The sequence below is a fragment of the Psychrobacter piscatorii genome, assembly GCF_001444505.1.
GTDB classification, from domain to species: Bacteria; Pseudomonadota; Gammaproteobacteria; order Pseudomonadales; family Moraxellaceae; genus Psychrobacter; species Psychrobacter piscatorii_B.
This window is the reverse complement of the sequence record NZ_LNDJ01000047.1, coordinates 1-56,221: the sequence shown is the minus strand read 5'-3', so window position 1 is coordinate 56,221 and position 56,221 is coordinate 1. Positions and strand designations below refer to the sequence as shown.

General features: G+C 44.4%; 66 protein-coding genes and 1 tRNA gene. 27 read left to right on the top strand and 40 right to left on the bottom strand.

Going from position 1 to position 56,221, the window contains the following annotated elements; all coding sequences use genetic code 11:
* The first annotated feature begins 169 nt into the window (after positions 1–169).
* From AS194_RS02770 to AS194_RS02750, 5 genes are all read left to right on the top strand, one after another.
* Positions 170–1,636 (top strand): protein adenylyltransferase SelO, encoded by a 1,467-nt coding sequence (locus tag AS194_RS02770; protein WP_058023953.1) that lies wholly within the window; start codon positions 170–172, stop codon positions 1,634–1,636.
* A gap of 351 nt (positions 1,637–1,987) precedes the next feature.
* On the top strand, positions 1,988–4,306 hold the full coding sequence (locus AS194_RS02765) for an NADP-dependent malic enzyme (RefSeq protein ID WP_058023952.1): 2,319 nt from the start codon (positions 1,988–1,990) through the stop codon (positions 4,304–4,306).
* Between the two features lie 164 nt (positions 4,307–4,470).
* The gene (locus AS194_RS02760; protein ID WP_058023951.1) at positions 4,471–5,649 is read left to right on the top strand and encodes a tRNA nucleotidyltransferase; all 1,179 of its coding nucleotides are present in this window, start codon (positions 4,471–4,473) and stop codon (positions 5,647–5,649) included.
* Positions 5,650–5,675: 26 nt separating this feature from the next.
* A complete protein-coding gene (locus tag AS194_RS02755; RefSeq protein ID WP_083499575.1) occupies positions 5,676–6,488 on the top strand; it encodes a pteridine reductase in 813 nt (270 codons plus the stop codon).
* A gap of 93 nt (positions 6,489–6,581) precedes the next feature.
* A tRNA-Ile gene (locus AS194_RS02750) sits at positions 6,582–6,658 on the top strand.
* A 260-nt stretch (positions 6,659–6,918) separates the two neighbouring features.
* Here the strand turns inward: AS194_RS02750 and AS194_RS02740 are convergent.
* The 38 genes from AS194_RS02740 to AS194_RS02570 all read right to left on the bottom strand — a co-directional run bounded on the left by AS194_RS02740 (position 6,919) and on the right by AS194_RS02570 (position 38,525).
* On the bottom strand, positions 6,919–7,413 hold the full coding sequence (locus AS194_RS02740; protein WP_058023948.1) for a glycoside hydrolase family 108 protein: 495 nt from the start codon (positions 7,411–7,413) through the stop codon (positions 6,919–6,921).
* A 23-nt stretch (positions 7,414–7,436) separates the two neighbouring features.
* Positions 7,437–7,739 (bottom strand): hypothetical protein, encoded by a 303-nt coding sequence (locus tag AS194_RS02735; RefSeq protein ID WP_058023947.1) that lies wholly within the window; start codon positions 7,737–7,739, stop codon positions 7,437–7,439.
* Entirely contained in the window at positions 7,723–8,337 is a 615-nt protein-coding gene (locus AS194_RS02730; protein ID WP_058023946.1) for a hypothetical protein, read from the bottom strand. The genes AS194_RS02735 and AS194_RS02730 overlap by 17 nt, the downstream gene beginning before the upstream one ends.
* Positions 8,338–8,385: 48 nt before the next feature.
* Complete coding sequence (locus tag AS194_RS02725; RefSeq protein WP_058023945.1) at positions 8,386–11,868, bottom strand: tape measure protein; 3,483 nt, start codon at positions 11,866–11,868, stop codon at positions 8,386–8,388.
* Positions 11,869–11,947: 79 nt separating this feature from the next.
* Positions 11,948–12,526 carry a hypothetical protein gene (locus AS194_RS02720; RefSeq protein WP_058023944.1) on the bottom strand — a complete coding sequence of 193 codons (579 nt, stop codon included), beginning with the start codon at positions 12,524–12,526 and terminating at the stop codon, positions 11,948–11,950.
* Between the two features lie 54 nt (positions 12,527–12,580).
* Entirely contained in the window at positions 12,581–12,715 is a 135-nt protein-coding gene (locus AS194_RS14005; RefSeq protein ID WP_264753425.1) for a hypothetical protein, read from the bottom strand.
* Positions 12,716–12,717: 2 nt separating this feature from the next.
* Entirely contained in the window at positions 12,718–13,152 is a 435-nt protein-coding gene (locus AS194_RS02715; protein ID WP_058023943.1) for a hypothetical protein, read from the bottom strand.
* Positions 13,149–13,382 (bottom strand): hypothetical protein, encoded by a 234-nt coding sequence (locus tag AS194_RS02710; protein ID WP_058023942.1) that lies wholly within the window; start codon positions 13,380–13,382, stop codon positions 13,149–13,151. The genes AS194_RS02715 and AS194_RS02710 overlap by 4 nt, the downstream gene beginning before the upstream one ends.
* Positions 13,382–15,916 (bottom strand): hypothetical protein, encoded by a 2,535-nt coding sequence (locus AS194_RS02705; protein ID WP_058023941.1) that lies wholly within the window; start codon positions 15,914–15,916, stop codon positions 13,382–13,384. The genes AS194_RS02710 and AS194_RS02705 overlap by 1 nt, the downstream gene beginning before the upstream one ends.
* A 17-nt stretch (positions 15,917–15,933) precedes the next feature.
* The gene (locus AS194_RS02700; protein WP_058023940.1) at positions 15,934–16,266 is read right to left on the bottom strand and encodes a hypothetical protein; all 333 of its coding nucleotides are present in this window, start codon (positions 16,264–16,266) and stop codon (positions 15,934–15,936) included.
* Between the two features lies 1 nt (position 16,267).
* Entirely contained in the window at positions 16,268–17,176 is a 909-nt protein-coding gene (locus AS194_RS02695) for a hypothetical protein (RefSeq protein ID WP_058023939.1), read from the bottom strand.
* A gap of 9 nt (positions 17,177–17,185) precedes the next feature.
* Complete coding sequence (locus AS194_RS02690; protein ID WP_058023938.1) at positions 17,186–17,410, bottom strand: hypothetical protein; 225 nt, start codon at positions 17,408–17,410, stop codon at positions 17,186–17,188.
* A gap of 1 nt (position 17,411) precedes the next feature.
* Positions 17,412–17,756: a hypothetical protein gene (locus tag AS194_RS02685; RefSeq protein ID WP_058023937.1), complete on the bottom strand. Its 345-nt coding sequence runs from the start codon at positions 17,754–17,756 to the stop codon at positions 17,412–17,414.
* On the bottom strand, positions 17,756–21,397 hold the full coding sequence (locus AS194_RS02680; RefSeq protein WP_058023936.1) for a hypothetical protein: 3,642 nt from the start codon (positions 21,395–21,397) through the stop codon (positions 17,756–17,758). The genes AS194_RS02685 and AS194_RS02680 overlap by 1 nt, the downstream gene beginning before the upstream one ends.
* Before the next feature lie 69 nt (positions 21,398–21,466).
* Complete coding sequence (locus tag AS194_RS02675; protein ID WP_058023935.1) at positions 21,467–21,898, bottom strand: hypothetical protein; 432 nt, start codon at positions 21,896–21,898, stop codon at positions 21,467–21,469.
* A gap of 91 nt (positions 21,899–21,989) precedes the next feature.
* Entirely contained in the window at positions 21,990–22,736 is a 747-nt protein-coding gene (locus AS194_RS02670) for a hypothetical protein (RefSeq protein WP_058023934.1), read from the bottom strand.
* Positions 22,737–22,748: 12 nt separating this feature from the next.
* Positions 22,749–23,171: a hypothetical protein gene (locus tag AS194_RS02665; protein WP_058023933.1), complete on the bottom strand. Its 423-nt coding sequence runs from the start codon at positions 23,169–23,171 to the stop codon at positions 22,749–22,751.
* Positions 23,168–23,605, bottom strand: a complete 438-nt coding sequence (locus AS194_RS02660) for a phage virion morphogenesis protein (RefSeq protein ID WP_058023932.1) — start codon at positions 23,603–23,605, stop codon at positions 23,168–23,170. Before AS194_RS02660 ends, AS194_RS02665 begins: the two co-directional genes overlap by 4 nt.
* A gap of 8 nt (positions 23,606–23,613) precedes the next feature.
* Entirely contained in the window at positions 23,614–24,051 is a 438-nt protein-coding gene (locus AS194_RS02655) for a phage protein Gp36 family protein (protein ID WP_058023931.1), read from the bottom strand.
* 2 nt (positions 24,052–24,053) lie between these two features.
* A complete protein-coding gene (locus AS194_RS02650) occupies positions 24,054–24,389 on the bottom strand; it encodes a hypothetical protein (protein ID WP_058023930.1) in 336 nt (111 codons plus the stop codon).
* A 62-nt stretch (positions 24,390–24,451) separates the two neighbouring features.
* Complete coding sequence (locus AS194_RS02645; RefSeq protein ID WP_058023929.1) at positions 24,452–25,546, bottom strand: major capsid protein; 1,095 nt, start codon at positions 25,544–25,546, stop codon at positions 24,452–24,454.
* A gap of 12 nt (positions 25,547–25,558) precedes the next feature.
* Positions 25,559–25,939, bottom strand: a complete 381-nt coding sequence (locus tag AS194_RS02640) for a hypothetical protein (RefSeq protein WP_058023928.1) — start codon at positions 25,937–25,939, stop codon at positions 25,559–25,561.
* On the bottom strand, positions 25,939–27,153 hold the full coding sequence (locus tag AS194_RS02635) for a S49 family peptidase (protein WP_058023927.1): 1,215 nt from the start codon (positions 27,151–27,153) through the stop codon (positions 25,939–25,941). Before AS194_RS02635 ends, AS194_RS02640 begins: the two co-directional genes overlap by 1 nt.
* Positions 27,154–27,155: 2 nt before the next feature.
* Complete coding sequence (locus AS194_RS02630) at positions 27,156–27,434, bottom strand: hypothetical protein (protein ID WP_058023926.1); 279 nt, start codon at positions 27,432–27,434, stop codon at positions 27,156–27,158.
* Between the two features lie 121 nt (positions 27,435–27,555).
* On the bottom strand, positions 27,556–28,356 hold the full coding sequence (locus AS194_RS02625; protein WP_058023925.1) for a phage minor head protein: 801 nt from the start codon (positions 28,354–28,356) through the stop codon (positions 27,556–27,558).
* Positions 28,357–28,359: 3 nt separating this feature from the next.
* Complete coding sequence (locus AS194_RS02620) at positions 28,360–29,901, bottom strand: DUF935 family protein (protein ID WP_058023924.1); 1,542 nt, start codon at positions 29,899–29,901, stop codon at positions 28,360–28,362.
* On the bottom strand, positions 29,898–31,511 hold the full coding sequence (locus tag AS194_RS02615; protein ID WP_058023923.1) for a TerL protein: 1,614 nt from the start codon (positions 31,509–31,511) through the stop codon (positions 29,898–29,900). Before AS194_RS02615 ends, AS194_RS02620 begins: the two co-directional genes overlap by 4 nt.
* The gene (locus AS194_RS02610; RefSeq protein ID WP_058023922.1) at positions 31,511–31,993 is read right to left on the bottom strand and encodes a DUF2280 domain-containing protein; all 483 of its coding nucleotides are present in this window, start codon (positions 31,991–31,993) and stop codon (positions 31,511–31,513) included. Before AS194_RS02610 ends, AS194_RS02615 begins: the two co-directional genes overlap by 1 nt.
* Positions 31,994–32,025: 32 nt before the next feature.
* Positions 32,026–32,589, bottom strand: a complete 564-nt coding sequence (locus AS194_RS02605) for a putative metallopeptidase (RefSeq protein ID WP_058023921.1) — start codon at positions 32,587–32,589, stop codon at positions 32,026–32,028.
* 358 nt (positions 32,590–32,947) lie between these two features.
* A complete protein-coding gene (locus AS194_RS02600; protein WP_058023920.1) occupies positions 32,948–33,385 on the bottom strand; it encodes a hypothetical protein in 438 nt (145 codons plus the stop codon).
* Positions 33,382–33,543: a hypothetical protein gene (locus AS194_RS13710; RefSeq protein ID WP_161808408.1), complete on the bottom strand. Its 162-nt coding sequence runs from the start codon at positions 33,541–33,543 to the stop codon at positions 33,382–33,384. Before AS194_RS13710 ends, AS194_RS02600 begins: the two co-directional genes overlap by 4 nt.
* Positions 33,540–34,127 (bottom strand): hypothetical protein, encoded by a 588-nt coding sequence (locus tag AS194_RS02595; protein ID WP_058023919.1) that lies wholly within the window; start codon positions 34,125–34,127, stop codon positions 33,540–33,542. Before AS194_RS02595 ends, AS194_RS13710 begins: the two co-directional genes overlap by 4 nt.
* A gap of 21 nt (positions 34,128–34,148) precedes the next feature.
* Positions 34,149–34,580 (bottom strand): RusA family crossover junction endodeoxyribonuclease, encoded by a 432-nt coding sequence (locus tag AS194_RS02590; protein ID WP_058023918.1) that lies wholly within the window; start codon positions 34,578–34,580, stop codon positions 34,149–34,151.
* The gene (locus tag AS194_RS02585) at positions 34,580–34,891 is read right to left on the bottom strand and encodes a hypothetical protein (RefSeq protein ID WP_058023917.1); all 312 of its coding nucleotides are present in this window, start codon (positions 34,889–34,891) and stop codon (positions 34,580–34,582) included. The genes AS194_RS02590 and AS194_RS02585 overlap by 1 nt, the downstream gene beginning before the upstream one ends.
* A gap of 351 nt (positions 34,892–35,242) precedes the next feature.
* Positions 35,243–37,546 carry a bifunctional DNA primase/polymerase gene (locus tag AS194_RS02580; protein WP_058023916.1) on the bottom strand — a complete coding sequence of 768 codons (2,304 nt, stop codon included), beginning with the start codon at positions 37,544–37,546 and terminating at the stop codon, positions 35,243–35,245.
* A gap of 47 nt (positions 37,547–37,593) precedes the next feature.
* The gene (locus AS194_RS13705) at positions 37,594–37,743 is read right to left on the bottom strand and encodes a hypothetical protein (RefSeq protein WP_161808407.1); all 150 of its coding nucleotides are present in this window, start codon (positions 37,741–37,743) and stop codon (positions 37,594–37,596) included.
* A gap of 2 nt (positions 37,744–37,745) precedes the next feature.
* Positions 37,746–38,210, bottom strand: coding sequence for a phage regulatory CII family protein (locus tag AS194_RS02575; protein WP_058023915.1), 465 nt, complete (start codon positions 38,208–38,210; stop codon positions 37,746–37,748).
* A 69-nt stretch (positions 38,211–38,279) separates the two neighbouring features.
* Positions 38,280–38,525, bottom strand: coding sequence for a YdaS family helix-turn-helix protein (locus AS194_RS02570; protein ID WP_058023914.1), 246 nt, complete (start codon positions 38,523–38,525; stop codon positions 38,280–38,282).
* Positions 38,526–38,658: 133 nt separating this feature from the next.
* Here AS194_RS02570 and AS194_RS02565 point away from each other — a divergent pair, with 133 nt between their 5' ends.
* From AS194_RS02565 to AS194_RS02545, 5 genes are all read left to right on the top strand, one after another.
* Positions 38,659–39,345, top strand: coding sequence for an XRE family transcriptional regulator (locus AS194_RS02565; RefSeq protein ID WP_058023913.1), 687 nt, complete (start codon positions 38,659–38,661; stop codon positions 39,343–39,345).
* Positions 39,346–39,483: 138 nt separating this feature from the next.
* Complete coding sequence (locus AS194_RS02560) at positions 39,484–39,777, top strand: excalibur calcium-binding domain-containing protein (protein WP_083499574.1); 294 nt, start codon at positions 39,484–39,486, stop codon at positions 39,775–39,777.
* On the top strand, positions 39,750–40,148 hold the full coding sequence (locus AS194_RS02555; protein WP_058023912.1) for a hypothetical protein: 399 nt from the start codon (positions 39,750–39,752) through the stop codon (positions 40,146–40,148). The genes AS194_RS02560 and AS194_RS02555 overlap by 28 nt, the downstream gene beginning before the upstream one ends.
* A 117-nt stretch (positions 40,149–40,265) precedes the next feature.
* A complete protein-coding gene (locus AS194_RS02550) occupies positions 40,266–41,366 on the top strand; it encodes a DUF262 domain-containing protein (protein WP_058023911.1) in 1,101 nt (366 codons plus the stop codon).
* Positions 41,363–42,154, top strand: a complete 792-nt coding sequence (locus tag AS194_RS02545) for an MAE_28990/MAE_18760 family HEPN-like nuclease (protein WP_058023910.1) — start codon at positions 41,363–41,365, stop codon at positions 42,152–42,154. Before AS194_RS02550 ends, AS194_RS02545 begins: the two co-directional genes overlap by 4 nt.
* On the opposite strand, the gene AS194_RS02540 is transcribed toward AS194_RS02545, so the two are convergent.
* A complete protein-coding gene (locus tag AS194_RS02540; RefSeq protein WP_058023909.1) occupies positions 42,134–43,153 on the bottom strand; it encodes a DNA cytosine methyltransferase in 1,020 nt (339 codons plus the stop codon). The two genes, AS194_RS02545 and AS194_RS02540, sit on opposite strands and share 21 nt — an antisense overlap.
* Positions 43,154–43,419: 266 nt before the next feature.
* On the opposite strand from AS194_RS02540, the gene AS194_RS13800 reads away from it, so the two are divergent.
* The 16 genes from AS194_RS13800 (at position 43,420) to AS194_RS02460 (ending at position 53,294) form a co-directional block, all read left to right on the top strand.
* Entirely contained in the window at positions 43,420–44,334 is a 915-nt protein-coding gene (locus AS194_RS13800) for a hypothetical protein (protein WP_200960307.1), read from the top strand.
* Between the two features lie 272 nt (positions 44,335–44,606).
* Positions 44,607–44,852 (top strand): hypothetical protein, encoded by a 246-nt coding sequence (locus tag AS194_RS02530; RefSeq protein ID WP_058023908.1) that lies wholly within the window; start codon positions 44,607–44,609, stop codon positions 44,850–44,852.
* Positions 44,853–44,894: 42 nt separating this feature from the next.
* Positions 44,895–45,356, top strand: a complete 462-nt coding sequence (locus AS194_RS02525; RefSeq protein ID WP_058023907.1) for a hypothetical protein — start codon at positions 44,895–44,897, stop codon at positions 45,354–45,356.
* A 219-nt stretch (positions 45,357–45,575) separates the two neighbouring features.
* Complete coding sequence (locus AS194_RS13755; RefSeq protein WP_167337588.1) at positions 45,576–45,737, top strand: hypothetical protein; 162 nt, start codon at positions 45,576–45,578, stop codon at positions 45,735–45,737.
* The gene (locus AS194_RS02515) at positions 45,727–46,482 is read left to right on the top strand and encodes an ATP-binding protein (protein ID WP_083499573.1); all 756 of its coding nucleotides are present in this window, start codon (positions 45,727–45,729) and stop codon (positions 46,480–46,482) included. The genes AS194_RS13755 and AS194_RS02515 overlap by 11 nt, the downstream gene beginning before the upstream one ends.
* 2 nt (positions 46,483–46,484) lie before the next feature.
* A complete protein-coding gene (locus AS194_RS02510) occupies positions 46,485–47,009 on the top strand; it encodes a DUF669 domain-containing protein (RefSeq protein WP_058023905.1) in 525 nt (174 codons plus the stop codon).
* A 75-nt stretch (positions 47,010–47,084) separates the two neighbouring features.
* Positions 47,085–47,411, top strand: a complete 327-nt coding sequence (locus AS194_RS02505) for a hypothetical protein (RefSeq protein WP_058023904.1) — start codon at positions 47,085–47,087, stop codon at positions 47,409–47,411.
* Positions 47,412–47,497: 86 nt separating this feature from the next.
* Complete coding sequence (locus AS194_RS02500) at positions 47,498–48,331, top strand: DUF2303 family protein (protein WP_058023903.1); 834 nt, start codon at positions 47,498–47,500, stop codon at positions 48,329–48,331.
* A 136-nt stretch (positions 48,332–48,467) separates the two neighbouring features.
* Positions 48,468–48,656 (top strand): hypothetical protein, encoded by a 189-nt coding sequence (locus AS194_RS02495; protein WP_058023902.1) that lies wholly within the window; start codon positions 48,468–48,470, stop codon positions 48,654–48,656.
* On the top strand, positions 48,649–49,656 hold the full coding sequence (locus AS194_RS02490; protein ID WP_058023901.1) for a hypothetical protein: 1,008 nt from the start codon (positions 48,649–48,651) through the stop codon (positions 49,654–49,656). The genes AS194_RS02495 and AS194_RS02490 overlap by 8 nt, the downstream gene beginning before the upstream one ends.
* Entirely contained in the window at positions 49,653–50,009 is a 357-nt protein-coding gene (locus AS194_RS02485; RefSeq protein ID WP_058023900.1) for a hypothetical protein, read from the top strand. Before AS194_RS02490 ends, AS194_RS02485 begins: the two co-directional genes overlap by 4 nt.
* Entirely contained in the window at positions 50,002–51,726 is a 1,725-nt protein-coding gene (locus tag AS194_RS02480; protein WP_058023899.1) for a DEAD/DEAH box helicase, read from the top strand. Before AS194_RS02485 ends, AS194_RS02480 begins: the two co-directional genes overlap by 8 nt.
* A 10-nt stretch (positions 51,727–51,736) precedes the next feature.
* Entirely contained in the window at positions 51,737–52,147 is a 411-nt protein-coding gene (locus AS194_RS02475) for a hypothetical protein (protein ID WP_058023898.1), read from the top strand.
* 12 nt (positions 52,148–52,159) lie between these two features.
* Entirely contained in the window at positions 52,160–52,627 is a 468-nt protein-coding gene (locus tag AS194_RS02470; RefSeq protein ID WP_058023897.1) for a hypothetical protein, read from the top strand.
* Positions 52,628–52,735: 108 nt separating this feature from the next.
* A complete protein-coding gene (locus tag AS194_RS02465) occupies positions 52,736–53,008 on the top strand; it encodes a hypothetical protein (protein ID WP_058023896.1) in 273 nt (90 codons plus the stop codon).
* Positions 52,995–53,294, top strand: a complete 300-nt coding sequence (locus AS194_RS02460; RefSeq protein ID WP_058023895.1) for a hypothetical protein — start codon at positions 52,995–52,997, stop codon at positions 53,292–53,294. The genes AS194_RS02465 and AS194_RS02460 overlap by 14 nt, the downstream gene beginning before the upstream one ends.
* Here the strand turns inward: AS194_RS02460 and AS194_RS02455 are convergent.
* Complete coding sequence (locus tag AS194_RS02455) at positions 53,291–54,541, bottom strand: tyrosine-type recombinase/integrase (RefSeq protein WP_058023894.1); 1,251 nt, start codon at positions 54,539–54,541, stop codon at positions 53,291–53,293. The genes AS194_RS02460 and AS194_RS02455 overlap by 4 nt on opposite strands.
* A gap of 628 nt (positions 54,542–55,169) precedes the next feature.
* Between AS194_RS02455 and AS194_RS02450 the strand changes: the two genes are divergently transcribed.
* Positions 55,170–56,189, top strand: a complete 1,020-nt coding sequence (locus tag AS194_RS02450; protein ID WP_161808406.1) for a tyrosine-type recombinase/integrase — start codon at positions 55,170–55,172, stop codon at positions 56,187–56,189.
* Positions 56,190–56,221 lie beyond the last annotated feature (32 nt).

Genomic DNA, 56,221 nt, shown 5'->3' with positions numbered 1-56,221 from the left:
AACACTTTAATAGTGGTTCGACTATAATCCACTAAACTCAGCTCACCCAAAGTAGCTAGTTTTATTTTTTGGCTAGATATTACAAGAGATGGACAGAGTGCAACGATGCCATATGAGTGCTATGTTATAGTGACATTCTCACTTTTATATTTTAATGGAAACGGCCTGTATGCGTTATCAAAATACTTATGTCAATCTCGACACGCGCCTTTATCATGAGCAGCCGCCCACGCCACTGGACACTCCACGTGCTGGACACTTCAATACCCAAGTCGCACAGCAATTAGGTTGGGCAGACAATGAAGATCTGATGACCAATTGGGTTGAGATATTGGGTGGCCAATATGTGCCATCTGACTTTAAACCATTGGCAATGGCATATGCAGGTCATCAGTTCGGACAATGGGCTGGGCAACTGGGTGACGGACGCGGTTTGCTGATGGCGCAAGTGCTCGATAGCAACGGACAACCACAAGACTTGCACCTCAAAGGGGCTGGCCTGACGCCCTACTCACGCATGGGTGACGGACGTGCGGTCTTACGTAGTACGATTCGAGAGTACTTATGCGGTCACGCATTGACGCAGCTTGGTATCTCCTCTTCTAATGCGTTGGGGTTTGTTGTCTCTGATACGAGAGTGCGCCGTGAGCGTATCGAAGCGGGTGCGGCATTGATGCGTGTCGCTGATAGCCATATTCGCCTTGGTCATGTTGAATGGATTGCCAGCTTTGCACCTGACTTACTGGGTGAGTTTACCGACTATATGATTGATACTTATTATCCAGAGTGCCGCGATAGCGATGCGCCCATAGTAGCTTTTTTGACCTCAGTCGTTGAGCGCACTGCTCGGATGATTGCTGATTGGCAACTGATTGGCTTTGCACATGGTGTGATGAACACGGATAACTTATCTATTACAGGTAGCACTTTGGATTTCGGGCCGTTTGGCTTTATGGAGCGCTTCAATCCTGCATGGATTAACAATCACTCTGACCATAATGGTCGCTACGCTTATCAGAATCAGCCTGCTATCGGTCATTGGAATCTGAACGTTTGGCTGCCGCATTTTATGCGCCTGCAAGGTATTAGCCGTGAGACGCTCTCTGAGTGCTTGGCACCTTACGAAGCAACCTTTATGCAGCATTATCAGCAAGGTCTATGCCGCAAGCTTGGACTGCCTCACCAGAGTGAGAGTTTGAGCTTGGCTTTTGAATGGTTAACGTTGTTAGAAGACAACTTGCTCGATTATACCAATAGTTTCCGTGCGCTCCTCGGTTTGGTCGCGCCGAACGATCACCCATATGAGCAAAAATTACTGACTACCATGACTACTGAATTAAGCAGTGATGCAAAGCAAGTGTGGCAAGATTGGTCTATACGTTATCTGGCACAGGTTGAGCAATCATCAACTGAGCAAGCAATTAATGATATGCAGACCAATAACCCTGTGTACGTTTTGCGTAATAGTATGGCGCAGCGTGCCATTACTGCCGCAGAGCAAGGTCAGTTTGAAGAAGTCGATCGTGTCTATCGCCTGCTAGCTAATCCTTATCACGTCCAAGATATCGCGACTGATCTCGATACGAGTACACCGGCGCCGAACATACCGCAAATGCCTATTAGCTGCTCATCTTAATATGGATGTATACTGTAATATTTTGAAATATTATCAAATTAAGGTTGATATTTGTCTGTGTTTTTTGGCATTATCAACCAGATAAATAACGAATATCATTTTATTATATTATTCGCAGGCTTCCATACGGTCGACTAGGCAGCGAATTGCCAATAATGGTAGAATGACTATTTTTGCTAGATTGCTTTTTTGACCTGATTTTTGATCAACGACCGTGATTCCGATGGTCGTTAGTCATTTAACGTTCAAAGCCCTTTGCTGATGATTATAATCATTCAATTATTTCTGAGGGTTAGACGTTTTTTATCACCATTTAATTTATTCCAATTTATTCCAACCATGGCAATTATTATGAATGACGATACCACTTCGAATACGGATAACCTCAGTACAGAAAAAGAGCAGTTTGAACAAGCTGCCTTACATTACCATGAGTTTCCACGCCCAGGTAAAATCTCAGTAACTCCAACTAAGCAGCTGGCTAACCAACGCGATCTGGCACTCGCCTACTCTCCAGGTGTGGCTGTACCGTGTCTTGAGATCCAAAAAGACCCAAAGCTCGCTTCTAAATATACGGCACGTAACAACTTAGTTGGTGTCATCACTAACGGTACTGCCGTACTAGGTCTGGGCAATATCGGTCCATTGGCATCAAAACCAGTGATGGAAGGTAAAGGCGTTCTATTCAAAAAGTTCGCAGGTATCGACGTTTTTGATATTGAAATTGACCAAAATGATCCAGATAAGTTCATCGAAGCTGTTGCTTCTCTTGAGCCTACCTTTGGTGGTATCAACTTAGAAGATATCAAAGCACCAGAATGTTTCAAAATTGAGCGCGTATTACGTGAGCGTATGAACATTCCTGTGTTCCATGATGACCAGCATGGTACGTCAATCATTGTTGCCGCAGCGATGCTTAATGCGCTATTGATCACTGGCAAAAAAATCGAAGAAATTAAAGTTGTCTGTTCAGGTGCAGGTGCAGCCGCCATCTCTTGTCTAGACATCATTTGCGCGCTTGGTGTTAATAAAAACAACATTATTGTTTCAGATTCACGCGGCATTATCAGCACTAGTCGTGAAAACCTTGATGAAACCAAACAACGTTATGCTCGTGAGACAACCGCTACCTCTATCGAAGAAGTGATGGACGATGTGGATATGTTCCTAGGCCTATCAATGCCCGGTACACTATCAGAAGATATGGTTCGCCGTATGGCAAAAGACCCTATCGTCTTTGCACTTGCCAACCCAACACCTGAAATCATGCCAGAATTGGCACATGCGGTACGTCCAGACGTCATCATGGCAACAGGTCGCTCAGATTATCCAAACCAAGTAAACAACGCACTATGTTTCCCATACATCTTCCGGGGTGCATTGGATGTTGGTGCGACAACCGTCAACGAAGAGATGAAAGTCGCTTGCGTAAAAGCCATCGCTGCAATGGCACACGTTGAAGCAACCCCTACGACCAACGTCAGAAACATCGAGACGATGAAAAGCTTCGGTCGTGACTACCTAATCCCTGGCCCTCTAGAGCCAAACCTAATCATCGAGATTGCCTCTGCGGTTGCCAAAGCGGCAATGGACTCAGGCGTAGCGACACTGCCAATCGAAGACATGAAGGCATATCGTCAGCGTCTGTCTGAGTTTGTCTACAACTCTGCGTTTGTTATGAAGCCTATCTTTGCACGCGCTAAGTCTGCGCCAAAGCGTATCGTATACTGTGAAGGCGAAGACAATAATATCTTATTGGCCGTACAAGTGGTCGTCGATGAAGGCTTGGCTCAGCCAATCTTGGTTGGTCGTCCAGCAGTCATCAACGATCACATCAATAAGTTGGGCTTACGTCTAAAAGATGGCGAAAACATCACGATCGTCAACCAAGATGATGATCCTCGCTACAAAGACTACTGGCAGGGCTACTACGAGAAAAACAAGCGCCGCGGCGTGAGTATCGAGCTTGCTCGTCGTGATGTTCGCCGTAAAACCACGTTGATTGGTTCTTTATTGGTTGACAACGGTGATGCTGACGGTATGGTTTGTGGTACCTTTAGTGACTACCAGATGCACCTAAAGTATGTCGAAAGCGTCATTGGCAAAAAAGAAGGCATCAATGATTTTTATTCGATGAATGCCGTATTGATGCAAGATCGCAACATCTTTATCGCTGATACGTACGTGCATGAAGATCCAACCGCTGAGCAGTTGGCTGAGATGACCGTTCTGGCTGCCGATCAAATCCGCCGTTTTGGTATCACGCCACGTGTTGCATTAGTCTCTCATTCAAACTTTGGCGCTTCAAATCTTGCCAGCGCGGTCAAAATGCGCAAGGTTCATGAGCTACTAACTGACATGAATGTCGACTTTGATTTTGAAGGCGAGATGCAAGGAGATGCCGCACTGAATGAACATATCCGCCTAAACGATATGCCATCAAGCCCACTAAAAGGCGCTGCGAACTTGCTGATCTTGCCAACGCTTGACGCCTCAAATATTGCCTTTAATTTACTTAAAACGGCAACCAGCAGTGCGTCTATTGGACCTATCTTGTTAGGTACGAATAAGCCAGTACATATCTTGACGCCATCAGCGACTGCTCGCGGTATCGTCAATATGACGGCATTGACTGTGACTGAAGCACAAGATTTAGAAAGCGAAAAATAATCAGACGTCCTACTTCGTATGATTATGTGATTCAAAAGGGCTCTGTCATCCATTGGCAGGGCCTTTTTGCTATACTAAAACCGGCCAATGCACATCACGCATGGGCGGTTTTTTGATTTATTGCGATTGGGCCGCTGATATCGGTTCAATAAGAAGAGGCTTTTATGCAAATTTATCTTGTGGGTGGAGCGGTTCGAGATCAACTATTACAACAACCTGTCAAAGATAAAGACTTCGTCGTCGTTGGTGCAACTGTCTCAGAGATGCTTGATGCAGGGTTTCAACAAGTAGGTGCGGACTTCCCTGTGTTTTTGCACCCCACCACTCATGAAGAGTATGCCCTTGCACGTACAGAGCGCAAGCAAGGCTCAGGATATAAAGGCTTTAGCGTACATGCCAGTCCTAATGTTAGTTTAAAAGAGGATTTGCAGCGCCGTGATCTGACCATCAATGCAATGGCTATCGAGGTTGTGAGTCTCACCGATGATACCCCTGTCAGTGGCGATGTCATTGACTATTACGGAGGATTACAAGATTTAGAGAGTCACATACTGCGCCATGTGTCTGGCGCTTTTAGCGAAGACCCATTACGAGTGCTGAGGACGGCTCGATTTTACGGGCGTTATTATGATTTGGGTTTTACCATTGCGGAAGACACCTTGACCCTAATGCGTCAACTGGTCAACTCAGGAGAGCTTGCTCATTTGAGTGCGGAACGTATCTGGCAAGAGTCGAGCCGTGCAACGATGCAACTATCACCGCAAGTATACTGGCAGCAATTGTTTGAGATTGGTGCGCTTACAGAGTACTTTGCCCCATTGCATGATGCTTGGGAGGACACTCATATACGAGAGACGGTTCAGACAGCATTATATTTTGCAGGCCAAATGCGCCTAAACTTGCCGCAGCGTTGGGCCCTGTTAGTGGTCAGCCTGACCCCGTCACTATTTAATAATGAACATACGCATGACCAATCAAAAGCGCTAAGAGATATCAATGATATCGGTAATAAAGCTAAAGTCCCCAAAGCGCATACGCAGTTCGCTACCCTATTCGCTCAGCAAGCCGAAACGCTGAGCATGATAAACAGTCTGAGCGCTGCCAAAAAGATTGACCTTATACAAGCTTGTGGTGCTCATAAAGAGCCAGATAAGCTGTCACAGCTCCTTGTGTGCAGTCACGTCTTACAGCTGGCAACACAGCACCGTCAGATGATGCTAGCATTAAATAGCTTTCATGCAATCGGTATGACAGATATTGCACCAGATCTTAAAGGGCCAGCCATCGGAGCAGCCTTACGTCAAAGCAGAATTGAACACTTACAAGCGCATGACACCTATTAAAAAGCATTTTAAAAAACATTGTCACTATGAACCAAGAACCTAACACTCTGCTATCAAAGAATACTGACATCCAACCTCCGGTGATGTTGGTAACCGGTAGCGCTAAGCGCATCGGTGCGGCAATTATCAGAGCAGCGCACACTCAAGGCTACCGTGTCATTATTCATTGTCATCGTAGCGAAAAAGAAGCTAATAGCTTAGCTGACCAACTTAACAAAAGCCGTGCTAATAGCGCAGTGGTTATTGTTGCGGATTTGGCAGTAGTCAATCATGGTGCAGCGTTAGAGGATTTTGTTAAAAATATCATAGAAGCCTTTGGACAGCTAGATGTACTGGTACACAATGCGTCACGGTTCTACCCAAGCCCGCTTGGTAACATTGATTATACCCAGTGGGATGAATTACTTCTAACCAATGCCAAGGCGCCTTTACTATTGAGCCAAGCGCTAGTGCCCTATCTCAAACATCAGCAAGGCTGTATTATCAGCTTATTGGATATTCACGCGCATGATAGACCGTTTAACAATTATACGGTCTATAACATGGCAAAAGCTGCGCATCGAATGATGGTTCAGTCGCTAGCGTTAGAGCTGGCACCAGACATACGCGTCAATGGTGTTGCACCTGGCGTCAATATCTTACCCGACCCCAATGGCGACCAAGCCATGGATGAAGTACAACAAACCAATATTATCGACTCAATCCCTATGCAAAGAATCGGCAAACCTGAAGAAATTGCTCACAGTGTGATGTACTTGGTGCAAGCACACTATGTCACAGGTGAAATTATCACAATCGATGGGGGGCGTAGCCTGACTTTGGCTGGTAGTGGCTTTTAATGCGCTTTTAAACCGATTAAAAATTTATTGGTTACTTGCCATCTTTTACTTGAAAAATTCAAAAAATCAGGTATCATTGTGCGTCTAACGTTAGGGCCCATAGCTCAGTTGGTTAGAGCAGAGGACTCATAATCCTTTGGTCGTAGGTTCAAGTCCTACTGGGCCCACCAGATATAAGCTATACCATTAAAGACTTTCAAATGATTGAAGGTCTTTTTTATTGTCTGCTATTTTCCGTCAGCATGTAAAAAGTAATCAAATAGTAATCGTTGTTGAGACTTTTAAAATGGATCAGACCAAATTCCAGACACAAAAAAAACGCCCTGCCAAATTAATGGCGGGCTTAGAGGTTGAAGCTATCAAAAATAAAAATATGTACGTACCTTCGAAGGGTATCGTCATTATAGCAGCTAAACATTGCTAAGTGTGGTTAATTATCTTTAGCAGCCCACCGCAAGTTGCCGACGATACGACGGGACCAACCGCGCCCAAACGTCGACCATGTTCGCAGACGAGTGTAAAAATCTAGGCGTTCCGCATTAAACAGTAGGATAATATCGTTTTGATCCATTGCTTTGACTGCCGCTAGTGTGCGCGGCCCTATGATGCCGTCATCACTTGCGCCAATAGCTCTCTGTAAAAACTTAACAGCATTACGGTTGCCATGATTGTATGCTGCATCAACTACCTGCCAAGCGACAGCACGTGGCAACTCGTCACCCTTTACAGCCTGCCAATAACTTTTATCAGCGATTGCTTGGGCTGTGGATTTTGGCAAACTACGCATTGGGCCGTTATAGCCGTGAGCGCGAGCCACACGTTTTGTCACGCCCCACATAGTTTCGCCGCCCGGGTCGCTCGGATGGTTAACGTAACCGCCTTCGTGATCCATCAATCTGTTAAACAAACTTTCAAAAATACTCATATTTTTCCCCAAAAAAAGCCCCATTAAGGGGCGTGTTTATTGCATTTGATTAGACTTATTGGTATCTGCTTTTTGATATAGTTCGCCGCCTCTAAGATGTATAAGGCGTTGATAATAAGCATCATTACACGGACGAATGTAATAGATATTACCTTGTCAATCTCATACGGATAGTCGTAATAGATAACTGTCATCCAAACGATTAACCACATGACAACGACCACTATGCGTAAGTCTGTCTTAGTGTTGACTCGCTTATTAAAGAGAGCCACTAGGCACAATATCAAACCAAAAAACGGCACCCAGTAATTAATTAGGGTTATCATTCGACACCTCCTCTTGCTCTTGCGACATCGGATGACTGTCCAGACCTGTATTGATTTTTGGTATCAACACAAGTGATGCAACAACACCTACCAAAGCAGCTGTTAATACTTTTGTAGCGTGGTCAGTGACCAGCTTGATCGCAATATCTGCAAACTTGATGGATTGCTGCACAATCAAATCAACAATAGCGTCTTGCAAGTCTTGGCGGTTCATTATGTTGATAGCGATTCTCAGCAAGATGGTGCCTGATAGACCGGAAATAAAAGAAGCTATCTGCATGAGTCCAACGCTAGACGACGGATTGACAACTGGTAGTACGATAAAAGACAAGACAAAACCTGCCATTACCGCTGTAAAGAAGTTACCTGCTTTAGTGCCGTTTGACTGCATATAGTCTGTTTTAAGTGCGAAAAATGCACCGATAAAGTTAAGTAGCACCATAGACAGTAGAAAAACCCAGTAGGGCAACTGTAGGTTCATATAGCTGTGTGGCGCATTTAGCTGCTCAGCAAGCCCAACCGTGACAGCTGCCACCGTGCCAGTGCTTGAGAGTGCGAATGCCCTCACGGTTTCGATGGCTGCGATTCTATGCGGCATCACTCCTCCTAATTTTAGTCATAAAAAAACCACTCGAGTGAGTGGCTGTTAGTAACCTGCGATTGCTTTGCTGTCTTGTAGCTGTTGTAGCAGCGCCATTAATGCGTTTTCTTGATTTTCTGGCATAGTAAGCGATGCCGAAGCACCGCCGAGCTTGAAATTAACATCAATCGTCTTAGATGATGACGGCTGACTGTCAAAGCGTCCATACTCTTGCGTATTGATTCTAGCCGTCGCCGTCCTTGCGGTTTCCCTGCTATCACGCTGACGCTCAGCATCACGCGCCTTGCTTGCTATTTCAGACAAGTACATTGACGCCGTTTTAAACTTCTCAATGTCAGCAGGCGTCATTACCTGACCATCTTTATAACCTTGTAGCTTAGCAACATTTAGCGCACCGTCTCTTGTCCCTTGCTTGGCATACAGTTTACGAGCTTCCTCAATCGCTGTCGCTTCCGATAAGCCTTGAGACTTTAAAAAGTTCTCAACAGCAAGTTTTGATCCAAACTGATTACCTTGGACGGGCGCTTTCTCCATGCCGTACTGTCGTAAGTTGCGTAACGTTTCATCGCCATTTTTAACAGCTTGCGCCTCTTTGACAGCCTTAATCTTAGCTTGCAGCTTATCATAAGCAGATGATGCCTCGTTTGCAGCGCGTACCATGCTATTTCCTGCACTACCTGCGCTGCTCGATATGCCATCGTAGGCTGTTCTGATGCCGTGGACTGAGCGAGTGACATTATCGTTTGCTGCCTTAGCCTGACCCATTTTTTCAAATGTGACGCGGCCTGTTTCATCAACTGCGATAGTCAAGCCGCGCTGCGCTGCCTCTGTTTTGAGCTGTGCTGTCACCACATCGCCATTGGCTGCGACTGCTGCTTTAGCGTATTTTTTAAAGCCGTCGATTAACTGACCTGCTGTTGCCTCACCGTCTTTTTTAATGATGCCGTATGCCTGCGTGTACGCCTCAGCTTGTTTTGCTGCCTCTGCGCGTGTCGTCAGACCTAAGACTTTGTAGGCCTCATTGACTGAGTTTACGCCGTCTGTCAGCGCGTCCAGTCGCTCATTAGCCAAATCAAGACCTGCTGCCAGATCCTCGCCTGTAAGCTGACCTTGCTTGCCTAAATCTTCCCACATCAAGATAATATCTTGCAGCTCGTCAGTGTTTTTAGCCTTATTGGTCATGTCGTTCAAGGCAGCAAACAGCACCTCACCTGTTTGATAACCTGAGTCAGTGAGCACATCAAAACTATCTGATAGCTCTAGCACTGATGCTTTGACTTCTTTGTACTTACTGGTAAGCCCAATACCAAGACTCTCAGCTATCGACACATAAGCAGCATTAAGTTTTTCAGCTTTACTAGCTGCTTCGGTAGCAGCGATATCACTGGCAGTCATTGCCCTAACTGTTGCTTGACCTGTTTCATCAATGACAGCTTGTAGATTCTTTTCCGCCAACTCAACACGTAGCTTGTCAGATACAACATTATCGTTTGCTTTAATATTATCAAGCGCATATTTAACAAGAGCCGCTTCTTGTTGCTCAGCCGTTGCCTCAGCATCTCCAGATATTTTTCTGTAGGCTGCTTCTGAATCTGCCGCTATTTCCGCAAAGCGATCTTTTGCAGTCTTAGCAGCGTTGGTAATGGCTTGCGCCCCTGACGACTCCCAGTTTAAAACATCCTGTTCGGCACTATCCCACGTCTCTTTTGATTTTGCTTGTAGCTCATCAGCAGTCCGCTTAAAGCCATCAGATACCTCACCAAAAGTTATGCTCGCTGCGATGTTTGCTAAGTCTGACATAGCTCCGTATAGGCTAGCGACAACAAATCCAGCCGCGACCCCAATTGCGCTAAATCCATCTTTAATAAAACCGATAAATATATTCAGACCATGGAGGGCTGCGGTTATTAGTCCGACTTGTTCAGCGGCATCAGCAGACCCGCCTGTTATTGTATTGACTAAATCAACAAAGATGTCATAAACACCCTTAACTCCTTTACCTAACGTGACGACTGTTTCGACCGTATTCTGAAATACGCCCGTCAAGGCAGAAACCACGCTAGGGTCCAAATCCTCCAAGCTGTCGCCTATATAGCTAATCGCCTCAGCAAGCTTCGATGATTGATTTAACGCGCCGTCAATCTCACCGATGAAGTTAAATATTTGGTTTTTAACAACCTGTAGTGAATTAGCAACTGTATTCGGCAATGTTGCAAACTCACCGGCGATGGCTTCACCTTGCGACTGCACCGCATTAATAACCACCTCTGATGTCAGCTTACCGTCTTGTGCCAATGCGCGTAACTCACCACGAGTCACGCCCAAACCGTCAGCCATTGCTTTAGCAAGTCGTGGCGCCTGCTCCATGATGCTGTTAAATTCTTCGCCGCGTACTACGCCACTTTGTAATCCTTGGATTAACTGAGTGATTGCAGCGTCAGCACTGGCAGCACTACCACCAGATAGCTGTATGGCCTCATTAATGGTACGAGTGATTTCTAAAACCTGTGTTTGTGCTAATCCTAAATCCTCACCCGCTTGTGATATTCGAGCAAACAGTTCGCCAGTGCTTTCGATGCTACTAAATGTCTCGTTTGCAATCTGTTTGACGCCTTCAAAACCTGTGACAAAAGCCGCGCCTTCGCCAGTTGCTAGTTTGATGCGAGCTTCCAAGCTCTTAAATGCGTCCGCTGTCTCGATAATCTCAGCCACACCAATGCCGAGTCCAGCAGCAGCCAGTAGACCTTGCAAGCCACCAAACGCGCCCTTTAGTCTATCGACACCGCCACTTAGACCGCCTGTGCTGGTGTCTGTCCGTCTTATCGTATCATCAACACCGTTAAGCTCATTTTCAAGCCGTCTGATCTGCTCCTCGGCTGCGCGCGTTGCTCGCTCGATTTCAGCAGCAGGGCGGCCGCTATTGTTCTGAAAATCTACCAAAGCTCGGCTGATACTATCAATCTCACCACGTATCGTCTCAGGCACTCGAATATTTGCCATGCGATAGATAGCATTACGTGCATTGTCAGCAGTGTTAGACGCTCTGTTCATTGCGCCTGACAGCTCATTGGCAAGGCTAACACTGGCACTTCGAGCTTGTCCAAGTTCTTGCTCTAATCGATTGACATTAGCTGCTGCTTGTTCAATATCTTCAGGACTCGCGCTTGTCTGACTCAATCGTAATGCTTCAGACCTTGCTACTTCTAATTGTCTGCCAAGCCTTGTAACTTGTAGTGCTGATGCTTGCATAGCCGCCTCGATTTGATCGCCGGATAGATTGGCACCTGCACCCATATTTCTTAACTGGTCAGCCGTTGCACGTAGCTCAGCCGTCAATCTGTCTGAGCTTACGTTGCCAAGCCCTGCAAGCATGGTAGATGCGCGTTCTGTATCAGTATTCATCTGCGCTACATTGCGCTGCACCGACTGAGCATATTGCGTAAATCTGTCACGCGCCTGATTGATGCCGTTATTAAATTGCTCATTGAGCACGCGTAGCTGTACGCTAAAATCTAAATCACCTGCCATATGGCGCACCTCAAATTATGGACATAAAAAAACCCTCACTATTTCTAGCAAGGGTATTTAATTAAGTTTGTTTAATTCACTACTCGTCAGTAAATTTCATTTTATCTTCGTCATAACCTCTCAGGTTAAACTCAGACTCTACTTCATCTGATAACCCTACAATAGGCAGATAAACAGTAGCTCTATTAGATTGCGTAGTTTTGTCAAATAGCTCAGCTGATAACTGCTCATTGATTGGGGTCAGCACCCCATCAACTCTTTGCTCAAAACTGTAAGCTGATATCCCGCCATTGAACCTGATCCTAATGTCACAGCTTGGCGTACATTTAACTTGCTCAGGCGCAAAAATAGTAAATCTTTTTGATATCGTTTCATCAGCCATTTTTCGTTTTTCCAACTCAATCCATGAGCGCTGTTTAAGATTTGGATATTTTGGCACAGTATAGGTATTAGTAGCATAAATACTGGCAGATAATGAAAAAACACCATCCTCATTACTAACGCTACGATACTTCCAGTCGCCTTTGTCTGCAGGAAAGGTGCCGCCCGCACCGATCGTACCGCCATTGCCGTCGCTTACCTGTGGCGGTAAACTGTCGTAACCTCCACCACAACCACTAAGTATCAATGCCAAACCTACCGCTAATAGCTTTTTCATAACCAATCACCAAAATTATATTTACTCAATCTTAGTTGATTGTGGTTTGTTACGCTAGTCTTTCATAAACTCTTTCCAACCTTTGCTATCCGCTTGTGATACTCGCATTGCAAGCGCCATATCTTTAATGCTTTGCTGCTTATCTTTAGCCAGTGCTTTAGATAAGCCCCACCATTCGCCAAAGACCATATCTAAGACGTCGGATTCTCTGAGTCCGATTTTGTAGAATGGTAGTAAGCTGTCGTACCAAGTAAGTGTAGCTGTGCCCCCAACTGCTTTAGGGGAATGAAAATCTGACGCATAAAAAAATCGCCACTATGGGCGACGACCTCCTGCATGACGGTGAGCATTTCAAGCGGCTCAAGCTCTCTATAAAAGCTCGGCGGCTGGTCTGTCAGTGTTGAGGCTAAGACAACCGTTTCATCTGTAAATGTACCGATAAGCGCCATTAATTCACTCTCTGGCATACCTTTTTTGGCTTTCACGATGCGCTCAAACTCAGCAACAAATGGCATAAATGCTCGCGTTACTTCGTGCAAGTTTTTAACCTTAACGCGGTTGATTACAATCTCTTGCCCTGCTACTTTGATAGTTTTGACGCTATCGTCTTTTTTAATGTCTGTCATACGCTAATCTCTACATAAGTTAAGTTGGGCGCTTGCGCTACTATCTGACCGTTTTGAATAAAGACTTTTGATTGTAGCTCATAAGCGGCGCTGGATTGGACAATGGTATTACCACCGCCCTGCATCGTTACCGTATAGTTTGAGCCTTGCTTATCAATGACGGTCGCAAGTTGCTTGGCACCCTGCTCAGTGACGTTTTTGAATAGCTGCCATAGGTTGCCGCTTGCCATTAAACAATCTCCTTATCAAAGTGCCTTTCAACATCAATAGACTGGTCAATCTCTAATGCTCGATTGCTCGATAATCGACCTGTGATAGTCGTGCCTCTGACCATACCAACCCATGATTCACCATCATTAACACCGATTAGTGTAGATGGTTTTAACACGCCTACATCAGCGACCAATGGCATTGATATACCGATGTTGCCAATATCGCCTGTGTCACTAAGTATCATCTTACCTCGGCTAATAGCGGCTGCTGTGTCCGTCATTAGGTCGCTTGTGACCATAGTCGGCTGATAGCCTCCGCTTGTGCCTGTACGCTTGATTAAAGCGCCGATACCGTTATCGTTCTCACCGTAAATAGTCACGCCGTTGTAAGCGGGTTTATTCACACGGCCGCGACTACGGCTAGTGATTAATGAGATTGGCAATTCAATGCTAGGCGTTTGCGCTGCCCATTCCCAACTTGGTATTGGATAGTGTGCGAGTACGTGCAATATATCAGCGCTCATATCAGCATTGATAAAGCCACCTGCTGCCTCAGCTATCCATTGCAATGAGTTGATAGGCGTTTTGCCCGTGTAGCTGTAAGTGTTGGCTGGCACATTCCAACCGTTAACCCCTGCAAGCTGCCAATCTAAGCTAAAGCCTGACGCTATGCCATTGCGGTTTAATTCAGCATCAGCTATCTGTCTGGCACTCATGGCTGTGTCAAACTTAAAGCCGCGCTGTGTTGCGTATGGATGCGCTAAGAGCATGGCTCGTGACTTACCTTTAATCGTTAAGCTACTCTCACCAAACGACACGCTATCACTGCAATCATCTAAGATAAAGCGCCATAGGTTGCCGTTACAAGTGAAATCAACACCAATGCGCTGCTCATGTGCTGTATCGACTTTTGATAACTCAGATAACGGCACAGTGGCGCTAAATGACCATGTATAGCTATTGCTATCAATGCCAACGCTAAAGCCTAGCATCTTAATCTCACGCCCATCATCGGAGCGCACTAATGACACACTGTTTGTCACAAATATAACTCCTTGACCGTAAGCATCGCTTTTATCACTAATACTTAACTGTAGATATGCAATAGCATTAAGTGTTGCTTGGCTATTGACTGCGATACCTGCTGACTTACCGAACACTTTTGGCTTACACGTAACAACATCAAGCGTAGGATTAACGGCTAGTGTTTTACGTTTGCATGGATAATTTTCCATTGCATCGGCATCAATGGCTGACAATATCAGCACACCATGCGGCATCGTCATCGGCATGGCTAACTGACTGGACGCGCCCCTGTCAGCAATACGCCTTGTCATCGGTAATGCTAATTCGTCATTGTAAACATAGTGACGTAATGCGCCGCTACCACACTCCCAACCCTCGATGATTTGCTGTTTAAGGATAACGGTTTGTGATAAATCAGGCGCTACATAACGCAATTTGCTAAATGGCAATCTAGCTGTTTCAATAAGTAAGCGTTTCTGCTGCGCTACAAATCGGTTGTAGTCGCTAAACGTACCTAGCTTATCAGTGAGTAGCTTGGCGTTTTCACCGTGTATCGCTCGCTCAATTTGACGCTTAGCCATAGCCTCAAAGCTGTACCACTGCCCTTGACCAACCAGCTTTGATTGCTCATATTGTAGCTGTGACTTGCTAGCAATAAACGTCTGGTACTCAGCGCCTTGCTTGCTGCTATCGCCTATCAGTTTTGATTGCTCAAACGATACTTGACTACTTGAGTGTAATTGCTCGTTAGCCTCAAACTGCGCTTGATTATCAGTACCTATAAGCTTCGATTGTTGCCAGCCTGTATTAACTTGCTGCGTTAGATTATCGTTAGCCTCGAAGCCTGATCGCCTATCAACGCCTTGTAGTTTTGATTGCTGTATATCGCTAGATACGTCAAGCATGACCAAACTAGGATTGTTGCTGTCATACTCTGCCTTTGCGCTCGCTACTGGATTGAGTGTAGCGGTAGCAGTAATCGCTATATTTGTATTAACTTCGGCTAATTCAGCAGACAGCGAGGCGTTAGCAACTGGCGTCAAACTAGCTGTTGCTGTAACGGTAATATTGACCGAATTGTCTAGCTCAGCGACCGATACGCTAGCATTGGCTGTTGGTGTTAGCACTGCTGTCGCATTAACCGCTACACTTACATCATCAGCAACATCAGGCGGCGTAACTGGCGCACCAATCGCTGTACCAAGTCTACGGCTCATATTAAGCGGCAAGGCGCTAGATAACGGCTGCTCACTTGTCGCTACTGTTAGAAGTAACGGCAAGCTGCTAGATATAAAGTATAGCGGTGGCGCTATTGTGCCAAGCGGCTGCATCATACCAAGACTTAAAGCGTTGGCACTTGGCTGCTCGCTACTTAATCGCTCTAAACGCAACGGTAGCGCACCGGCAAAAACATACTTATATCGCGTTATATCGCCTAAATTCCTATCAAGCGGTAATGACAGTTTATTAGCTTTTGGTTGTACAGCAATATACCGCTCTAAAATGAGGCGCAACGTACTAGCCATTTATCACCTCTTTTATTCTAAGTTTGCCACGTTTGCCAAAGCGTTTGTTGCTCAGCGATAGTTAAATCATTAGCAGGTTTGACATAATCCCACGCAAACGGCTCATACTCTTTTTTATGGTCACGCACCATGACCAGATACTCTTTTGCAGGATCAAGACCTAAAAATAGATAGTGACCGTTTTTGAGTGATGTAGCGACCTGCTCAACCGCCATCGTTACCGCGTCTAGCAGCCATATTTTACGTGATGCAGGTTTGCCTTGCACTGTGACAATACCTGCGCCTGCGCCTGCGATATAACCGCTGTTTGCGAGTGATAGCGGCGTATAGACTTTTGCGAGCACCTGCATATCAATACTCCCAATAATCAAGATAAATCATTACGCCGACTAGAAACCGAAAGGTGTTGTCAGTAGTAGCCCAAGATATTCCGTTGCAAAAATAAAGCACAGGACGGCCGTTGAAATGAGTTGTTTTTGTACCATACATATCATCCCTATTTCTAAATGTTGATATCAGCAGTCCGGCATAACTGCCCATAACACCTCCTTCCATCCCCACATATAACTCACCGACTAAATCAACAGCAACATTGTCAGCCGGTAATTTTTCTTCATTAAAAAGCCCTTTATTAACAGACGTAAAAGAAAACCCAGTAGCATTCCCTCCTATTTTTTGATAGAACTCAGCACTCGTGCCTTTTGCGTAAAATCTAGCCGGAACATTGTTTGTTGATGACAGCCCAACACTCCAAAAAGACATATTTTCTGACAATATGTCAACTAGCGCGCTCTTTATCTGACCCATAAATGTCAGTCTTGACATAAGTTGATTGATAACGTTATTGTATAAGGTTTCAATAAAGTAAAAACCCTTATCTGATACTATCAAGTCCCAACGATTTCCTGAGTGCGCCCTGTTACTATAAGTGTATTCTTTGCTTATAGTATTATTTTTAGGGTTTGTTCTTGTATTTTTATACTGGTAATACCAAGTCGTACTCGATGTACTCGTATCATCAACACCTAGCCTATAATCGAGCATTTCAGTAGAGGTGCTGGAAAACTCGATGACATTACCTGCCTCGTTTACCGCCGTCCATCCTGCGCTTGCTGTTGATCCGTATCCTGTAACAAGACACGCTTTGAGCACCGATTTTACATCACCTGCTGTGCGAGCGTTATAGTTAATCTGTGGCGCACCCGCATCTGTGCTGCTAAATCGTAGCACAGGCTCGTTTACTGGATTTAGAAAACTCATAATCTACCCTTATTTATTTAGTACAAGCTCATACGCGCCATGCGTAATAGGCTCGCAGCCATCAGCGACATACGTTATACCAACTATCAAGTTGGTATCGTAGTCAAACGACCAGTTACCCGCTGCGTCTGGTATTGACTTACCTAAGCACCTGCCTGTTTTCCACGCAAATAACAATACGTAATCAATCGCTGTGCCGTCATAGCGTTTTGCTCTGCCTGTGATTATTGCCATATCAAATACCCATTGTTAGCGCTGTCAGCGTGACATAGCCGCCTTGATACACTTGCGACTTATCAAGCGTGACCTCAGTAGCTACGTCAAGCTCAGCGATTAGCGTGCCGTCTGCTGCCAGCACTTTTGCCGATGTCAGCACGCCCGATGCTATCGCTAGCACTTTGGGCGGTACTTTAAACGTCATGACAGCGTTGGTTATTGACTCCTGCGCTGGATTGAGTAGCGCAATCTCAGCCGCTAAAGTCTCACCGATAAACAAAGAGAGCACCGAATTGGTGCCCTCATTTAATTTATCAGCAATCCCTTGTAGCGCCGCGTTTTTTGCATCAACTGATAACTCCATTACACAGCCCTCTCTCTATCAATGTTGGCATGATAGCCAATCGTAAAGTCGTAATTGTCTTTACTACTACCCTGATGCTGCTGGATAGCGTTACCGATCCAAACTGGATACTTGGCTGCTGCGGTATTGATACGCACTACGTTATTAGCTGACCAACCTGTGCCCCATGCTGCTGCTGGTATCGTGAAATACGGATAGCCAGTCATAGGGTTAATTGGCGCTGTCAAAGTGGTCGTTGAACCTGTACCAATCTCACCGACTGTTTGGCCAATAATGCGAAACGCTGTTTGACTGGTAAACACCAGCGCCCAACGCTCCTCGATAGCATCACGATTAGTCACCACAATAGGATTGTTAGTTACCTGCAACTGTGACGTCGCAGCATCGCCAATCAATGAGTCACTCCAAACGGCATTGCTCCATGATTTTTGACTAAACACGTTATACGCTCGCGCTTGCATATCACCGGCAAGTAGCATTGAGCTAAACACTGCGTCAGTGCTGTAATCATGCGTGATAGGCGTTGATAGCGTCACACGGCCTGATATATCTGTCTCAATGACCAGCGCAATATCCATGATGCGATATTTAGCTGTGAGTGGTGCTGTATAAAATGACATATCAAGCAGTCCATTTAACGTCAAAGTACCTGCATCTAAATCAACATCAAGATAATCAAAGCTGACTTTTAAACCATTGGCATCAACCACGTTCACGTCAGACAATCGCTCAAATCCCAAATCAAACGTATCATTTGGCGCATTGGTTGGCAGTTCCAGCGTTTTAAGCTCAGTAATGGCAATACTGTCGCCTTTACGCACAAACGGCACACGACCATCGCTTGGCAAGCGTACTGGGTCAAGTCCAATAAGCTCTTTATCAAGCGGTAGATAGCTGTAAGCAATCGCGTTATAACGTATTGAGTCAGGCTTAACGTAAACAGGTCGGTTAATATATTGCGTATTGTCTCCTGACGATAGCGTGTAGATATTATTCGCGTCATACCACGGCTCATTGACCACGCTAGGATTAGCTGTCACGCCTAGTCGCTCGTAAAAATACAGCGCAACCACCCCTGCTTTAAAATCAACCGTACCGTGTGCAAAGCTGTTACCAGTTATGTTGCCTTGCTCGTCGGTTGATAGCGATATTTGCGTACCATCTGCAAGCTCAGCGCTGATCTGTAATGATGCTTCTTTAAGTGGCGCGACTGGCGTTCTAAAAATCAAATTAGCAAGCGGTACCGGATCGTTTTCGCGTAGCATTGATTTTAAGTCAACAGTATTGGCTTGTCCTGCTTGCCAAGTTGTTAGCTGCAAAACGCCTGACTTGTAATCAATTTTGCCAACAATATCAGTGCTGTTTTTGATGTTGCCGTTGTCATCGCGCAAGCTCTGACCGAGCGCATCGACAAATACTGAGCCGCTGACGACTGGTGTTTTTGACTCCATCGGTGGCGCTATTAGCAATTTATCAGCAGTCATGTCGAAAGTAGCGGCCTCCGTGGTCGATCCGACCTCAGCACTGCCATAAATCTGCACAGTGCTGATATTTAGGTTTTCGTCTTGGCTCGTGGTTGTAAATAGTGGTTTTTTATTTAAACCGCCCGCCATCACGACATCAGTAACCGTTTTTCTGCGCGAAACCTTGATAGTAAACGTGGCCGTACCTGCTGCCTTATCCAAACTACTGCTCACCAGAAACACTTTCCATTGACCGTTTACCCCATTAGTAGCGTCATACCAGGACAGCCCTGTCTGAGGCGTTATTGTATTCCCACTTCTGTACGCAACGGCTGTTGCGTATGTGGGGTATGCAACACCGTTCAATCTCAGTAATTCTTCACCAGTACCCATACTGGAAAGGTGAACTGCTACCTGAGCGCTACCTCTATCGTAAAGCTCTGCTCTAAGACTGATGTCGCCATCTATAGCGCCGCCCATATCGATAGTAGCGGTAAAGGTGCCGTCCGTAGAGTTTGGGCTATAAGTAGCGTTAATTGGCGATGTCATCGAGTCAAGCAGTTTGTCATACGATACTGTAAACTCGGTGTCTTTTGCGACTGTCTCATTGGGCGCAATATGCAGCTCTCGACCATCATACGTGCCCGTAGCATCACCGGTAATAATGCCGTTACTCATAGTTGCTGTTTTATCAGCGCCCCATGTGATTGTGATATCGCCGACCACCTCATCGTCAATAATAGCCGCATGGTAGGCAGGTGGTAGCGCTTGCTCACCATATTTAACGGTATCTAAATCGACACCAAACGAATAAATGATATAGCTAGCAGCATCAGGAATAGCAGCAGTCGTCAGCAATACTGTCTTGCCTTGCACAGTGCCACGACCGTTGCCGTCATCATCAACTAAGTTGCCGCGCCCATCATCGTGTACGAGATAGTTATTACCACCTACCGTATAAGTGATTTTAAGGCTGTTCGGCAAAGGCTCAGCACCAAGCTCACGCACATAGTTATAGCCTGCGTTGTCACCAACGACTTGATAATCAGTTTGCGCCACACGGGTAAACTCACTAGCAGGTTTATAGCTGCCTGTCACTGTTGTTTGCCCAAGATTCAGAAGGTTGTACCAGGTGATTTGACCAATGCCATACTGGATAGAGGCGTAAGCTACACTGCTGCTATCTACTAATTGACCATCTCTATCAATTAGTGATCGTCCGCCGACAAACAAGCTCAACGTACCGACTGCAATACCGCTTGGTAGGCTAAACGCAGTGCTTGGTGTCACGTTGACCGACTGATTGATGTTGATAACCCCATCGCCACGAGCCTGAGTAGCAACTTGGTTTGCTGGGTCGCGCTGCAAAATTGGCGTCTCAACTTGCGTGCTTGGCACCACTTGCGTAAAAATAGACTCAAGCCGCACCTGACGTGATTGCATAGCGACCACTGGTTCAGCCAAACGTGACGCGCTGTAATACTTAGCGGCATCAGCAATACGAGCTTCTCGCAAGATTGCACGTCTGCTCGTTGATGCGTTTTGATAAAACTCAGGCACAGTTAAGCCGTTAAATGTTTTGCTTAAAACATCACCAAACTCAATCGTTACCACATTACGACTCACAGTCTCGCTCACGGTACGTTGAAATTCACGCACTACCGTATCAACTTTAAGCGGTCTTAAGTATTGATAAAACTCGTCTGATTGGCCTTCGTTTTGCACCAATACAAGAGGTTGACCGACTGCTGGCACAGCATCTTTTAACCCTAATGAGATTTGGATGACGCGCTGACCAGTAAGCTGTGTTTCCAATAAATGACCTGCCCACTTGGTCCCAAACGCAAGATACGACTCAATTTTATCTTGAGCATCTGAGCGACGATCAGCGAAACTACTACCTTTAAAGAAAAACACACTGATATTTGGATTGTCCGGCAGCTCGGTTAGCAAAATACGAGGCGCTTGCAATAGCTCAGCATTAGCCGTCTTTACCGCTAGTGATACTTTACGCAAACGCACACGACCAATTAAGCGGTCAATATCCGACACATCAGGGAGTAAGTTGTTAGATACGCCATCGACGACAGCAATACCCGTTGGCAGACCGCCGCCATCGTCGGTATCAGCCATAATCTCAGACTTTAGTATCTCTAAATCGTTTTGAGTAATTGCCATTGCTGTCATCCGTCAAATTTTGGGCATTAAAAAACCCGCTACAATGAGCGGGCTATGGCTTGTTATGTATTAATTACTAGGTATCTCTAAAAACCTAAGCGTCACATTATAGTAATCGGTCAGCTCTGGACTTGTCGTGTTCTTGACTGGCTTAGCTTCAATTGCCTCCGCTGTCGTGTCAAATATCACCTTGACGCGCTTAACTGCCCCATCTGCTAGATAGTCTAGCCAAAAGGTAGCGCCTAGCTTGTCACGCTCAGATTTGAGCGCATTAACCGTTGCTCGTGATAGTACGCCATGACCATCAGGTGCCTGCATCGTGTAAGGTCTGCCAGCTTTACGCTCTGACTGTTCGACTATCATTGTGCCATCAAGTGCGTACTTAGTATTTGATACGATAGCTGACCAGTCGTGTTCGCCTTCTGGGTAAAGGCTGTCTGATAAGATAATAACCGCGCCCGTGGCTGTATTTGTCAGCTTAGTTTGTGCATTAGTACGCATAATTAATCCTTTTTCATTTAATTAAGCAACCGTCACGCAGTCACTTAATTAAACAAAATAGGTCTATGCGAAATCACATAGACCTATCGAACTACAGCTTCACAATTTCATACATGGCTTCTTCAGCTTCGTCATACATCAAGTCGGCTTCAAGCTCCATTTCGCTAAAGTCATCACCGATTAAATCGTAAGCATCTGCTGGTGATAGCTTTGCACGGTATGCAGTAACTACCTGCTTGTCTTTTTGACCAACTTTGTTTAGACCGTTGACGCGGATGCGATAATAATCAACATCATCTGTCATTGGCTTCATGACCGTGGCCGTGCCATAGCTGTATGCAACTTTGATCGGTGATGTGATGGTCTGTACGTGCGTCATTTCAAGAGTGCCGTACTTTTCATCAATTGTGTAGTCAATACCTTCGACCAATGCCAATGGTGTTGCAGTCGTGCTGTCGGTGATAACAACGTCGCTGACGTTCTTATGTTTCAAAAAGAGAATATCGCCAATGGCGTCAACTTCGTGCTCTTCTGCTGAGACTGTTCCCGTGGTAACTTCCGTGACCTTGGCTTGTAATGCTGCTTGCATCGCTTCAACGCGTCGCTCGTTGAGGGTTAGGCTAAAAGTAGCGGACTTGTCACCTTCTGATTTATCCCAAGTCTGGTTTTTACCTGAGTGATACTCTTTTAATTCACTCTCATTCTCGACTGAGTGATTAAAGGCTGCGGCTGATGCTACGCCAACCCAAAAGGGCTTGCCCTCTACGCCATTTTTAACAGCGGTAAAATACACCTTACCGTTACCGATAAATGCGTGTGATTGTTGTTTATCTGCCATGTTACTTATCTCCTATGGCGTAATAGTGGTTTGAAAAGTGAGTGGATATAATGCAAACGTACTAAAGTAATCAGGCCGCCCGCTGGTCGATGTGCGCTCTAGTGGGTCGTGATAGTCGTCTAGCTCATAACCTTGCACATGATTGATAACTTTACTCACAAGCTCGCCTGACGACTCCATGAGCGCCTTAACGTCTGTTTGTGCCGCTTGGTTACTCACAGCGACAACAACCGTCCATTGCTGCACGTCACGGCTGTCTATTGAGCCGTTAGCGTTAGGATTGTTGCCAGTGTTGATGACATAGAGCGCGGGTGTGACGTTTTTATTGATCTTGTTGATACTAGCGACGGTGCCAACGTGCTTAACACCCCACTCGTCAGCCTTAGCCTCTAAGTGCTCGATTAGGCCAAGACCTACTGCAAAATAATTACTCATAAGTCGACGTCCATAATCCGATTGATGATATTCAGCACACTAGCCCTATCGTTTTCATTCATGCCCAAAAACGGCCTAGCAGGTATATCACCCCACAAGTGAGGGAATAACGCTTTTTTACCGCCATAGTGCATCATGCGTGCATAAACTACATTTGTGCCCCACTTGACGCCATCAGGAAGAGCAATATAGGTGAGTGACGCCAATAAACGACCATCTTTGCGTAGCGTATCGCCGCCTTGCTCTATCGCTCGTTTAGATGGCAACCACGGTTGACGGTCTAGCCCATGCTGATTGTAAAAGCGTTCCTCAGTTTGATTGACCATCTCAGCGCCAACCAACCGGCTAAACTTTTGCATTTTTTTACTGTCAAAATACAAGTCGCCTAACCGTCTGATAATCTCGTCACCACCTGATAAATCAGCATCAAACATGGCTCACCTCACTTAATGCTAGGCATCTTGGAAAAAACGTCATCACCAAAGATTTGACCAGGATAGCTACTGCCAATTGGTACAGCAGGCTTGACGTAAGTGCTTTGCTGCTCATCAGGCGTCAACGGCTGAGCGAACGTAACATTAGCGCGACCTGCGCTAACGTCCTTTAACCAAGCAATCTCTTCTTTGTAGCGGTCTTCCGGCTCACCTGTTGCGTCGTTTTTATACAGCAAGTATCTTGCGATATTGCAGCAAACTAGCTCTAAGTTATCTGTTTTGGCGATGGGCGTGTTATATCGAGTAGATAAGAAACTATCCATCTTGCCGCTTGCACTCTTTAGTGCTTTAGCAGTTGCAGCCAACGGGTCTTCATGTAACGACTCAAGCTGACTAATTTCCAACTCACTAAAGTGACTGATTAAATCATCACGAGTCGCGTACATAATCAGTCCTTCGGAAATAGTGCGATTAGTGTTTTCTTGTCATCAGATGCGTTGTACTCAATACCTTCTTCATCAAGCAAAGCCTTTAGCTCTTTATTGGTGAGTGTGTCGAGCTCGACCACCTCATTGGTATCATCTTCTGCAGTATCGGCGTCTTCGCCTTCAGGTTCTGCAATAGCACCTTTGCTTAACAAAAACTTAGCACGTTCAGCAGTTAAGCCATTGACCGTCTTGCCATCTTTGACAGCCGCTTTTAGCTCGTCATCGGTGATCGTTGGGATTTTGTCGCCAGTGTTGTATTGGCCGACGGCTTGCTTTGCAATGTAAAATTTAGACATGATTTGCTCCATATGAGCCGCTGATAGGCGACCCATTTAATTATTTAAACAAAGGGTTTTAATTAAAGAGTGATAAAACCAGTACCACCGCAAGCACCGTTTTTATTGATGGTAACTGGCAATGGGCTTGAGTCAGCAATAAATTCATCAATCGGTGGATTATTGCTATAGACGTGATATGGCATTAATTCCATTGCTAACTTGGCAGGATTTTTGCGATGCTTAATCATGCAGTAGTAAAGCGGGTTGTTTAGCTCAGAGATTAGCCAGAAACCATCTTCAGGGATCATTAGCTCGCTTGTGCCATCTTCTTTTTCAAACTCAACGTCATACGTCCAGAAGTTGATGCCATCTACCGTACCGCGTAATTTTGCCTCAGTCTCTCCACCAAACCCACCATCAAATACACGGGTTGCATTGGTATCTTTTGACGCCGTGAATTTTTCATTAAACTCTTTATCATCTGTCATCGCATCGAAAACACGGCTAGACATCTGAGCATCAACTGGGCGACGTTTGCCATGCTTAACCAGGTTCTTAACAATCTTACGAATGTCTCGATATGGCGTAGCGCCTTCTTGGTCCCATGGAATTAATGGCGAGAAATTAAGGTCGACGTGACGACCAAAATCAACGGTTACCCCTGCGTTATCATCACCTTCAACGACAACCTTGCCATACAGCAGTGCATCACGACACATCATGATAATACGTGCGGTTAACGACTGACGAATTAGCCAGTAAGCATTAGCAGCGGCCATATCCCACTCATCTTGCATAGTAGGCGGAACCCCAATACCCTTGGTAGCTACAACTTTCATTGCCTGCAATAGTTTTTGCAACTTAGCATCAATTTTACTTAACGGCTCAACCACTACAGATGGCTTGAAGTAAGGCGCTGGAATGTGGCGGATATTTAGTTCAACTTTGTCCTTAATTACGCGACCTTGTGCTGTTGGCAGTACAGCAGGAGCAAGAGGGATATAGGTTTTGATATCACCTACGGGCACCTTATCTTCGTTGTTTAGATAAATAGGATTACCAAAATAACGATCACGAAAAAAAGTATCGACCGGCTTGCTTAAATCATAAACCGCGCCAAGTTCTTCAAAAGATGCTGTTTCAATTTCAGCGCCTTCAATATTAAAAGTAGCCATAAATATTTATCCTTATTTAACTACGCTAAGCGTGATTTTAGTTGAGCGATTAGCGTATGCACGCGCCGCTAGTTTCTGAGATGCAGTAAGCGCAACGCCATTCAGCTTGACTTCTGCAACATCAAACTTACCCGCAACATATACAGGCATTTCAACACCTGCAGCAATCTTGGCAGTAGCTTGCTCAGCAGTTACGTCAGCTAGACAGATGACATGCCAATCAGCTTGTGCGCCTGTTCCAGCATCGCTGTGAGTCGCTACGTTGGTGCTAGCAGCAATTACTAGCAAGTCACCGCGCTTGTATGCTGTAGCAGCGGTAGGTACGACGCTATCAGTGATAGGCGCGACATCAACAGCTAACGGCTGCTCAGTTGTATAGTTGAAATCAACCATTATTTAGCTCCTTGTGCTTTTGCAGCATTAACAGCTGCCATGATTGCGCTTTCGCCACCTTCGCGGCCATTTGTTGCTTGGGCCTTATCAAGACCGTCAGGTAGTTCAGGTGTTTTTGGTGTAATTGGTTTTGCCATAAACTCGGCAACGGCAAACTGTGCGTCATCCATTGCTTTAAACGCAGTAACTTGCTCGTCGGTAAACTCACGACCAGTATCGGCGGCTAGCTTATCGATAGCTGCTTGACGTGTTGATGCTTGCGTCTTTGCTAGTGCGTCCTTAGCGGCTTGCGCCTCGGCTTTAGCATCAGCAATCTTTTGATCAGATGCAGCTTTATCGGATAATGCCTGATCTTCTAGCTGCTTGATTTTGGCTTGCGCCTTTTCTAACTCGTTCAAGTCGTACTCCTCGGGGTTATTGTTGCTCTGTTTGGCTTGGCTTGATGTTGATACGCTATCTGCTATCTCATCAATCAAACCTAATTCTTTTGCGCGGGTCGCATCGAAACACCGACCTTCAAGCGATGCAATCGTGTCAGCGTTCAAACTGCGATAGCTTGCTACGTGCTCAAAAAACTCTTGAGCATTAGCATCTACACCAGACTGTATTTCTGCCAATTGCTCATCGGTCAGTGGCTCATCATCACCAAACACGGCTTTCCACTTCCCGCTACGGATATTGGTCACCGTGATACCTATTTGCTTTAGACGGCTTACTTGCTCGGTGTGTTTGACTATCGTGCCGATGCTACCTATACCTGCAAACTGTGCCGCTACGATACGGTCAGTCATTACAGCTATGCGATAGGCAGCTGAGTAGGCATTACCACTAACAAACGTCTGAATAGGCTTTGTATTGTCAGCTATTGCTTCATCAACTAAATGCTGGCCTTTAACGTATCCACCTACGCTGTCAATGTCTAGGACAATGCGCTCAACCGTGTAATCGTCATTAGCTTGCTGTATGTAGTCCGCTAAGTTTGCATAGCCTGTTACACCCCATGAGCGATAATCACTTGAGGTTTCAGGCACTAGCAGACCGCGAACATCAATAGTCGCTACGCCATTCTCAACCGTGTAAGCTGCCTCACCATCGTCATCGCTATGACGTGATAGCGCCTTGAAGTCGATAGATGCGAGCTCACCGTTTAGATCGTGGCAAGCCATGAGCGCATGACTGTTAATATCGCGCTTAATCTTTGCTTGTAAGTTCATGTTTATTCCTTACCTGGTCGATGCAAGTTATTACCGCGCTTGATATGCTCCACAGTCACCTCACCAACTCGCATTTCGTGGGCAATATCACCGCCGACAATAATCACATGGCCTGATAAATCCCTTTTTACGCAAATGGCAACACCTTTATCAACATTGCAATACAGGCAATCTTTAAGCGGCTTGCCGTCGAGTTGCACTTCAACATTATCACCGCGCCACGCTGCATATGACTCACTGTTATCAGCGTCTAGCGCAGTCGTATCGATTGTTAAAATCATAATCATCACCCATTAAAAAACCGCCCTTATCGGCGGTCTTGTTTTTGTTTCTTGCGTTTGGTGTAGATGGTCATCGCTATGTCAGCTATCAGCACAACAGCTCTGAGTATTCGTGATTTATTCATTCGCTTTCTTCCTCAATCAGCTCTTTAGCCTCATCAATCATCAAAGCAAGCTCTGGCACCGGTTGCGCTAACATCACTGTGATAGCTGCTTCAATACGCTGTCTTGATGCCAATATCGCATCTGATTGCTTGTAGTACGTGATAGCAAGCTCAGCTATCTTGTCGTTGACTAGCTTGTTCATGTTGCCTGTGTACTGTGCAGGTGTTCCACCAATCCAATCTTTATCGTTTGGTACGTTGGGCAAGTCACCATCATCGGTAATGCCTTTCGCTTGAGCTTGAGATTCAGTCAGCGAACGCATAATGCAACGACAACGATACCCATCAGGAGCATAATGCTGTTGCCAGAATGGATCATCAATATGTCTGACTACGCCATCAAGTACCTTGTGAGCTGGTCGCTGTCTAATATCATTGATACCGTCACGCATCAGATACGGACGTTCATCTTTGTTCTGTTGCTGCTGATACCATCGGCCACGACCGTAAGCGCCTTGGATATTTGTACGAAAGATATTATCTAACCGATGCTTTGGCAAATTAATATCAATATCACCGTCTTTGACCGCTTTTTGAAAGTCTGCGAATGTACCGCCACTGTCGAGTTGCTCATTAACCAAGCCCATGATGTGCTTAATCTGCTCAGTCTGTGCAAGCCCTGCGATAGATACCGCTTGTTGCCGTTGAATAGGTGTCATGCGGTCGTAGTAATCATCAGGTAGCACCACGTTACGATTAAGCGCGTAAGCAATAGCCTCGATGAACTTTACGTCAAATGCTGCTGTTGTCGTTGCCATGGTTTAAACCTCACTCGATTCATCAGCAAAACCATGGGCATCAGACACGGCTAAAAAAGTATTAACTAATTGAGTGAAGTCACTATCAGCTAGATCTTCGCCGCATCGGTTGAACAATGTCTCACGTAAACTAGCAACTTTCTCATCGTCAGTATCACCCTCGATGCTTGCGATAATAGATTTAATATCATCAGTATCAAACGGCTGTACGCTCGCATTTAGCGCATCATCTGCGACTTGCTCAAGCTCTTGCTGTTCAGGTGTAAACTGCTCATCGCCGTCAGCAGCTTTAAATGGCAGCCATGTTTTATTAGCCATTGACGTATAGCGATTGGCCTGTGTCGACGTTGGCAACTTAACAGCGCCTTGACCATCACCGTAGTCCATGTGTGAGATATGCTGCTCGTTATAGCCATGCTCATCAACAAAATATGACTTAGTAAAGCGAACACCCATCTCATGAGCTTTTTTATCAGCATCTAACTGCTCTTGATTAATAAACTTCTTAGCCACCCATTTAAACTCAGGCGCTTCAAATCCATTAGCCATACAGATAACATCAATAAACCGCTGAACGGCTTTAAGCGCGTGCTTACGGTCGCTGCTAAAGATAATCTCTTGCTGCTCTTGATGCACAACACCTTGACCGTAAGTACCGCCTTTATCCGTACCACTGGTAAGCGTCTGACCTAACAAGTAAGTCGTAATACTTTGCTTAACTACTGAATCATAGCTAACGAATGCCTTACCATCACTGGTCGCTGTAATCGGCGTTACCTCTTCATCAACGCCGATAGTCACGACACCTGAGTTATGTGCTGCTAGTAGTGCATTAGCAAATTCCTGCGCGTCATCTTCAGTTGTTGCATCAGTCTTGCCAATCAGCAAAGGTGAACCAAAACGTTCCAAGAACTTAGACCAAAAGCGCCAGCCATTGGTTTTGAAGTAATGCAACCAGTAGACACGGCTTAGTATAGACTTGCCTTTGGGGTTTAGATACGTCGGTTTATGCTGCTGGTATAGATAGCGATAGTAAAAGTCAGCTTGATCACTAATCATGATCGGCTGACTACCATCGTTTGGAAACCATTGCAGAGCGCCACCTGATAACGGCTCAAACCATTGAATAGGTTTTGACATCATGGAAGTAACTGCATTACGCCCATTGCTATCTTTGCCCCATAGCATTTCAATCACATCATAGCCGTACCACTTACTAAGCGATGAGCCTTGTAATATCGTTTCAAGATGCAGGTCTAACTGCCCATAGATAAAATCAGCAACACTACCCTCGCTTGGCGTAATCGTATAAGTAGCATTGCTTAACTCTTCCTCGCGTCTATCAATCGCTTGGTCAATATCTGGGTCAGTAAGCAATGTCTTTAACGCATGACGACTGATACCGGCCTTTTTAAGAATCTCGTCAGTATCAGTACGGATCAGGTAACGGTAAAAAGTCTTACCGCGTAGGTCTGTCACCTGCTCTTGGCTTAGCGCCTTACCTGCTGTGACACGGTAACGCGGTTTTTCAGTTATATCGTTCATCTATACGTCCGTTTGCCAGCAGTGGCTCTGTGTCGTTTATTGGATTTCTTCTCAACCATATTGTCGGCAAACACCATCATCACCGCATCAAATCGGTTCGGTGAAGGCGTGCCCTTTGGTTTTTTGTTGATCAGAATTTTGCCTGCGTTATTTTTTGAGTAGGTTGGCTGTGATAGCTCGGTAGTCAAAGTCGATAACTCCTCAAGCGTACTATCAATACTTATGATATCGCTTGGCTCAAAGTCCATACCCTCAGCGACCGCCCTGTGTGTCAATAAGAAGCGTTTGCGTAATGCCCACCCCGCTTGAGCTTTGAAGTTATCAAAAGCGTCACTGTTCTTTTTGCCAACAATGTCTTCACGCTCGGGCTTATAGATACCAGCCGAACCACGAAAAGGATGAGCATCAACATCAGGTAGCCCTAATCGTTGCTCATTCACTACCCTGGCATCACCTTTAACACCCGCACCCAGTCCGTCAGCGTCATACAAAAAGTATTCTGATTGACTGTCAGCGGTCGCCTCGACTGCCTTTTTAGACGTGGCAAAAATATCTGAATCTTTACCGCTCCAAGTCTCTAAGTAATTGAGCAATACGCCATGACGACCGGCAATAGAGTTCTTATCAATACCTTCGTCTGCTACATCAAGCGCCATCACCTTGCTACCGCTGATATCGATACCCAGTTTCTTATGAGCGTCAATAGCAGACTGCACCCATGCTGACGGTATTAATACACCCTCAACTGATGCCGCGTAATCAATGTCAATCTCTTGGGCCACTGTGACCGCATCAAGCTCATCTAGCTGCTTGTTGTACCACATGTCATCTTTGCGCGGGTCGTCGCGCCAATGAAACGTAAACACGCGGATTTTGCCGCTATGCCTACGCTGTGCAAATGAATTGCTCATACCGTTGGGTGTTGATATGTCGTTACGGCTGTTGGTGGTAGCTGATAATGAAGCATCAACTAAATGCGGACGCTCTAAGAAAGCAGCCTCATCAACAAAATACAATGACGCCCTGTCACCACGACCAATGCCGTCACCTGCCTCACCAGTAATCACACTGCCAGTTTCGGGCAATATAATGCGCTTAAAGGGGCTGTGTTTTTCTCTAATCCAGCCGCCGCGAAACTCAGGAGGCAGACCACTCAAAAACATACGGCCTTTCTCAAACAAAGCTTTAGGACTGCCGATAAGGTCGACGTATTCTTCTTTACGGCTACCAACACCGACTGATAAGCCGTGATTATGTAAGCCTAGTGAGCACGACAATCCCATCATGAGCCATGACATACCCATATCCCGCGTTTTCTCCGTAATGGACGGTTTTTGCAACCTCCAACCGTCCATCAGCCAATGAATCCACTCTTCTTGCTTTGGGAACAACAGAAACGGTATATATGATGGTAAGCCGCGCTCAATGTTGCGCGGGTCATAAGTCACGCCCCAATCAATAATAAATTGCGCGGGATTGTCACGATAAAACGCTTTGAGCGCTGGTATTTGGTCGGGCTGCTGTCTAATGCGCTGTAATCGCTCAATGCGCCACTCGAATACTTGCGCGTAATCAGGATTTTTAAAATCAAATGCAAAAGGGATAGGCATTATTTACCACCCATAATATCCTGATAGGCTTGGCTTGCTGCTTGAGCGTCACCGTTGAAGTTATTGACAACTGGAGTCATGCTTTTGTCGCTAGATTGATGATCTAATTTCTGCTTATTGGTAAACACCTCGCCCATTTCTTTGGCTGCTTGCTCAAGTAGGCTTGCCGCCAATGGTCTGTTTTTAGATTGTTCAGCCTCACGTGCCATCCTACAAAGCATATTTAATCGATACGCTTTATTAGCTATCGCGATATCACTAAAATCTTCTTGGTACTTTTTTCTAGTCGCTGCGAATAACTCCTTCCACTTCTTCGCGCAGGACTGACCAGCGCGCTTCGTTGGGTCGTAACTTTCAACTTGTTGTCTACTCGTTTCAAGACCAAAATCATTCTTGACAGCAGTTACGATTTGACTAGGTGTTTGGTAAGTCGCAAGCCCTTGTACGATAAAGGCTTTGACCTTATCATTAAGGGTTGCCATGTTTTATAATCCGTCTATGTCCTGTCAATAATTTAGCCTTTAATTTCAGGCTCACAATCTTGCAGTTTAGCCATGCGTATAACCGCTTCATCACCGCCATATCGTCTGACAACTCCGAAAAACTCTTCAACGTCATGAGCTATCAATTCGAGCTGTGGTCTACCGTCCGCTTTGAATGATGGGTCACCAAACATATCTGGTTTATGTCTCATGTGGTAAATCTCATGCTCAACCAGTGCGGCAAACTCAGCGTCTGTACAATCACGGCAATAATTGGCATCAAGCGTTACCATGTACTCAGGCACATCACCTAAAGTGTCTTCAAACCACATTTCCTGACGTGTCTTTTTCCAACCACCCGCCATCATCATCACTTTTTCGCACTGGCCTAATATCTGCTTACCAGCTTTGATGTATTCGCTCTGGGCCCACATGAATGCTATTTCAGTTACTGAGTATTCCATTAGGTGTCGATGGTCCTCGTTGAACCATTCATGATCAGGATTAAGTATCGTAGCGTGTAGCCACTCATGTATCTCTGGTGCAGCCATTAGTGGCCGTAAATCACTGGTTGGTGGCATTGGTCTTTTCAACATGCTCACCTCCAATCAGCGTGCATAAAAAAATGCCCAGCACAATCAAGTGAGGGCAAAAGGGTTTATTGACTAACTTCTATCAAATCAACGTAATACTGTGCATCGCGATACCTGCAATTAGCTCGGTCTCTTAGCTTGGTCAGCCAGTATAGCTTGGCAATAGCATTGTCTGTATCATCCCATCGATGATAAAGCTGCTTGTTTGTTAGCTCGTAGTTCATAGCCGTCCATCGCTAAATTATAGGTATAAAAAAAGCCCCATCATTTAAGATAGGGCTTGAATAGGTTTTGTATTTATCGCTTTCCGCTGCGGATGCATACAATATAACACCTTTATACTATATGTCTGGGTCAGAAGTCAAACTATTTCTTCTGTTAACATCTGCTCAATCTCACCTTCTGCCCTATCAACCAACGTCTTGCAGTGCTTGTGGCACATCTTCATTCCTGCTTTAATGCCGCCACGTCTATACTCAGGCATTGATTTAGTGAGCTTCTGTGCCAATCGTTGATAGCTATAACCGTATCGATATTTGAGCTTAATCAGCCGATAACTAAAGGCATCGTGTGTTTTGAGATAAGACATGGCGTGTTCAATATCTAACATGTCATCGTCACACCCGATATCAACACCGCCGCCATCGCTTGGCAGTATGAAGCTCCATGCTGATTTATAGCCTAACGGACTGCAACTACCAACACTGCCGCCCCCTACCGGCGCTGCTGCTATATTGCCGCGACCTACCCAGCGGCCCCACATTGTAAGTTTAGCCTTGATGCCTAGTTCATCAATCATTCGCCTTGCTCCTCAAAGTCCTGCAAAAATACCATTGGGTGTTTGCTACCAATGTCGCCTTGGGCGTTTTGATAAGTGACATAAGTTTTAGCGACTCGCAAGATGAGCACAGGCTCACCGCTTTCTTTGTTTATCCATGTTTTGTCTTTGGTGATCATCGGTTGGCCTCGCTTTCTAAATCTATCGAGTCAAGTCTTGCGTAAAGCTCAGACAGCGTACCGTTGTTAGTGATCACAATATCGCCAGGTTTTACGTTTAGTGTCTGTTCTGATACATGGCTACCCTCAATCCCCCCACGCCCTTTGATGTGAATCAATACGCCATGCTCACGGATTAAATCAGCTTCATTCTCAAAACGTACGTCTGGGACAATCAAACGTCGTCCCGCGTTCATCGACTCGAAAACCGTTAGCCAAAAATCGTCAGCTATGAGATTACGACCCCATTCCGTGCCAAGCGTTTGCAGCATGTGACGTGTAGAGACACCGTATTGGTTGCTAGGTAGGTCTTTGGCTTCATCGCTAGTATCAACGTCGATTGCGTTAAGCATGGCTTTCATAGGATCAGCGAACGATGCTGTTGACCAGTTGCTACCTAATTTATTCAGTAGGTATTTAGCAGCTGTGTCCTTACCGCTTCGAGCCTGACCTGCTATGCCGATTAATCTCATCTTACCCACGGGTATCTCCCCAAAAGTCTGTAACTCAATACCATCATCAAACGTGCAATCAATCTCACTCATAACCCAATCCTCGATAAACATTTATAAACTTCGATATACTTTTTTATACTGCGTTATTTTCGCCAATTGTCGTCTGTCATCGATCTCACATAGGACAATATCGACACGGCCACCGGGTACGATCTCCTTACCGCGATAAGTGTGTATTTCATCAACTTGACTATCGTTCTTGATAAATTGAGCTTCTTCCAATGCGTCCAGTATCAGCTTATTGCGATTGTCGATATCTGAGTCACGCTTATCGGCTGCATAGATGGTTACTTCCACTGCTATACGCTTCTCAGATGGCTTGTGAGGTGCGTGACGTCCGATTGACTGGTAAGCGGTGCGCTTAAACTCTCTTGAGCGTTCAGTGAGCGTTTTGCCCCCGCCACGGCGCTGTTTTGTGTAATCGTTTACGCTTGGTGGTACTGCTGGAATGCTTAATTCTGCTATCAGGGTTAGTCTGGTCATTACTTGTCGCCTCCAATGTAAAAGTAAGCCACTCGCTTTCTACCTCTACCGCTTTGAGTTTCAAGCTCTCTTATTTCGACAATGCCTTTGTCAATCATGTTGTCCAATAAGTCTTGAGACTGGATTACACTCAATGAGTCAAAATTTCTGATTTTATGTTTCAAATCACGTTTGGTTAAGCCTTTGGCGTTCGCCTTTTTCAAGTGAGTTATAACCAAATCGTAAGCAGTGATAATGTTGTTTAGTTTATTAAATTCATCTACAAGCGGTTTTAGCTGATCACGTTTTTCAATAGCAAGTTCGATGTTCATACTGTAATTCCTAATTAGTTAATTAATATTGTTTGACTTATCGTCTGTAGCCCATGTATATTAAGGGTTCTTGGATTAACGCTGTTTAATTCAAACCTCGTAAAACCTCTATTGTTGTCCATTCTTGCCAATTGATGCGCTCCTCTGAATGACGTTAAAACCCCTTGATATATATAGCCTTCGTAATTGTTGTCATGTTTTTTCATGGGGTACACTTGTTTTCATTAATATATATAAATAGGTATACCCCCCTAATAATAATGACAACAATTCTATAGCCCTTACTGCGTATGGAGTTTCAACGTCATTCAATAGGTCGCGACTATTCGCAACAATTGACAACAATGAAAACTAAGCTGTCTCCATATTTTCGCTATTAAAATTATCTGGCGTGATAAAACACACTCTTTTACGGCCGGGGCCAAAACTTTTACCTATCGACACCTGCATTATTTGATTCTCAATTAATAATGCTTTAAATACTTGATCACGGTCGTTTGGCTTAGTCGATCTGAACAACTTACTATTGCGCGATAAATCTCTTTGCGTTGCGCCTTTCGAGCCGGTGCGACTGACCATTTCAAGCACATTCAAATACAATCTATGGAAATCACCATCCGCCACATTGGTTGCTGCAGCGCGCATGAATCGTTTTCCATAAAAGACCACGTAAGCAATGCACCAATCAGCAATCAAATCCGTAACGACTGGATTCTCTGCGTTTTCACACACTGCCAAGGCAGTCGCTAATCGCATTGAGTTTTCAACCCAGCGGCGTGTTAGATCCGGCAGTTGGAATAACCCCTCTCTCTCTTGCGCTTCCAAGCTATCAAGCAAGTCATCAAACAAGTCCATAGCCTCATCACTAATCGCCACCGTCTTTGGCGTTGGCGTTAGATCGTAACTATCAACATTGCCTGTCAAATCAGTACGGCTTTGCGGTTGCGGATGGCGTATATCCTGCGCCCACTCTCTCAAGTGTTCTGGTACCGGCTTTTTCTTAATGCGGCGTCGTTCTGCCAATGGCTCAGAAGCTTGGATGACAACTTGTCTATTCAAGAAGCCATCCTCAATCTCACCTGTACTTAAGTTGTCAAATATCTGACCAGGCGTACCAATACCAAGTGTCGTTATGGCGGGCCAATGGATGACAATGTTTTTCTCAGCTGTCGCTTTACCTTTGGCAATATCACCAAGCTGACTGTAGTTTTTAGGGATCATGTAAGACGTGGTAGCCGAATAAGCTTCTGTTAGCGTGCTAAATGCTTCAGCCATTTGACCGTTGTTAGCTTTGCGAGCGGTCGCTAACTGCTTGCCAACTTCATCGGTAATCTGTATGTGACAAGGTGATTTGCATAGCGCGGTGTAGACTGCGCCGGGCGATGTGTTACCACTACCTGATAGCAGTGTCTCAAGCCCCGACTCAACTAAAAATGTTTGAATGGATGTTTTGGCATAGTTCTTACCAATACCCGTATCGGCAAGCAGCATGAAGAACATAGAGCTGGTGTTGTTCTCTTCAGATGCGTAATTACGACCAGCTAGTGTGCAAGCTAGTGATAGCGCAGTCAGTACCGTTATTTCACGCTGCGGTTGGCGGCTATTGCCTTCAATCCAGTCTGTGATTTCATTGAGCTTATGGACTGGTATGAATTTCAAATATTCTGGCACTTGCTCTGCGCTACTATATTTTTCAATCATCACATCCTCGGCGTCATAATCGATATCTTGCGAGCCGACCACGCCAACACCTGACTTTGTATTAATCCAGCCGCTATCCTGCGCTAATTTAAAAATGGTTGGCACGTCGACACTATCAAGGCCCTTGTGGCGAAATGAGCGCCATACTCGGTACTGATCATCATGATCATACTTATCACTACCCGCCGACCAGTCGCACCACATGCTGTAGGCACGCTTATCGTTGGCGGTATGTAATGCCATGCCGACAGTCAGCCATGTGTCACGATCATTGTTGTCAATAAATGGCAGCGCTTCTAATACGTCGTAATATTGGCTGTCATCCATACCAAAGTTGATGGCGACATCGTTGTTACTGTCTGCCGCTTGCGACGTGCTAAATGAGCGAATCCAATCAGGCAATGGTCCTGCCACTGCCCCATCTAATGGGCAACTTGACGCCTCCCAAATGTATTCGCCGCCGCTGATATGATTACTTGGCTCAGCGATAATGTAGCCGTTCAGCTTTACATCCACGCCCTTACCTAGCTTACCGGGTAATGTGCCATCAGGACGCAAGAACAAACGATGCTCACCCGCCCCGCCCGTCAGCTGGACCACATCAGCGACCAGCTCCCCATGTTCGCTTTCTAACTCTTCCATGGTGTAGTCACCACCATTGCGCGGATCAATATCGATTGCACATAGACCGCTGCCCGCTAGATAGACCGCAATGTTTGCTTCGGGATGCGTGGTAAACCAATCGGTAATGATAGCTTTGTCATCAGTAGCCGAATCTTGGCCACGCGGCGCCAATGCAGATATCGGATGCTTGCCTGGTGACTTGCACTCTGTACCGCATGCACATTTACCGTCGACTATCGACCAGCACGGGAATATTTTCCATCCAAGGTCAGCGTAAGCTAGTGCTGTGCTTAGGGTCTTTGACACCTCTTGCATATTATTCTTATTCATGGTTTAATTAAGTCCTTAGTAAGTTTTAAAAGAAAAACGAAACCCCATCAATTCGCCGTTGACTGGGGTTTTTCTTTGTCTTGAGTCTCTGCAACTTCATAGCTATGACCGCCAGAAAAAACTATCGTTTCTTTCTTTTGCTTGTTTTCCACATGGTCGAATTCACGATCCCATGCTTGATCACCTAAATGGTTCATGGCTACCGTCCTTGTAAGTGAGGATTGTCTTTGGCGTGCTTACGCTTGACGTGGTTCTTGAGCGATTGCAGTGCTGACATAGCAGTCTGTATCTTGTTCGATAGAACGTCTAACTCGTTACAGCTAATACGACCGTCTTCTAGCGCCTTGTGCATTTCAGCCATCACATCACCTTGACAAGCAGACGCTGATAACGCAGTCATGATCAGCTCATCTTTTGTCGCTGCACCATTCACTTCGCAAAACACCCCACCTAGACGATGAGCCATGGCTTGGATAATTGAATGGTCGCCAGTAAATTCCATGATAGTCAGGGCTTCATCCAAACGCAGATGATGTGTGTCGCAGTTAGGGTTTACTTTGCTGTTTAACACAGTGTTAGACATACCCATACGAGCTGCGATAGCTGTTGAACCTCCGTGTTTTTCGTTGTGTACCGTCTTGTGTGCTGCGTCTATTACTTGCATTTGCGTGTCCTATGTATTTATAAAAACGTTTTATGTAAGCCTTTCTTTCTGTAAAGTTAATTACAGGGACTAGACTTCTTCAGGTTGTTCTTCAATTTCTGTTAATTTAGGACACAGTTCATGAGCTTTAATAGCGCCCTTGGTTTTGGCTTCTGCACGCATAGCATTAAAGCTGTTAACGCCATGGACGCAATTCAACCAACCGCTTACTGTGCCCTGCTTAACTTTTAGGGCTTCCGCAGTTGGTATTTGACCACCGAAGTATTCGATCAAGCGTACAACTGGCTCGAATTTCTCTTTAGGTTTTGAGTTCATAATTGGATACCTTTATTTATTTATCCAATAATAAAGGTAAGCCTTTATTTAGTCAATACTTAATAACGGCGTGCCTGTTTGAGTAATTATAGGAACGCCTATAAAATATAGGCAAACAGAATAGGAGAGCTTTATGGAACTGAAAGACAGACTAAAAAAAGCTCGCAAGTACGCTGGACTAACTCAAAAAGAAATTGAGAGTAAGATCGAAGGTCTTAAGCAGTCTAGCTACAGTGAACTTGAGAGAGGTGAGAGCAAAAGCTCTACTAAGTTAGTGGAATTAGCGACACTCTTTCAGGTTAACCCAGTCTGGCTAGCTACTGGCGATGGCGCAATGTTGACCGAACCCCAAAAGGAGTTGGTGCAGATACTAGAGGCAGGAACTGTGTCAGTATATGATGGTAGTGACGATATGGTCTCTATCCCTATTTATGACGTTTATTTTTGCTGCGGCGATGGTAATGGCTCTTGTGAGTTTGAAAACATCAAGGGTTATAGAAAGTTACCACCTTCTTTTTTCAGAGATAGAAACATCAAGCAGGAAGACTTTAAATTGATTTGTGCTGTCAATGACAGCAACCATCCTTACATTAAAGATGGTGATGAGGTTGGTATCGTAGTAACCGATAAAGAGATAAAAGACGGTGAGTTCTATGCAATTTTGTTAGATGGGGACCGTATGATAAAACAGATTTTCAGAGAGGCTGGTGGGTCTTATAGATTAAGTAGCTTTAATAAAGCCTACCCAGACAAAGTGGTTACTCCTGAGCATAGCGAAAGCTTAATCATTGCAGGTAGACAAGTTTACAGGGCGGGTTAAATATGTCGAATACTAATAGCTGGGCTTACATATGGGTATGCCACTTCTTAAAGCACGCTAAACCAGTAGATTCTTTACCAGTTGGCTGGTGCGTATATCGTGAAGCAGTAGACTTTGAATAACACAAGGATGTGATGAATGAAACAATTAATACTAGCCGCGGCACTAGCTATGTTCGCTTTATCGTCCAATGCCGGCGTTACTACGATAGACAATCCATTTCAAAGCAATACAGTTCTGAAGGAATCTGTTGAAGTGGATCACCCTCTATTCGCTAAGGGTGCTGGTGGTGCTCAATGCAAAGGCTTACCTAGTACCTGCGGCCAAATGGCCAATTGTGAGCAAGCTAAGCAGGCATTGGAGTGTGGTAACAAACGACTAGATAGAGACAAAGACGGAGTACCATGCGAGTCAATATGCCCAGGTGGTTAATTAGTATAGCTGCCTTATCGTTAACTGCATGCTCTCCTTCTCAAGATGATAGCTACGCCCGTCAATTTGTTTCTGGTGGTGTTACGGTGCACGAAGCGTTCTGGCCCATTGATCATGATACGCCCTATCCGTTCACTACAGATGGCGAGATCTCATGTGTCTATTATCCAGATTTTGGCATTGAGGTGTATTTTCAACCTTTCGGCTATATCGAAGATTCTTCTATTGGTACGCCGCTTAATAAGGCGGCTGCAAAGTCTCTGAAGAAAGACGGCATGCTTCCAAATGTGCCGTACAGTATTAAGGAAGGTGCTGACTTGAGCGAGGCTGTAGAAGTTGGGCTGAAGATGTGCTATCAGAGGCCTGAATGAAATTAAAGATAGTTAGCTTAGTTCAAAGTTGTTAGCATTTATGAAACTTGATGAAGATGAAATCTATCGTACTTACTATTTATATTCACATTAGAAAATAAAAAACTTGGAGTTTGTATGTCTAATATCAACAACCTTACAGATCAACAGCTGGAACATGAAACAACTGTAGAAGAACAAATTAAAAAGAATCAGAAAGATTTTGACTTTGATATACGTGAATATCCTATAGAATTTCTGATGACTAAGTTCAATGCTAAAGATAATGAAAACTCGGAAATATATATTCCTGACTATCAACGAGACTTTATTTGGACAGATAAACAACAATCTTTGTTTATTGAGTCTTTACTAATAGGACTTCCTATTCCATACATCTTTGTGGCAGATATTGATAGAAGTGAAAGAATTGAAAGTGATGGAAGGTTAGAAGTAGTTGATGGATCACAACGATTACGTACTATTTACAGATACTGCGTAGATGAGTTAAAACTAGTAAATCTAGAAAGGCTTAAAGCATTAGAGAGTAAGAGATTTTCAGACCTTCCTTTATCAAGACAAAGGCGTTTTCTACGTACATCAATTCGTATGATTGAATTAACTCAGATTGATGAAGAGGGTCGCAGAACAATGTTCGATCGTCTTAATACAGGAGGTACTTTGCTAACTGATATGGAAAAAAGAAGGGGAACTCAAGATAGTCCTTTCTTAGATCTAGTTGAAGAAATGAGTAGAAATGATTTGTTTAATAAATTAGTGCCTTTATCTGCTGCGAAAAAGAATCATAAAGATGATCAAGAATTGATACTTCGATTCTTAACTTACAGCAATAATTATGAAAACTTTCAATCTCAGGTTAGAAGTTTCCTTAACGACTTTATAGAAGAGAATAAAGATATTTCGGATGAAGACAAAGAGAAACACCGTTTAGACTTCGTAACTATGCTAAATTTTGTAGAGAATAATTTCAAGTATGGTTTTAGGAAATCTGAAAAAGCTAAGTCTGTACCGCGTGTTAGGTATGAAGCTATTTCATCAGGTGTTATATTAGCTATCAAAGCCAATCCTAAGATATCTAACCAAAAAGATATTGATACTTCATGGGTTTTATCAGATGAATTTAATGATAAGGTTACCGCTGACGGGGCAAACTCAAGACCAAAGGTTAAAGAAAGAATTGAATATGTAAAAAATAAGATATTGGATCAAATTAAATGAATCATACAATTACAAACAATCAACTTAAAGCCGCCTATGATATCTATCAAGAAAGAATAACAGAAGCAAAATTATATTTAGAATTTATTAAAAAAATCGAATCAGGACATACTCAATTAACTAATAGAGAAAATGATATTTTCACTATTAACCGTGAACTTAAACACACTGTTTATGCTTCTATATATCTTATATTGTATAATATTATCGAATCTACTTCGTTGGCTATCATTGATGCTATTCATGAAGATATAAAATTAAATGACATAGAAGAAGACTACTTAATTGAAAATCTTTACGAACGGCTATTAAGACAACTCGGAAAGTACCTAAGTGAAGGAAAAATCAAGGAAGTCTTAGATCTTAAGATGCCAAAAAATAAAGCAATGTATATTCAACTATTAAACTTAGCTCACGATAAAAGTACTATTTTTAGTGGAAATATAGATTTGTTAAAAATAAAAGGAATAGCTAAAGATTATGGGTTTTCAATCTCGCCAATTCGAGGTGAACCTTACAATCCAGAAGACATACTAGTTATTAAACATCTAAGAAACAAATTAGCTCATGGAGGGTATTCATTTTCAGAGTGTGGGAAAGACATAGTTTTTTCTGATTCTAACATAGAAGTAAAAACACTAATAAATGATAATGGTAAAGATAAAGAAGTAAAACTTACATCAATAGCAAAAAAGGTTTTGTCAGTTGAAAGATTATTTAACGCATTATTCGTTAATTTAGATATATATCTTACGGAACAAAATTATCTAAACAAAACGGTGCTGTAGGCTTAGCCCTACTACCTCCCCTAAACGTACAGGAACGGCATTACCGATCATTTTGCCAACCGACTTAATGGTAAAATCACCCTCACAAAACTGGTAATCTTCTGGAAAAGTTTGGAAGATTGCAGCTTCACGCAATGATATAGCTCGATGCTGTGAGGGATGCCCAAAACGACCGTTACCAAATCCGTAGCATTGAGTTGTCATTGTGGGAGCTGGCTTGTCCCACTCCATACGGCCATAAACGCCACCATAGGATTTCCCTGATTCTTTAACGTGACATTTAGCAATCAGTTCTTCTGGCCAGTCCTTCCATGTTCCACCTGGCTTGGATGCTTTAATACGCTTCATATTAAGCTCGTTGAGCTTTGAGCATATATGCAGCGGATCTTCTTTATTTTTCTTACCAGAGTATAAGACAGGCAAATCTTTAATTACATCTCTTACAGTCACTGGCTTAAGGTGTGTTGGAGGTATAAGTTTAATATCTTTAGATAGTAAGCTAGCTAACAGCACATGACGCTTACGTGTTTGTGGTATACCATACTGTATACAATCTACTCTATTAGCCGATACGGTGTAACCCAACTCTTCAAGCTTGGCAACAAAATCATGATACACCTTATGCTTAGTAACATCTGGTACATTTTCCATAGTTACAAGTTCAGGGCGGACATCTTCAATTAACCTCATAAAGTGGTAAAGAAGTGGCCATTTCTTATCTAGAGTTGTATCTTTACCTTGGTTATATGTAGAAAAAGGCTGACAAGGAGCGCAGCCAGCAAGAAGACGAATAGCACCTTTTGAGTACCAGTTTTTAATTTCATCTGCCGTGACGTCTGCTACATCTTTATGTACAAAGGCGGCTTTATTGTTATACTCATAGCCATGACGACAGTCAGGCTCAATATCATAGCCTGCTTTCACTTTAATACCAGATTTTATGAGGCCTGCTGTAAGGCCACCTATACCACAGAACAAATCTACTGCTTCTATATTCATGTCACTACTCCTCTACGTAGGTATGATACACCAACTTGCTATAAAACTCGAGTAGCAACACAAAATTTTATTACTTTTAACTTTCTAGAAACCCACCCCACGGTGGGTTTTTTATTACCTAACCCACACCCAACCCGCCATTGAGCGGGTTTTTTTGTGCTTATATATTTAATTAAGGTCATAATATACATTGTGAACAGTTGCCGAATAGTTACCAATCGGTTAAAGTCGAGTAAATTACTAATTTATATATTCAGGCGAGCGATATGGCAGATAAGGTACAACAGAAAGTAATATTTTGTCCGAACGATGGCAGATCCACTTTACATTATAGAAATAACAAAGAGATTCACTGGTTGATGCATCTTGTACTAGCTATATTCAGCCTTGGTATATGGATAATCGGCTGGGCATTTGTAGCTATTTATCACGTTCTTACCAAACCTATTGCTGGCAAATGGACCTGCTCGCAATGCGGAGGCTTAGAAGAAGACCTGCCTAAGCATCAGAACGCGCATCATCAGCAAGCGACAATACAGCCAGAATACCCTCAACCCCGGGATATTCCCTCTACAGTTCCTGAGCCTAAACTACCGACCGAATTACCGCCATTAGAAACCTTTGCTATTGATAAAAATATCAATGGTGGCTTAATTGAGTTCTTCGGATTACAAAGGTGGTACCAAACCGCTTTTAACGATGAGCAAAAACATAGACTAGAAGAGCGCTTTGGTATTGTAGCTGGCAACAAACTAGCTTCAGGCCCAGTACGCTTTAAGTTTGCCAATGTCGATATACTGCAGTTTTTCTATGAGCTAGAAGAAAAGCTTAAGCCGCAAGAATTCAGCGATATTTATAAGTTGGTGGATGAGCAGTACAAAGTAGAAGCTGGTAAATTCTGCAAGATTGATGACGATAGATGGAATAATGAAAAATACTATAAATCATGGTTTGCACTGATGAAGCCTAGAATTGACGCACTTACCAAGTTAAAAGAAGATGACTATTTCAAACAAGGTCAGTTTGATATGGTTAATGATAATTACGCAACTCAGCCTTGCTTAGATATCAGCGGTAAAGGTTTTAATATTTTGAATGGTGAATTAGATCGTGCGTTCGATCAGCATTTCTTTGAGCCTATAGAGGGTTGTCGGTGCACTGTACGAGGTTATAGAAACTAAAAATTTATGTATTACTAAACCACCCTAGAGGTGGTTTTTTTGTGCCTAAATATATAGGTATATAGATATTTTTTATAAATTTACCGATATTTACCGATATTAAGCTTGACTTGTAATATCGGTGTACCTATAATCAAATTCATCGAAAGGGCAAACGCCTTGTGAGAAATCACTAAAACTATTTAACAGCTCAAGTATTCAAATTTAGTTATTTACATACATGCGATTGGTACGCCAGTCGTATGCAGTAAGCAACTAACAAGGACCAAGTTATGGAACGCTCAATAATCGTATTGCTTATAGCAATCATCATAGCGCCTTTAACAGTGCTACTGCCAAGAGCTTGTGCCACACAAGCTGCTAATGACCAAGCTGCTATCGAGATTCACAAAGATAGCATCCGTGACACTTATATAAGCCCCGCTGATCAAGTCTACATAGATTTTGCCAGCGACGATTTTAAGAAAGCCAATCAACATGCAAACGAAGTATTAAGACGCGCTTACAGTGAACAGTAGGCGCAAAACAAACCGAAGTAACAAATCAAAAGGAACGTAACTATGAACGCATTTATCACCCAAGCTGCTAAAGCAAACAACGCTTTCGTACCAACTGAAATCTCACCAGTTGCGCCAGTTATGGATAACGAGATTGATGTCTTAGCTCGCCACTGGCAAGAAGCAAAAGAAGCTGAAGCCCACGCCAAAGAGCGTCGCTTGAATATCGAAACTCAAATAACCGAGTTGGTAGGTGTCTCTGATGAAGGGACTACAAACGCTGAAGGTCATTTATTCAAAGTTAAGACCGTCGGTAAGCTTACTCGCTCACTGGATGATAGCGCCATCCAATCAGATTGGGACAAGTTGCCCGATGAGATTAAGAAATGCGTCAAGTGGAAGCCATCGCTTGATACCAAAAACTTACGCTCGCTAGAGTCAATGCGAGGCGACTTGGTACCAGTCATGGCGCAGTACATGACCACCAAACCTGCCAAGCCTAGCGTGTCAGTGGAGGCTAAATGAGCGGTGTTAGCTCAAGCAATATCGCAAACATGGCGATATTGGAGCAATCAAAAGTAATTAGCGAGCGAACGCTTACTAAGCGAGAACAGATAGCTGCTATGTGCTTACAGGGTTTTCTAAGCACTTGTGAGTCTGTTCAAGAGCATGAAGCTGATAAATTTTGTTCTCTATCAGTTCTTATAGCTGACAAGCTGATCAATAAGCTGGAGCGAAAAGCTAATGACTGACGTAGCTGACTGGGAAGCTGAGTGCGATTGCTGCGGTCAGGTTCCCACCATTCGAGATATGGGCATGTGTGCGGTTTGCACTTTTGGTGAAGCTGACGCACAGCAAGAATTAATTAACGGTGAAATGCAGGAGTTTACCCAAGATGGCAATTAAGCTCACAACCACGCGCCAACAAGCACAAACCAACGGCGTAAAGGTCCTTGTCTACGGACAAGCAGGTGCTGGCAAGACCGTACTTTGTGCGACCACGCCCGACCATAGCAAGACCATCATTCTAAGTGCTGAGTCTGGTTTGCTATCAATCGGTGAAGCAGATATCGATGTAGTCACTATCGAGTCAGTTGGCGACCTAATGGAAGCATACCGCTGGCTAACCGAGACCGAGCAGGGCTTATCTTATGACTGGATTTGCCTCGACTCAATCAGCGAGATTGCAGAAGTCGTGCTGAACAAAGCGAAAAAGGAATCCAAGGATCCCCGAGCTGCTTATGGCGACATGCAGGAAAAGGTAGAGGACGCTATTCGCGCCTTCCGTGACTTACCTCGTAATGTGTACTTCGCTGCCAAGTTGGAGGCCTATCAAGATGATGCAAAGGTTATCCGCTATCGTCCAATGTTCCCCGGTCAAAAGCTTAGCGCAAACGTCCCCTACTTTTTCGATGAAGTGTTTTTAATGCGAGTCGATAAAGATGAGCACGGCAATCCGCTGCACTACCTGCAAACCCGAGCTGATACCAAGTACCCAGCCAAGGATAGAAGCGGAAAGCTTGATGTAAATGAACGTCCTAACTTAGCCGCTATTGCTGCGAAAATTCGTGGCAGTCAGCAACAAACCCAAGTAACACAAACCACCGAAACTGAAACCAGTATCGAAACTAACGAAACTCAAGGAATTTAATCATGGCTCTATTAGACATGCAGTTCGACCAAACCGAAATCCAAGACGCTCACAAAAGCGATTTCGACCCAATTCCAGCCGGTACTTATACCGCTGAAATCACCCGCTCTGAGATTAAAGAAAACAACTCAGGCTCAGGCAACCGTTTAAGCCTTGGTTTAAAAATCATTGACGGCACCCACGCTGGTCGCCTCATCTTTCAAGATATTACGCTACGCAACAGCAATCAGATAGCGCAGCAGATTGGACGCAAACAAATGGCCCAACTGGTTAGCGCTTGCGGTAAGAGCTCAGTACAAGACAGCAGCGATTTACACGGTATCCCGATGGAAATCAAAGTGTCTATCCGTATAGACAAGACTGGCCAATACGACCCAAGCAATGAAGTTAAAAAGTTTGCTGCCATCGCTGGTGGTGGTCGCCCACAGTTTAGCGCACAACCGCAAGTGACTGCACAAGGACAACCAACCTCAGCGCAGCAACCTGCAGCAGCTCAAAGTGATTTACCACCTTGGCAGCGTGGTTAGTAAGTAAAAATCCGTTGCGGGAAATCCCGTAACGGACACCTCATTCTTTAATAAAAACAAATAGGAAATACCAAAATGACTATCTCAACCAACGTAGAAAATTTCATCGGTGAAGTAAACGGCGGCACATTGGCAGCACAGCTCGGACACGTACTATCAGACGTTGCCGAAAGTGTTATTGCTCATGAAGCCGGTGGTGAAATCACGCTAAAGATTAAATTGGCGCCGTCTAAAAATATCAGTCAGGTCGAGCTTGATTACGCCTTGGTCTATAAAGCACCAAAAGCGAAAAAAGGCTTCCGCTCAGAAAGCACTCCTGGCGACACGCTTATGTATGTTGGTAAAGGCGGTGTGCTATCAACTTACCCTGAAACGCAAAAAGACTTATTCAACGCTGAATAAATTTAAAAAAGGTCTATGGGAAATCACATAGACCTCACCTATCCGGAAATTCCGGATAACTCAATTAATCAATCGGAGCACAACCAATGCCAGACCTAAATAAAAACTGCGCACAAACTGTTTTTGATATTGCCCGCATGCAAGACATGACGTTAGAAAACCTTGATGCACCATCATTGGTCAGCGTCCCTGAAGGTTTTCGCTTAGAAGACACTGAAGAATACCAAGAGCATCGTAATCGTTTTCGTGGTCGTTATGACACTGAATCAAGCAAAAGCTTCGCACAATACGTTGCTGACCGTAAGACTGTAGATAAATGCTTTGTCGATAAAACCAACCTGTCAGCAATGCGCTGCCAAGCTATCTTTAATTTGGGCGACGAAGAACAAGCAGGTCATGCCGACGATGTTGCCAACTTGGTACTTCCTATCACTGACGAATTTAACGCCTTGCGCAGCCTTAGCCGTGTATCACAAGCCAAGATAGTTGACTTCATTCAAGACTATGCCCACTGCCTAACCTTCAGTGATCAAGACGAAGACAGCGAGCAATCTAGCAACATGAGCTTCAGCCATGCGCTAAAAGCATTTCGCAGCGTGACCGTCAAGACTGCTAAAGAAATGACCAGTAACGTCGGTGATTTAAATGCTAGTAAGTCGGCACTTGAGCGCATTGAAGCGGATTCAGCGATTCGTCTGCCACGCTTTGTTCACATGACCACATCGCTATATGAAGACTTACCCGAAGTGGTGGTCACTGCTCGCGTAGCCATCATAACCGATGGCGATAGCCTTGGTCTTAGCTTGCGCATCGTTGCTCAGCAAAAAGAGTTGAACGATGCAGCACAGCGCTTTGTTGATTTGGTGACAGACATCTTGCCAAAAGAAACACCAATCTACGTTGGTACTTTCCAGCCTTAGTAAAACACTAGGGTAAGCAGTCCACCGCTTACCCGCCTTTATTTTTATGTGTCAATTGGGTGTAGTTAATCACACAGTCGAACCAGTTGGCACCTCAAAATGAACGCAAACTAAAACGAACATAAGGAATGAAACGATGGCTCTACAAACGAATCAAACCAAAAAAAACAAGGTATCGACGATAGCCGGTGATTTTTGGCTCAAGTACAACCCTCACCGCAAGGCCAAAAACATGACGGGCAAACTTGCAGACGATAAGAATTCCACGCGCAAGTATAGAAGCTCAAACGTGCACTTGTTTGATGGAGGCAAAACCAATGGCTGATTTAACCAAGCACACCCCACCGACCACAGTTGACGCCTTATATGACGGCATCAAAGCCAAGCATAGCGACTCACCAAGACGTTACCTTGGGGGGTCTATCATTGGCAAGTCATGCGCCCGTCAATTGTGGTACGACTTCCGCTGGGTTCATTTTGAAGAATTTGACGGCCGCTTGCTACGCTTGTTTGAAACTGGTCACTTAGAAGAACCGCGCATGGTCAAAAATATGACCGATGCTGGTATTGAAGTTTATGAGATAGATGATCGTACTGGCCAACAGTTTGGCGTGCAATTCCATGGCGGACACTTTCGCGGTCATGCGGATGGCGTCGCTATTGGCATCAAGGAAGCACCTAAAACTTGGCACTTATGCGAGTTTAAAACGCATAACGATAAATCATTCAAGCTGTTACTAAAGGACGGCGTTGAGAAGTCAAAACCGATGCACTTTGCACAGGTGCAAGTCTATATGCAAGGCCTTGGCCTTACGCGCGCGTTTTATCTTGCTAAGAATAAGAATGATGACACGCTTTACGCAGAGCGCATCGAGTACGACAAAGCGAAAGCTGATCATTACATTGACCGCGCCCGTCGCATCATCTTTGCTGAAGAACCACCAATGCGAATCAGTGATAAGCCCGATTGGTTCGAGTGTAAATTCTGTCCCTACTCTGACTATTGCCATGGCGGTGCCGATGTTATTCCTAATCCGCTACCAAACGTCAATTGCCGTACTTGCATACACAGTACGCCACAAGATGATGGCTCATGGTTGTGCGAGCTACGTAATAGCACATTGCCCTACGAGCAACAGTTAGAAGGCTGTAGCGAACATAGATGGGTACCGCAATTGCTGCCAAATCTAAGCGTGCTAGAAGCTGAAGAAACAGCACTTGGCGCAACTGTAGTTTGGTACTGCCGCACAGGTGACAGTGATTGCTACGTGAACAACGGCAACGGCTCGATTGTTAGCCAAGCAGAATATGAGGGGAAGTTATGAGTATCATTAAGTTTAAGAAAAAAGAATATCAAGTTGTCACGTCATGCGAGCACAACAGCATCAACATCGATAGAGCCAACAAACAAATAACTTGTAGAGATTGCGAGGTAGTGCTTGATCCGTTTGATGCAATCATGGGCTATTCAGATGCGTTAGATGACTGGGCTAAACGATTGGATAAATACGCGGAAGACACCAAGCGTGATTTTGCTCGCAATCAGATAGTCGCTCGCAGACTTGAAAACAAGAAAAGAACAAAGTGTCACCACTGCGACCAGATGACAGAAATCAAAATCAAAGAGCCAACGCTTTGGGAAACTCACGCAGAAATACAAGGAAATAATAATGTATAAGCTAAGAAACTACCAAGAGCGCACGCTCACTGAATTGTACGATTGGCTGAATCGTCACCCTGACGGCAATCCTGTTGTCGATGCTTGTGTCGGTGCCGGTAAGTCGATCATCATTGCTGAATTTTGCCGACGTGCTATTGAGCAGTACCCACAGACGCGCATTGTTATGTGTGTCGCAAGTAAGGAACTATGCCAGCAAAACTTAGACAAGTTGCGTGCAATATGGCCCGAAGCACCAGCGGGTGTTTGCAGTGCTGCATTAGGTCAAAAAGACGTAGAAAGCCAAATCATCTTTGCAACCATTGGCAGTATTGCAAAACGAGCTCATGAGCTTGGCACGGTCAATCTACTGGTCGTTGATGAGTGTCATAACGTCAATACTGACAATGCGGGTATGTACCGTACCTTTATCAGTAATCTAAAAGAATTTGGCAGTCCTTATCTCTGTGTTATCGGCTTTACTGGCACGCCTTTTCGCGGTGATGGTGTATGGCTATGGCAAGGTAAGGACCCTTTATTTAAAGGTACTGCCACGCGCGTATCGATGGATGAATTACTGGAACAAGGCTATCTTGCCCCGCTTATTATTGATACTGCCACCCCTGAAACTATCGATACAACCAACGTCAAAGTTGCTGGCGGCGATTATGTGATCAAAGACTTGGAAGGCGCGGTTATTGATCCTACCATTATTCGCTCAACAGTTGATGATATGTTTACTCGTGGCGGTGAGCGTAACAAGTGGCTCGTATTCTGCGTCACCATTGCTCACGCTCAAGCAGTGCTTGATGAGATAAAAAGCCGTGGCACTATCAAGGCAAGTATCGTCACAAGCAAGACACGCGCAAGCCTACGTGATGCCATATTGCTAGATTATAAGCTGCCACATGAGCACCCTGACGGTATCGACTGCCTAGTGAATGTGGCTTGTTTGACCACTGGATTTGATGCGCCTGAGACTGACCTTATAGCCCTACTCCGTCCTACCAAGTCGCCAGTCTTATACGTACAGATTGCAGGACGTGGTATGCGAATAGCTGACGGTAAAAAGGATTGCTTGTGGCTGGACTATACGTCGACCACTCGTGACTTAGGTCCAGTCAACTTGATCAAAGGTCGTAATAAGCAAAACAGCACGACTGAGCAAGGTGCTCCGTTCAAGTATTGTCCTGATTGCGGCAACCCTAACCCTATTCATCTTGATGAGTGCCAAGAGTGTGGCGCTTTCATGCCAAGTGATAGCAAAGACCCGCACGGTTTCAAAGCAGGTCAAGCAATGCCTTTGCACGGTTTTCAAGCGCCGCCTGAAGAATGGTTTGATGTGCAGCAAATTGGCTATTACAAACACCCTGGCAAAAATGGTAAACCGCCAACCATGCGGATTGATTACTTCTACAGCGAATTAGAAGAACCAATTAGCGAATGGAAGTGCTTTGAACATGAAGGCTTTGCTTTGCGTATGGGTTGCCAATGGTGGACCGACCATATGCCACATGCTGACATGCCATTTACCGTAGACGAAGCGCTTGAGACTATCCATGATCCAAGTCAAGGCACTATCGCTCTACCAACTCGCATCATGTGCCAACGTGATCCGCAAGGCAAATTTTGGCAGGTTAAAAAGTATCAATACGGCAATACGCCAAACATGCCAAAGGTCATTAGCTATAAACCAATTACAAGTCAGTCAGAAGCTGACGACTTGATTCCATTTTGAGGTATCAACAATGCCAAAACTTAAAAACCGTGACAAGCGCAAAGCTGCCAAAGTTAAAAAACGTAATCAGGCGAAACAACAAAAACGTGAAGCTGGCGAATTTATCAAAGAATTTACTGGCTACATGCAGCTATCGTTCAAGGAAGAAACAGACGATGAAACGATACGTAAGAACGTGATTCGCTGTGGCGATTGGTTAAAGAATAGCTATCAGATATTTAAGAACCCGCGCCGCTACTTGGTAGGTGTCAAGCTCTTTAAGTTTGATAAAAGTATTGAACCTGCTGAGCTCGAATGGGCCACAGAAACCGAAATAGCAAAAGAGAATATCGTTGACCTTGCCGCACAGATGGCAGACAAAATGTCGAAAGGACACGACGATGTTGATTTTGATAACTCTTACATACGCATTTATGCGTGAAGGATAAAAATAATGACCATTTTTCACATGAAGCAATCGATAGCAGGATGCCTACGCAACAACCGCGTCGGCACTATCGACTTTTTGCAGGACGAAAACGGTAAGCCCTTATCTGACGCTGAAGCAAGAATTGAACTAAAAAAATTATTGTCCAAGGGTCACACGGTTATGCCAGCTGGCGACGACTGCGAAGGGTTTGATGTTTTTGGTGGTGGTTGTCCTGGTCATGAGCCGCTGAAGGGTAGCGATCTATGTCGCACCATGCTTGAGAAGAACAACGAGCTAACCATTGTAATTGTTAGTGACATATCTGATGAAGCAGCACTAGAACATGACCGTCAGTATTGGGTAGCTGTAGGATTCAACCACGATTCAGGTAAATTTGTTGTCAATCATGACTTTGATATGGAGTGGCCTTTTGCGATAGCTATCAATCCAAAAACAGGCGAGCCATTCACAGCTAAGGAAGTCGGACTATGACAACACATACAGAAGAAGAAATGGAAGCCCTAGCCGCTGAGCTGCTAGAAGTTGATTTGGGATGGCCAAGCGTTTGTGAGACGTGTGGCGCAAGCAAGGAGAGCGACTGTGAGTAATAACTCTGAACTACCGCCATTCATCTACCAACGCAATAAAGCGCTAGGTATTCACGAGCGTAAAGAACAAATGTCAGCATGGCGCTGGATGGACGACTCATTAAGCGTAACGCTAGGGAACGCAACCCTACATACGGAAAGCCAAGCGGTGCTACGTTGTGATAATGCAGAACTCAAACTACCAAAAGATGAGGCAATTCGTTTACGTGACTACTTGATAAACTCTTACCCATTAAGCGAGGTGACTACCAATGGCCACAATTGAAACTGATATTGATGTTGAAGCGCTCAAGAAGTCTGGTAAACGTGGTCGTGAGCTCGTTACCTTTGCTTTTAAAGAGCTAAATTACGATGGCGAAAAGCTTTTGCATACCGCCATCTATGCGGGTGCACCGCACGTAAATCATATCTATGCTGCCAGTATGCTTGGTTATAGTGCAGCCACGTTGCGTAATTGGTCCAGTCAAAGCAATGGGCCAATACAACCAAAGCGTATCAATGGCACACCTTACTGGCGTATGCGTGACATACGTAATTTGTTGGACCTTTAATCATAAAGATGGTCGGTATTTATACCGGCCTCTTTTAGTATGAATTGCTCAATCCTCCCATGCCACATTCTCAACAAATCAATGGGTCTATCTACGTAGTGCTTCTCATCAATTGCACTTGGACGATGGCCCATGACTTGGTTTACTATTCCACGCGGTACATCTACCCACTCAGACAATGTCCTGAATGATTTGCGCATGGCTTTTGGCGGCAGGCTTGGTAACCCACTCTCTACAAGCAGCGTCCGATATTTCTTGGTAATTTCAATATATCCTTCCTGCTTTACTTTACTCCCAAAAACAAATTCATTCACACGCGGCAAGTTTTGTATTGTTTGCTTGGTAAAAGGCGTCAGTGGAATAATTCGCTCCCACTGGTCAACCTTGTCGACAATCTTAATAGTATTCCATTCAAAATCTATGTCAGTCCATTTAAGCTGCAGCATCTCACCTGGGCGAGATCCGTTCATCAACATGCAGATTAAAGCTGCCCGCTGTACCTCATCAATTTGGTCGACTACGCCAAACCAAGTTTCTAACTGCTGCTTTTGTAATGCGCCTTTATGAGCACGCACACTTTGCACAGACTTATTAACCTTGCGGCTGTTGTATGTTTTGTTGGGTATCAGCCCTGCATACTTGTCTGTATCCTCTGCCCAATTCGCACAGGCTTTGAACATACGAAAGTTTTTGGCCATTGTAGTAGCGCGTGTCTCATTTTCTTTACGAATCCACGTTTCAACGAAATCAGGCGTGAGCTCAGCAAGTGACACTTCCCATATATTACCAATTGGCTGAGGCATATAAGGCTTGTCTGTCAAGTGCGGGCGCGCCGCTTGATAATGATCATTAAGATAAGTCTTTGACCATTCAGATTTATGAGTGTCGATATAGTGCGTGAACAGGTCACCAAAAGTCAGCTGCTTGCGTACTTGCTCGCGCGCAAAGGCTTTATTCTTAGCTAGGTTGTCGGCTTTGGTGCGACTTGGATCAATGCCAGATGCTAACTGTTTACTAGCCTCAGATGCAGCATCGATAGCATCTTGCAAACTCATAATAGGAAATTTACCCAAGGTGATACGTTTAGGTGTGCCGGTACCGCCAACCCTACCCTGATAGATAAATGCTTTACTGCCTCCAGGTGAAATGCGTAAGCCTAGACCTGTAAACTTCACATCCCAGACGAAGTATTGTTTGTCCTGCGGATCTAGCTTTTCAATTTTTGCAGTGGTTAGTTTGGCTTCCATGTGATTACTAATCTATTTTGTAAAAAGTAATCATATAGTAATCACATATGAAGTAAATTGCCATAAACTGAGTGATACTTTTTTGCAGTCAATAAACCTAAGTAACTGATATTACTTACATAACTTGATTGTAAAGTTAACTGCAGTAAACTGAGTGATACATTTATATGCGGACTCATAATCCTTTGGTCGTAGGTTCAAGTCCTACTGGGCCCACCAAATTCAAACCCCGCAAGCGTAATGTTTACGGGGTTTTTTGTTGTCTGCTGTTTTTAGCTGGCTAGTATTAAACCCCCTAACCCCTCTCTAGGTATACTTTGCGTATACTTCTCATTTTAGTAAATATCTATTATCATGCTATGCAACATATAACAAAATTGGCAGTGCTGACCTGGCTAAAATCAAGTTCACAAAGAAATTTATCGACAGCCTTGACTACTCTGACAAGTCAGTCATCTATCAAGATGAGGTTGTGAATGGTTTTGCTGTAAGGACTAATAAGACGTCAAAAAGCTATCTAGTTAACAAGCGCATCGATGGTAAATTACAGCGCAAAGTATTTAGTGACTGCTCTCATATAACGCTACAAGATGCTCGTGACAGGTCGATGTCTATCATAAGCGACCTTATGCAAGGGATTGATCCATTCGACAAGCCAGCGCCAGAATTGACCGCCCCTACACTAAGAGAGGCTTATGCTTATTACTTAGCGAGTAAGCCAACCCTCAAGGTTTCGTCTATCAAGTCTTATAATCGTCAGATAAATAGGAACTTAGAATGCTGGCTAGATATTTCTATGAATGACATTATGCAAGGCGATATCACTAATAAGCATTTAGAGTTAAGCAAGCATAGCTTATCTCAAGCCAATGGTACATTTAGAGCGCTTAGTGCAATATGGAATTTTTCACGGCTCAGCTTTTTAGATAAAAATGAAATGCCAATCATTAAGCCAAACCCCGTTGAGATACTGACTGCTAAAAAGGCGTGGAATACTATTAAGCCGCGCACCAGACATCTGAGTGATGACAATATGGGTCATTACGTGAAGGTACTGCTAGATTTTAAGAGTGAGGATTTTCACAATATGATGCCGCATAGCAATAATGCCCGCGATATCATGCTGCTATTTTTATGTACAGGAATACGCGCCAACGAGAACTATACTTTGCGCTGGGATTCAATAGATTTACAGCACGGCTGTATGACTATTTTAGATACAAAGAATAGCGATATTTTGAGTGTACCGCTTGGTAAAGTGATGGTCGCTATGCTCAATAATCGTAATAAGTACAAGCAAGATGAGCCGTGGCTATTCCCTTCACGGATAAAAGAGTGTGATGGCAATCTTACTGATATATCAAAGCAATACACGAATATTGGTAAGCTGGCAGGCATTCATATCACACCTCACGATTTGCGTAGAACATTTTCAACAGTAGCAGATGATTTGAATTTGAATATCTCAGTTATTAAGAGACTGATTAATCACAGAGCATCAAGATCATCAGATGATGTGACATTGCAATATATCCAAGTCAGTCAAAAAAGATTACGGGCTGCTATGAATGATATTGAAGTATTTATATTCAATGAGGCTGGCATGACTCAAGATGAAGTCATTGAAAGGCTTTACCATATCTATTAGGTCGGGAGTTTCCCAAACTTTGTGTAACTGCT

Coding starts and splice junctions, on each gene's coding strand:
- AS194_RS02605 (WP_058023921.1), bottom strand. CDS start 32,589: ATGTTGAAAAGACCAATGCCACCAACCAGTGATTTACGGCCACTAATG.
- AS194_RS02455 (WP_058023894.1), bottom strand. CDS start 54,541: ATGGAAGCCAAACTAACCACTGCAAAAATTGAAAAGCTAGATCCGCAG.
- AS194_RS02730 (WP_058023946.1), bottom strand. CDS start 8,337: ATGCCGCATAGAATCGCAGCCATCGAAACCGTGAGGGCATTCGCACTC.
- AS194_RS02665 (WP_058023933.1), bottom strand. CDS start 23,171: ATGAGTAATTATTTTGCAGTAGGTCTTGGCCTAATCGAGCACTTAGAG.
- AS194_RS02760 (WP_058023951.1), top strand. CDS start 4,471: ATGCAAATTTATCTTGTGGGTGGAGCGGTTCGAGATCAACTATTACAA.
- AS194_RS02595 (WP_058023919.1), bottom strand. CDS start 34,127: ATGAGTGAGATTGATTGCACGTTTGATGATGGTATTGAGTTACAGACT.
- AS194_RS02555 (WP_058023912.1), top strand. CDS start 39,750: ATGCGAGTCAATATGCCCAGGTGGTTAATTAGTATAGCTGCCTTATCG.
- AS194_RS02600 (WP_058023920.1), bottom strand. CDS start 33,385: ATGATTGATGAACTAGGCATCAAGGCTAAACTTACAATGTGGGGCCGC.
- AS194_RS02590 (WP_058023918.1), bottom strand. CDS start 34,580: ATGACCAGACTAACCCTGATAGCAGAATTAAGCATTCCAGCAGTACCA.
- AS194_RS02505 (WP_058023904.1), top strand. CDS start 47,085: ATGACTATCTCAACCAACGTAGAAAATTTCATCGGTGAAGTAAACGGC.
- AS194_RS02755 (WP_083499575.1), top strand. CDS start 5,676: ATGAACCAAGAACCTAACACTCTGCTATCAAAGAATACTGACATCCAA.
- AS194_RS02740 (WP_058023948.1), bottom strand. CDS start 7,413: ATGAGTATTTTTGAAAGTTTGTTTAACAGATTGATGGATCACGAAGGC.
- AS194_RS02720 (WP_058023944.1), bottom strand. CDS start 12,526: ATGAAAAAGCTATTAGCGGTAGGTTTGGCATTGATACTTAGTGGTTGT.
- AS194_RS02490 (WP_058023901.1), top strand. CDS start 48,649: ATGGCTGATTTAACCAAGCACACCCCACCGACCACAGTTGACGCCTTA.
- AS194_RS02680 (WP_058023936.1), bottom strand. CDS start 21,397: ATGGCAATTACTCAAAACGATTTAGAGATACTAAAGTCTGAGATTATG.
- AS194_RS13755 (WP_167337588.1), top strand. CDS start 45,576: ATGACTGACGTAGCTGACTGGGAAGCTGAGTGCGATTGCTGCGGTCAG.
- AS194_RS02645 (WP_058023929.1), bottom strand. CDS start 25,546: ATGGCTACTTTTAATATTGAAGGCGCTGAAATTGAAACAGCATCTTTT.
- AS194_RS02560 (WP_083499574.1), top strand. CDS start 39,484: ATGAAACAATTAATACTAGCCGCGGCACTAGCTATGTTCGCTTTATCG.
- AS194_RS13705 (WP_161808407.1), bottom strand. CDS start 37,743: ATGAACCATTTAGGTGATCAAGCATGGGATCGTGAATTCGACCATGTG.
- AS194_RS02480 (WP_058023899.1), top strand. CDS start 50,002: ATGTATAAGCTAAGAAACTACCAAGAGCGCACGCTCACTGAATTGTAC.
- AS194_RS02515 (WP_083499573.1), top strand. CDS start 45,727: ATGGCAATTAAGCTCACAACCACGCGCCAACAAGCACAAACCAACGGC.
- AS194_RS02550 (WP_058023911.1), top strand. CDS start 40,266: ATGTCTAATATCAACAACCTTACAGATCAACAGCTGGAACATGAAACA.
- AS194_RS02660 (WP_058023932.1), bottom strand. CDS start 23,605: ATGTTTGATGCTGATTTATCAGGTGGTGACGAGATTATCAGACGGTTA.
- AS194_RS02610 (WP_058023922.1), bottom strand. CDS start 31,993: ATGGCAACCCTTAATGATAAGGTCAAAGCCTTTATCGTACAAGGGCTT.
- AS194_RS02530 (WP_058023908.1), top strand. CDS start 44,607: ATGGAACGCTCAATAATCGTATTGCTTATAGCAATCATCATAGCGCCT.
- AS194_RS02655 (WP_058023931.1), bottom strand. CDS start 24,051: ATGTACGCGACTCGTGATGATTTAATCAGTCACTTTAGTGAGTTGGAA.
- AS194_RS02460 (WP_058023895.1), top strand. CDS start 52,995: ATGGCCACAATTGAAACTGATATTGATGTTGAAGCGCTCAAGAAGTCT.
- AS194_RS02625 (WP_058023925.1), bottom strand. CDS start 28,356: ATGGCAACGACAACAGCAGCATTTGACGTAAAGTTCATCGAGGCTATT.
- AS194_RS02765 (WP_058023952.1), top strand. CDS start 1,988: ATGAATGACGATACCACTTCGAATACGGATAACCTCAGTACAGAAAAA.
- AS194_RS02690 (WP_058023938.1), bottom strand. CDS start 17,410: ATGGCAATAATCACAGGCAGAGCAAAACGCTATGACGGCACAGCGATT.
- AS194_RS13800 (WP_200960307.1), top strand. CDS start 43,420: ATGGCAGATAAGGTACAACAGAAAGTAATATTTTGTCCGAACGATGGC.
- AS194_RS02620 (WP_058023924.1), bottom strand. CDS start 29,901: ATGAACGATATAACTGAAAAACCGCGTTACCGTGTCACAGCAGGTAAG.
- AS194_RS02570 (WP_058023914.1), bottom strand. CDS start 38,525: ATGAACTCAAAACCTAAAGAGAAATTCGAGCCAGTTGTACGCTTGATC.
- AS194_RS02695 (WP_058023939.1), bottom strand. CDS start 17,176: ATGAGTTTTCTAAATCCAGTAAACGAGCCTGTGCTACGATTTAGCAGC.
- AS194_RS02585 (WP_058023917.1), bottom strand. CDS start 34,891: ATGAACATCGAACTTGCTATTGAAAAACGTGATCAGCTAAAACCGCTT.
- AS194_RS02525 (WP_058023907.1), top strand. CDS start 44,895: ATGAACGCATTTATCACCCAAGCTGCTAAAGCAAACAACGCTTTCGTA.
- AS194_RS02485 (WP_058023900.1), top strand. CDS start 49,653: ATGAGTATCATTAAGTTTAAGAAAAAAGAATATCAAGTTGTCACGTCA.
- AS194_RS02575 (WP_058023915.1), bottom strand. CDS start 38,210: ATGCAAGTAATAGACGCAGCACACAAGACGGTACACAACGAAAAACAC.
- AS194_RS02715 (WP_058023943.1), bottom strand. CDS start 13,152: ATGACAGACATTAAAAAAGACGATAGCGTCAAAACTATCAAAGTAGCA.
- AS194_RS02705 (WP_058023941.1), bottom strand. CDS start 15,916: ATGGCTAGTACGTTGCGCCTCATTTTAGAGCGGTATATTGCTGTACAA.
- AS194_RS02640 (WP_058023928.1), bottom strand. CDS start 25,939: ATGGTTGATTTCAACTATACAACTGAGCAGCCGTTAGCTGTTGATGTC.
- AS194_RS02580 (WP_058023916.1), bottom strand. CDS start 37,546: ATGAATAAGAATAATATGCAAGAGGTGTCAAAGACCCTAAGCACAGCA.
- AS194_RS02500 (WP_058023903.1), top strand. CDS start 47,498: ATGCCAGACCTAAATAAAAACTGCGCACAAACTGTTTTTGATATTGCC.
- AS194_RS02770 (WP_058023953.1), top strand. CDS start 170: ATGCGTTATCAAAATACTTATGTCAATCTCGACACGCGCCTTTATCAT.
- AS194_RS02710 (WP_058023942.1), bottom strand. CDS start 13,382: ATGGCAAGCGGCAACCTATGGCAGCTATTCAAAAACGTCACTGAGCAG.
- AS194_RS02470 (WP_058023897.1), top strand. CDS start 52,160: ATGACCATTTTTCACATGAAGCAATCGATAGCAGGATGCCTACGCAAC.
- AS194_RS02635 (WP_058023927.1), bottom strand. CDS start 27,153: ATGAACTTACAAGCAAAGATTAAGCGCGATATTAACAGTCATGCGCTC.
- AS194_RS02495 (WP_058023902.1), top strand. CDS start 48,468: ATGGCTCTACAAACGAATCAAACCAAAAAAAACAAGGTATCGACGATA.
- AS194_RS02450 (WP_161808406.1), top strand. CDS start 55,170: ATGCAAGGGATTGATCCATTCGACAAGCCAGCGCCAGAATTGACCGCC.
- AS194_RS02475 (WP_058023898.1), top strand. CDS start 51,737: ATGCCAAAACTTAAAAACCGTGACAAGCGCAAAGCTGCCAAAGTTAAA.
- AS194_RS02510 (WP_058023905.1), top strand. CDS start 46,485: ATGGCTCTATTAGACATGCAGTTCGACCAAACCGAAATCCAAGACGCT.
- AS194_RS02615 (WP_058023923.1), bottom strand. CDS start 31,511: ATGCCTATCCCTTTTGCATTTGATTTTAAAAATCCTGATTACGCGCAA.
- AS194_RS13710 (WP_161808408.1), bottom strand. CDS start 33,543: ATGATCACCAAAGACAAAACATGGATAAACAAAGAAAGCGGTGAGCCT.
- AS194_RS02650 (WP_058023930.1), bottom strand. CDS start 24,389: ATGTCTAAATTTTACATTGCAAAGCAAGCCGTCGGCCAATACAACACT.
- AS194_RS02540 (WP_058023909.1), bottom strand. CDS start 43,153: ATGAATATAGAAGCAGTAGATTTGTTCTGTGGTATAGGTGGCCTTACA.
- AS194_RS14005 (WP_264753425.1), bottom strand. CDS start 12,715: ATGGTCTTTGGCGAATGGTGGGGCTTATCTAAAGCACTGGCTAAAGAT.
- AS194_RS02675 (WP_058023935.1), bottom strand. CDS start 21,898: ATGCGTACTAATGCACAAACTAAGCTGACAAATACAGCCACGGGCGCG.
- AS194_RS02735 (WP_058023947.1), bottom strand. CDS start 7,739: ATGATAACCCTAATTAATTACTGGGTGCCGTTTTTTGGTTTGATATTG.
- AS194_RS02725 (WP_058023945.1), bottom strand. CDS start 11,868: ATGGCAGGTGATTTAGATTTTAGCGTACAGCTACGCGTGCTCAATGAG.
- AS194_RS02700 (WP_058023940.1), bottom strand. CDS start 16,266: ATGCAGGTGCTCGCAAAAGTCTATACGCCGCTATCACTCGCAAACAGC.
- AS194_RS02565 (WP_058023913.1), top strand. CDS start 38,659: ATGGAACTGAAAGACAGACTAAAAAAAGCTCGCAAGTACGCTGGACTA.
- AS194_RS02670 (WP_058023934.1), bottom strand. CDS start 22,736: ATGGCAGATAAACAACAATCACACGCATTTATCGGTAACGGTAAGGTG.
- AS194_RS02685 (WP_058023937.1), bottom strand. CDS start 17,756: ATGGAGTTATCAGTTGATGCAAAAAACGCGGCGCTACAAGGGATTGCT.
- AS194_RS02545 (WP_058023910.1), top strand. CDS start 41,363: ATGAATCATACAATTACAAACAATCAACTTAAAGCCGCCTATGATATC.
- AS194_RS02630 (WP_058023926.1), bottom strand. CDS start 27,434: ATGATTTTAACAATCGATACGACTGCGCTAGACGCTGATAACAGTGAG.